We start from the raw sequence: 55,651 nt of genomic DNA, 5'->3' as shown, positions 1-55,651 counted from the left end.
AAGTTACGCCAGATGATATCGCACAAATCGTCGCAAGCTGGACGGGGATCCCGGTAAGTAAGCTTGCTGAGGAAGAGACAGATCGCTTGCTCAAGATGGAGGATATCCTTCATGAGCGAGTCATTGGACAAGAAGAAGCGGTTAAAGCTGTGAGTCGTGCGATCCGCCGCGCAAGAGCTGGATTGAAAGATCCGAAGCGTCCGATGGGTTCATTTATTTTCCTTGGACCAACGGGTGTTGGTAAAACCGAGCTTGCACGCGCACTAGCGGAATCTCTGTTCGGAGATGATAACGCCGTTGTTCGTATCGATATGTCCGAATATATGGAGAAGCATTCGACTTCCCGTTTAGTAGGAGCGCCTCCAGGGTATGTGGGTTATGAAGAAGGCGGTCAGCTAACCGAGAAAGTTCGCCGCAAACCTTACTCCGTCGTCCTCCTCGATGAAATCGAGAAGGCACATCCGGAAGTATTCAATATCCTTCTGCAAGTGTTAGAGGATGGTCGTTTAACGGATTCCAAAGGTCGTACCGTTGATTTCCGTAACACACTTATCATTATGACTTCCAACGTTGGCGCGGACATGATTAAGAAAAACTCCTCGCTTGGCTTTACTGCTTCACTGGATGCTGGAAGAGACTATACGAATATGAAAGATAAGGTTATGGGCGAGTTGAAGAAAAGCTTCCGTCCTGAGTTCCTTAACCGGATCGATGAAATCATCGTGTTCCATTCTTTGGATGAAGCGCACATTGCACAAATTGTCAGCTTGATGGCCGATGATCTTCGCAAGCGTCTGAAAGAGCAAGAAGTAGATTTCTTGTTAACGGATAAGGCGAAAATGTTCCTGGCTAAGGAAGGCTTTGATCCAACCTATGGTGCTCGTCCATTACGAAGAGCGATTCAGAAGCATATTGAAGATCGCCTGTCAGAAGAATTGCTGCGAGGCAATATTTCCAAAGGTGATTCACTGACCATTGATGAGAATGAAGGCGAGTTAATTGTCCTGAAGGGCGAAGGTGTTACATTAGCGAAGTAAGAGAAAGTGAAGAAGCATTTCACTTCATCCGATGAGGGTGGAGTGAGATGCTTTTTATTTCTTTCGGCACTTTCATGAGAAACATAAAAATGGTAAACTTTATTGGTAAGGATAGCCAAAAAGGATATCCCCATGTTAAGGAGCAGCTTCTTCTATGAGTAAACAAAAAACCAAATTTAGCTGTCAAGAATGCGGCTATGATTCACCGAAATGGATGGGCAAATGCCCAGGTTGTCAGTCTTGGAATACGATGGTGGAAGAAATTGAAACAGTTGTTCGTACGCAAGGTATGACATCTTCTATCCCCAAAACGAAAGAAAAAGCGATCCCCATCATACATATAGAAAGCAGCTCTGAACCCAGGGTTGTCACTAGCAACAAAGAATTAAATCGTGTCCTAGGCGGAGGTATTGTCCCTGGGTCACTCATCCTCGTTGGTGGAGATCCTGGTATCGGGAAATCAACCTTGCTTCTGCAAACGTCCTTCGAACTCACACAAGCCCAGCAAAAAGTCCTTTATATATCAGGAGAAGAATCCATCAAGCAGACGAAGCTTCGTGCTGATCGCTTAAATGCTTCATCTCCGCTGCTATACGTATTATGTGAGACGAACCTAGAACTTATTGAGGAAGCTATACAGGAAACGAATCCTGATTTTCTCGTGATCGACTCGATCCAAACGGTATTTCACCCAGCGATTACTTCGGCGCCAGGAACCGTATCGCAGGTTCGAGAATGCACAGGGCATTTTATGAGAATAGCTAAGGGTAAGGGAATTGCAACGGTCCTTGTCGGGCATGTGACGAAGGAAGGGGCAATAGCGGGGCCTAGAATGTTGGAGCATATGGTCGATTGTGTACTCTACTTTGAAGGGGAACGGCATCACTCCTATCGTGTGCTTAGAGCTGTGAAGAACCGTTTTGGCTCAACGAATGAAATCGGTATCTTTGAAATGCAAGAAGTTGGTCTAGTCGAAGTCAACAATCCATCTGAACTGTTTCTCTCGGAGAGACCGCTTGGCGTGGCTGGTTCAGCCGTTGTTGCTAGCATGGAGGGAACGCGTCCGGTACTGGTGGAGATTCAAGCGTTAGTGTCTTCGACGAACTTTCCATCTCCGAGAAGAATGGCGACTGGTGTCGATCACAATCGTCTGTCTTTAATTATCGCGGTATTAGAGAAGCGGATGGGCATGTTTTTACAAAATCAAGATGCCTACCTCAACGTGGCTGGTGGAATCAAGCTGGATGAACCAGCAGTGGATCTGGCGATTGCCATTAGTATCGCATCCAGCTTCCGGGATCAACCTACCCAGCCCTTTGATGTCGTGTTTGGTGAGATCGGCTTAACAGGTGAAGTCCGCGGCGTATCTCGGATTGATCAACGTGTGAAGGAAGCAGAGAAGCTTGGTTTCCGTAGAGTAATTATGCCGGAGAAAAGCTTGAAGGGGTGGACACACCCGAAAGGGATGGAGATTATTGGCGTAAACACGGTGGCAGAGGCATTGAAAGCAGCGCTTGGTTAACGTGGTTCTGCAAGCTACAAGCCTTCAGGAGGAAAATGATGAGTAAAGAAGAGACGAAACGAGATGTGATGAGCCAATTGCTCCAGTTGGTAGCGCCTGGCACGCCATTTCGTGATGGATTGGAGAATGTCTTACGCGCCAAAACAGGTGGCCTGATCGTAGTAGGATTCAGTTCAGAGGTAACTGAAATCGTGGATGGCGGTTTCTCAATAAATTGCGACTTTTCGCCCAATTATTTGTATGAGCTTGCCAAAATGGATGGTGCGATTATCCTTAGCGAGGATATCAAACGTATCCTTTATGCGAACACGCAGCTAATTCCAGATTCATCGATTTCCTCATCGGAAACGGGAATTAGACATCGTACTGCGGAGCGTGTTGCGAAGCAAACAAATAAATTAGTCGTTTCCATTTCACAAAGGCGGAATGTAATTACTCTCTATCAAGGTAATTTAAGGTATGCGCTGAAAGATATCGGCGTCATTCTGACCAAAGCGAATCAAGCGATCCAGACGCTGGAGAGATACAAGGTTGTTTTGGACCAGTCCCTAACGAACCTTAGTGCATCCGAATTTGAGGAGCTAGTTACCCTTCATGATATTACCAACGTCATTGCTAGGTTTGAAATGGTTTTGCGTATCAAAGCCGAGATTAATCGTTATATTAACGAACTAGGCAATGAAGGACGATTAATTAGCATGCAATTAGAAGAACTTGTTGGGAATGCGGAACTTGAAGCACGTTTGCTCGTAAAAGATTATGTAAGGGAATTATCCGAGGAAAAAGTTAAGGAGATGCAGGCTGGTTTGAAGCGTCTGTCATCTGATGAGCTGCTAGAGCCCCAGCAAATCATCCGGTTGCTTGGGTATTCTCATACCAATTCGATTGCTGAAGAGCCTGTATCCCCACGTGGCTTCCGCATTTTAGGCAAAATCCCGCGGTTACCATCGATCATTATTGGTAATCTTGTGGAGAAGTTTGGCTACTTGCCACACATGATGATGGCGACGATCGAGGAATTGGATGAAGTTGACGGAATCGGAGAAGTGAGAGCCCGCGCCATTAAGGAAGGTCTCAAAAGAATTCAGGAACAAGTGTTCATTGACAGACATATTTAAAGTGGATACAATCATAAAGTATCATTGTTGAGGTTTCATGAAGTCAAGTTTAGGGTATAGTAAATCCAGAGGTGGACAAAAACATATGTTAACAAAATCAATTCCCAGTCTCTTTACAGTAGGGAACTTATTCCTAGGCGTATTATCGATTATCCTAGCCTTTAGTGGAGAACATGGCATCGCTGCTGTACTTGTCATTGTCGCAATGCTGCTGGATGGACTCGATGGACGTGTTGCAAGAGCGTTGAACGCTCAAAGTGAGTTCGGTAAAGAATTAGACTCCTTATCCGATGTTATTTCTTTCGGTGTCGCTCCTGCTTTTATCATGTATGTAGTTGCATTCAATGACCCTACCGTCATTAGTCCAGCTTTTGCTTGGATTGTAACAGCGATCTTCCCGATCTGTGGAGCGCTGCGGTTAGCCAGATTCAATGTTGTTGCCGGTACGCCTGGCTATTTCATCGGTTTACCGATTCCAGCAGCAGGCGGTGTTCTTTGTACATTAGCTTTATTCGTGAACGATATTAACGTCTATGTACTTCTTGTAAGTACAGTTCTATTGTCATACTTAATGGTCAGCACAGTGAAATATCCGAATTTCAAAAAAGCCGGCATCCCCAAAGCGGCGATTTGGATCACGCCAATTATCGTTGCAGTAGCTATTTTGATTGCAATCAAATGGCCTGAATCCATTTCCAAAATGATTTTCGTACCACTTCTGATGTACGCTCTTTACGGCCTAAAAAAAAACGTTGATGGGTACTTCATCCGTCTTCGTAATCTTCGCAGAAAGAACAAAAGACGTGGCGTAGACGACAGCAATTCAGTGAAATCTGACGTCTAAGCACGTTGTTCGAAAATAAAAAGCATTTATTTTCTCCTGAACCCTCAGGAAGAAAATAAATGCTTTTTTTTGTTTTCATCATCATGACATGTTGAATAGGCCTAGTGTTGTACATTTCTTTGATTCGTTCTCGACGACTTGCTCCAAATTAATATCTAGAATGTTGCTTAGCGCAGACATGTAGAAAAGATTCCTGCCTAGTTCGCTACTAACGACCTCAATGCATTGTTCACATAAGTGCCCAGATACATGGGTGCGAAGAACATCCTTAGCTTCATCCAAGGTCATCTCTGGATGATACTCTTGCTTGGCTGCATGAACCTGAATACATCCACATTCAGTAATGGATTTCACCACGGAACGGTTGGCAGCAGCGCCTGACTGTTGAAATTTGGATAAGACATCAAGCAGACTACGGTGACGGAGTAACAATTCTGACACTTGATCTTGAAACTGCTTTAAAGTCAAGGAGCTCATTCCATCCACCTCGGGTAGGTTGGTAACTTCCATTTCATTATAATGGATGCCCTCTAATATTTCAATTTTCTGACTAAAGAAGTGATTAACGTTGCATAAATTGGAACATAATTGTAATAAGGCTCAAAAAAAGTGATACAGGAGGTGAATCTGTGATGAAAAAATGGATACAAATCATTTTAGCCATCATGGGTGGCAGTTTAGGTTATAGGTGGAGCGATGAGTTCCTTCGAACAACAGATGTAACAAGTCAAGCTGGACAAGTATTTTGGATTAATAGTTTATGTGCAGTAGGAATGTTTTTGGTTTCAGCGTGGGTAGCTAATGTTGGTATGGAGCTGCTGATGAGAGGAGAACGCAATGTCACGGATATTCCCGTGTCGGACTTGCTTTCCGGTACATTAGGTCTCGTGATTGGGTTGTTGGTTTCCGTGATGCTATTCCCAGTGCTAGAACAAGCCAAGTGGGCGGGTCCATTTTTACCGTTCCTCGTTTCGGCCGTATTGGGAGTTATGGGCTTCCGTATTGGCTACAGCAAACGGGAGGAACTCGTTCAAGTATTAGCGAAGAGCCGTTCTGGTGGTCCGGAGAAGCAAACGCATCGTCCGTACGAAGAGCATAAGATTCTGGATACGAGCGTCATTATTGATGGCCGGATCGCAGATATTTGTAAGACTGGTTTTATCGAGGGAACCTTAGTTATTCCAGAGTTCGTACTGGAGGAGCTGCAGCATATAGCAGATTCGTCAGATTTACTGAAACGAAACCGTGGTCGTCGTGGTCTGGACATTTTGAACAAAATTCAAAAAGAGCTTGAAGTCAAAGTCCTTATTTATGAAGGGGATTTCGAGGAAATTGCCGAAGTGGACAGCAAGTTGGTTCGCTTAGCCAAAGTGCTTCAAGGGAAAGTGATTACGAACGATTTTAACCTTAATAAAGTGTGTGAACTGCAAGGTGTGTCCGTGCTCAACATCAACGATCTTGCCAATGCGGTGAAACCAGTTGTCCTACCGGGAGAGGAAATTATTGTTCAAGTCATTAAAGATGGCAAGGAACATGGACAAGGTGTCGCTTATCTCGATGATGGTACCATGATCGTAGTCGAAGGTGGACGTGATTTCATCGGTATGACGCTGGAAGTAATGGTTACAAGTGTGCTTCAGACGTCTGCTGGCCGAATGATTTTCGCGAAACCAAAACTATTGGAAAAAGCACAGTAAAACCAGTATGATAAGGAGATGTAACATAGCTCTTTCAAGGCCTATGCTTACGAAGAAAGCTTTCGTTTGGAAAGCGCCAAGTTGGAGGACTTATGGGGAAGCTAGGGGTTATCATCGTGGCAGCGGGCAAGGGCTCGCGCATGGGTACAGCAGAAAGCAAACAATACCTGCAACTGGGACAGAAGCCAATTCTGGTACATACCTTGCAATTATTTCAAAACATACATGAAGTGGATGAAATTATTCTCGTTGTGGGTGCAGATGATGTGAATCGCTGTAACGGCTATATCACGAGCTATGCGCTTACGAAGGTAACGAGTGTGCTAGCAGGAGGCGCGGAGCGTCAAGATTCCGTTAGACGTGGTCTCCATGCCTTGCAAGAGGACACAGAATGGGTGCTTGTGCATGACGGTGTTCGCCCTTTCGTGAAAAAGGAACATATGTTCGAGTGTCTTGTTAAGGCACAAGAAGTAGGGGCAGCTGTCCTGGCCGTTCCTGTCAAGGATACAATTAAGGTTGTGGATGCAGCGGATAAGCGCATTCAATCAACACCGGATAGACGAAGCTTGTGGGCCATCCAAACGCCGCAGGCTTTTCGTCTTTCTCTCCTACGGGAGGCGCATGAGAAGGCCCAACATGACGGGTTCATGGGGACGGATGACGCGAGTTTAGTGGAGCGCTTGGGTGCTGCGGTGCATGTGGTAGAAGGGGACTATTATAATATCAAAATAACGACCCCTGAAGATTTACCTTGGGCAGAATGGATTTTACATAACGTAAGGGGAGAGACATGGGAATGATACGAGTAGGTAATGGATTCGATGTTCATCAATTGGTAGAAGGCCGTAAGTGTATAATTGGAGGAGTAACCATTCCCTATGAAAAAGGGTTGCTCGGCCATTCCGATGCGGATGTGCTGCTGCACGCCATTAGTGACGCCATCTTAGGCGCACTAGGTCTTGGCGATATCGGGAAGCACTTCCCGGATACAGCTGCTGAGTATAAAGATGCGGATAGCCTAGTCTTGTTGAAACGAGTATGGCAATTAGCGAAAGAGAAGGGCTATAAATTGGGGAATGCGGATTCCACAATCATCGCCCAGAAGCCGAAGATGCTGCCTTATATTCCGCAAATGGTTGAAATTATCGCTGATGCGTTAGAAGCAGAGCAAGATCAAGTAAACGTGAAAGCGACAACGACGGAACAGCTTGGATTTACGGGTCGTGGTGAGGGAATTGCCGCACAATCGGTTGTTTGTTTAATTCGAGATGTGCTAAAATAGCAGGTATTATTGAATGGAATGAAAAGGGGATACATCGATGAATCAGCCTTTACGCGTGCGTTATGCACCTAGTCCGACTGGACATTTACATATTGGCGGTGCCCGTACGGCACTGTTTGATTATTTGTTAGCTCGCAAGAACGGCGGCGCATTTGTTGTGCGCTTTGAAGATACGGATCAAACCCGTCATAAAGAGTCAGGTGTCGAAGACCAATTGAACGGTTTGAGATGGCTTGGTTTAGAGTGGGATGAGAGTGTAGATATTGGAGGCCCTTACGGTCCTTACCGTCAGATGGAGAGGCTCGATATTTACAAATCCTACTTAGATAAGCTTTTGCAAAGCGGTCACGCCTATGGATGCTATTGCTCAGAGGCGGATCTGGAGCAAGAGCGCGCTGAGCAAGAGGCTAGCGGGGAAATGGGCGGCTACTCCGGCAAATGCCGTAACTTGACGCCTGAGCAAGTTGCCAAGTATCAAGCGGAAGGCCGTGTGCCTTCTACTCGTTTCCGTGTTCCTGCAGACCGGATCATCGGCTTCGAGGATAAGGTTCGCGAGCACGTGGAGTTCGACTCCAACGGGATTGGCGATTTCATTATTGCGCGTGCCGATGGCATTCCGACGTATAATTTCGCGGTGATTGTTGACGATCATTTGATGAAAATCAACTTGGTTATCCGTGGGGAAGAGCATCTGTCTAATACACCTAGACAAATTCTGATGTACGAAGCGCTGGATATGCCAATTCCAGACTTTGCGCATCTAGCCTTGATTTTGAATCCAGACCGCAAGAAGATGAGCAAACGTGATGAGTCCATTATCCAGTTTATCGAGCAGTACAAAGAGCTTGGCTATCTACCAGAAGCAGTACTGAACTTTATTGCGCTGCTAGGTTGGTCGCCTGGCGGGGAAGAAGAGATGTTCACGAAGGATGAACTGATCGCACAGTTTGATCTGGATCGTGTATCCAAGAGCCCGGCTGTGTTTGATATGGATAAATTGAATTGGATGAACAACGCTTATTTGAAAAAGGCTCCGCTCTCCCGCGTCGTAGACCTTTGTCTTCCGCATTTGCGCAAAGCTGGATATATCCAGGGGGACTTGGATACAGCAACGCAAGAATGGGTAGAGGCGCTTGTCGGCCTCAATCAAGAAAGAATGCGCTTCGCGGCTGAGATCGTGGAGTTGTCGAGCCTCTTCTTCAAAGAGGAGCTGGTCATTGACGAGGAAGCATCTGCCGTATTGAAAGAAGAGCATGTGCCTGTCGTGTTGTCGAGCTTCTTGGCTCAAGTCCAGCAAGCGGAGGCTTTCACTGTCGAAGCCATGCCTGCACTGCTTAAAGCTGTTCAGAAGGAAACAGGCTTCAAAGGGAAGCAGCTGTTCATGTCTGTGCGCTCTGCATTGACAGGTCAAGTCCATGGACCAGATCTGAATGTGTCCCTTTTCCTGCTTGGAAAAGAAAAAGTCGTTTCACGTCTACAGAGCTTATTGTAAAGCAGGATTCTTTTCGATATACTTAACTCAATGAAATACGAAATGCCATGATCAGGAGAGTATGGTTAAGTGAGGATTTGTCAGAGAGGATAATCAAGGCCGTGAGGCTTTGGCTGTGAGTTATCCAATCCTTGTAATCAGAAATGCACCTGGGAGCAGCCGCGCCGAATACTCACCGAGTAGGGTAGGCGCAGCCGGAACGCCCACGTTACGGGTTTGAGTTGGGAGACTTCCGAGTCACCAAGCAGAGTGGAACCGCGATAACCACGCCTCTGCAGCCTTAGGGCTGCAGGGGCTTTTTTTATTTCATACCAATATCATTCTAGGCAAGTAGGTGAGCATATGTGGTCAACGATCAAATCAGATATATCCGCCGTATTCGATAACGACCCAGCAGCACGCAGTTGGTTTGAGGTTGTTTTTACGTATTCGGGACTTCATGCGATTTGGTCGCATCGAATTGGACATTGGTTTTATACAAGAAGGTTGTATACCTTGGCGCGCATCGTTTCTCAAATTAGCCGGTTCATGACAGGGATCGAAATTCATCCAGGTGCAACGATTGGCAAAAGGCTGTTTATTGATCACGGCATGGGCGTTGTCATTGGGGAAACCTGTGAGATCGGAGATGATGTCATTCTGTATCAAGGGGTAACTTTGGGTGGAACAGGAAAAGAGAAAGGTAAGAGACACCCAACAATTGGCAATAATGTAGTTATTGGTTCTGGTGCCAAAATTCTCGGATCCTTCCTAGTAGGCGAAAACTCACGAATTGGGTCCAATGCCGTTGTTATTCAGGAGGTTCCATCTAATAGCACAGTCGTTACAATTCCTGCAAAGCTTGTGAAACGAGACGGCGTCCGTGTGAATCGGTTGGATCATGGCAATTTGCCGGATCCGATCGTCGATATTTTCCAAGAATTACAGAATCAAATTAATGAATTGAAATACCAACTTGAAGAAGAGCGGAAGAAGAATGGAGAACTGAGGAGAACATGACACTCAAGGTATATAATACAATGACTCGCAAGAAGGAAGAATTTGTTCCGATTGAGCCTGGTAAAGTGAAAATGTATGTTTGTGGCCCAACGGTATATAACTACATTCATATTGGCAATGGCCGGCCTGTTATATTTTTCGACGTCGTTCGTCGTTATTTGGAATCGCAGCAATATGAAGTAGCTTATATCACAAACTTTACCGATGTGGATGATAAAATGATTCGAAAAGCCGAGGAGATGGCGGTTTCTGTTCCAGAGCTAGCTGAAACGTTTATCGCGGCTTTCTTAGAAGATATCCAATCCTTAGGTGTTCATGAAGCCACTTTGAACCCGCGGGTAACGGAGAATATGCAAGAAATTATCGATTTCATTGCTGCGCTCGTTGAGAAGGATTTTGCTTACGAAGCTCGCGGTGATGTATACTACCGAACTTCTAAATTTACTGAGTATGGGAAGCTTTCCAATCAAAACTTAGAAGAGCTTCAATATGGAATTCGTGTCGAAGTAGACGACCGCAAAGAGAATCCGCAAGACTTTGTCCTATGGAAAGCTGCGAAGTCAGGTGAGATTTATTGGGATAGCCCTTGGGGCCAAGGTCGACCAGGCTGGCATATTGAGTGCTCCGCCATGGTGCGCAAATATTTGGGCGAAACGATTGATATTCACGGGGGCGGGCAAGATTTAACGTTCCCACACCATGAGTGTGAGATTGCCCAAACAGAGGCGGTAACGGGTCAACCAATGGCCAATTATTGGCTGCACAATGCGTTCCTGAATATCGACAACGAGAAAATGTCGAAATCGCTCGGAAATGGTATTCTGATCCGTGATCTAGTTAAACAAATTAAACCGCAAGTATTCCGTTTCTTCATGTTATCTGCTCATTATCGGAATCCGCTTAATTTCAGTGATGAGAGCTTGAAGCAAGCAGCGAACGCGCTGGATCGGATTCAGAATGCTTACGACAATATGAAGCACCGTCTGGCTACAGCATCTGCAACAGGTGAGATTGAAGCGGGAATAACCGATAAGCTTCAGGTGATTTCGAAACAATTCGTGGACAAAATGAATGATGATTTCAATACGCCGGATGCGATTACCGCGGTATTCGATCTTGTTGCGGAAGCTAACTTGTACTTGCAACAGGAGCGGGTACATGCAGATGTACTAAAGCTGTACATGGAGCAACTGGAAGCGTTCGATGCCACACTCGGAATTCTATCACAACAAGCAGATGAATTGCTGGATGAAGAGATTGAGCAGTTGATCATTGAACGTACGGAGTCGCGGAAATCGAAGAATTGGGCGCGCGCGGATGAAATTCGTGATTTGCTTACGGAGAAAGGGATATTCCTTGAAGATACACCACAAGGTATACGCTGGCGCCGCAAATGACCGAAATGAACTATGATGCTGCTAACTTATTTATGTTCCCGCCATCGAAAAGTCCACATCTATTAAATCCACTCGTGTTGGCATATATAGGGGATGCTGTTTATGAAGTCTACATCCGGCAATATGTTATCTCGGGGGCGAACCATCGCCCTAACCATTTGCATAAGGCTTCAACGGGCTATGTCTCTGCCAAAGCGCAGTCCAAATTGTTGACAGCCTTGATGCCGAGGTTAACGGAAGAAGAAGTAGACATCGTGAAGCGTGGACGAAATGCCAAGTCAGGGACGACGGCCAAAAACGCGGATGTGCTGGAATACCGGCACAGCACCGCGTTTGAGTGCTTAATCGGATATTTATATTACAAGCAATCCTTTGAGCGATTGAAAGAGATTCTAGACTTCGCGATCACGCATGATCAGAAGCAGAAGTTAGACTGAAATAAGACAGGCATTCGCAAGAACCTTTAGGAGGAATTAGGATGGATGAAGACATTATCGGCGGGAAGCACTCCGTTTTGGAGGCGCTTCGTGCAGGACGGACGATTAATAAAATTTGGATTGCGGAGGGTGCGCAGAAGCAATTCGCGGGCCCGATTGTGGCAGAAGCCAAGAATCTAGGTATTATTGTCCAATTTACGGACAAGCGTAAGCTAGATCAAATGGCAGAAGGTCTTCAGCACCAAGGCGTTGTAGCACAAGTGGCTGCCTATGCCTATGTAGAAGTTGAAGATATTTTGGCCAAAGCGAAAGCGATGGGGCAAGAGCCATTTATTTTGATTCTCGATGAAATCGAAGATCCGCATAACCTAGGCTCCATTCTGCGTACAGCAGATTGCACGGGTGTTCATGGCGTGATCATTCCGAAACGACGATCCGTTGGGCTCACAGCAACGGTTTCGAAAACCTCGGCTGGCGCGGTAGAATATGTGCCCGTAGCGCGTGTAACTAACATTGCCCAAACGATTGAGCAATTGAAGGAACAAGGCGTATGGGTCGCAGGTACGGATGTATCTGCTGCTCAGGATGTATATAAAGCCAACTTTACAATTCCGATTGCCCTAGTCATTGGGAACGAGGGTAAAGGTGTTGGCCGACTCATTAAAGAAAGATGCGACTTCTTAGTTAAGCTGCCGATGGCTGGACACGTTAACTCGTTGAATGCCTCCGTTGCCGCGGGTGTATTGATGTATGAAGTGGTCAGACAGCGCAATAAGAGTTAAATGGGATGGAACAGATCCTAATTGTAGATGGCTACAATATTATCGGCGCTTGGCCTGAACTAAGTAAATTAAAGGATACTGACCTTGAGGGCGCTCGTGACGGGCTCATCCACATGCTTGCGGAGTTTCAATCCTTTTCGGGTATGAAAGTCTATCTTGTTTTCGATGCTTACATGGTACCAGGGCTTGGAAAGAAGTATGTTCAGAATAAGTTGGCCGTGCTATATACCAAAGAGAAGGAAACCGCAGATGAGCGAATCGAACGATTGGTCACGAATCTGATGGGAAGGCGCAAGGAAATTTTCGTAGCGACGTCGGATATGATAGAGCAGCATGTCATATTTGGCAAGGGAGCGCTTCGCTTGCCTGCGAAAGAATTGTTAGTGAAAATTAAACAGAATCGTAAAGAGGTTCGCGAACGCATTGTTCCAGAGACGACAACTAAACGCAATCCATTCGAAAGCAAGCTGAGTGAAGAGATGAAAGCGAAGTTTGAACGATGGCGAAGAGGAGAGTAAATCCTCCAAATGCTAGAAATGGTGGGGTTCCCCGTTGACGGTGTGAGATTTCATCATGTATACTTAACCTAACTTTTATAGTGAAATCTGGGTAGTCTTGCAGGCCGGAGGGATTGTTGGTGAGTGTCGACCTCAAAGAACTGAGAATGTATGATTATGACCTCAAGCCAGATGAAGACATTGTCGAAGCAGTCCGTGAAGGCAGTAGCGAAGCTTTGGAATATCTTATCAACAAGTATAAGAATTTTGTTCGTGCCAAAGCACGTTCTTATTTTTTGATAGGTGCAGACCGAGAAGATATTGTGCAGGAGGGTATGATAGGTTTATATAAATCTATCCGCGACTTCCGAGGAGACAAGCTTGCTTCATTCAAAGCCTTTGCTGAACTGTGTATCACGCGGCAGATCATCACGGCGATTAAGACAGCAACTCGTCAAAAGCATATACCTCTTAATTCCTACGTGTCACTGGATAAGCCCATCTATGATGAAGATTCTGATCGTACGCTGCTTGATGTCATTAGCGGTTCCAGGGTCACGGACCCTGAAGAGCTTGTAATTAATCAAGAAGAGTTTACGGGACTTGAAGATAAAATGGGAGAGATTTTGAGTGACTTAGAGCGTAGAGTGCTTATGCTCTATCTTGATGGCAGATCCTATCAAGAAATTGCAGTGGATCTCGATCGCCATGTAAAGTCAATTGACAATGCTCTCCAACGTGTCAAGCGGAAGCTTGAGCGGTATTTAGAAGTCAGAGATTTGTAGAAATGCCCGTGCCGCTGGAGCTGTACGGGTGTTTTTCTTTGTTAGTATGTTTAGTAACCCTCGACTCAGCCTATACTGGTGATACTCTTGCATTTGTGAGACTTCTACCTTGACACTCGAGGGGCAGTTGTGATAAAGTGTTTCAGGTAGCCCTAAAAGTCGCTTTCTTTTTGATGCGCTTAGAAGGGCTTTAATTAGAAAGTGTCTGTAGGAGGTGTACATCATGCGGGTCATCATCACATTAGCGTGCACAAATTGCAAACAAAGAAACTATGCATCCACTAAAAATAAGCGCAACAATCCCGACCGTATTGAGTTGAAGAAATATTGCAAATTTTGCAATGAACATACTGCTCATCGCGAGACTAGGTAGTTCTTTGGAGGTGTAGTTTGTGGCGTTCTTGGCTAGAATGAGACAAAGCTTCGGATCCACTTTTTCCTTCTTCACCGATAGTTGGTCAGAACTCAAAAAGGTCAAGTGGCCAAGTCGCAAAGAGATGACTACTTATACGCTCGTCGTTATAGGTACAGTAACTTTTGTTGCTATTTATTTTTTTGTGCTGGATCTAGGAATTTCTGAGTTGCTGCGCCTTGTTTTTAAATAAACAGGACTATAGGTGAATTTATTCATGGAAAAAAGATGGTACGTCGTACATACCTATTCAGGGTATGAGAACAAAGTGAAAGCCAACTTAGAGAAGCGCGTTGAGTCTATGGAAATGACGGACAAGATCTTCCGTGTGCTTGTGCCTATGGAAGAAGAACTGGTGAACAAAGACGGCAAGAAAAAAGTCGTCATGCGTAAAGTTTACCCAGGGTATGTCCTCGTGGAAATGATTCAAACCGATGACTCGTGGTACGTAGTACGTAATACGCCAGGAGTAACTGGATTCGTAGGTTCTACAGGATCTGGCTCTAAACCAACTGCATTATTACCTGAGGAAGTTGAATCGATTCTGAAGCATATGGGAATGGAAGAGCCGAAGGAAGTAATCGACTTCGAACTCAAAGAAACCGTACGCGTCAAGGTGGGTCCATTTGCAAACTTTGTTGGCTCTGTTGAAGAGATTATTGCCGATAAGGGTAAACTGAAGGTACATGTCAACATGTTTGGAAGAGAAACACCGCTCGAACTTGATTTCGATCAAGTAGAGAAGCTCTAAACATGACAACCAAAAGGTTCTACCAGGTCTATTCCTTGGGATAGACCTACGTTAGTGGGATCGCTTAGATTTCTGAATAGTGAGACTTTGATTCGTCAAAGCTCCTATATTACTGCAAGGAGGTGTCTATCATGGCAAAAAAGGTTATTAAAATCGTGAAGCTTCAAGTTCAAGCTGCGAAAGCAAATCCAGCACCACCGATCGGTCCAGCATTGGGTCAAGCAGGTGTGAACATCATGGCTTTCTGTAAAGAGTTTAACGCTCGTACTGCTGATCAAGTTGGTCTAATCATTCCAGTTGAAATCACAGTTTTCGAAGACCGTTCCTTTACATTCATCACTAAAACGCCTCCGGCTGCAGTTCTTCTTCGCGTCGTTGCTGGTATCGCAAAAGGATCCGGTGAACCAAACAAAAAGAAAGTTGCAACTGTGAAACGCGCTAAAGTTCGCGAAATCGCTGAACAAAAAATGCCCGACCTAAATGCTGCATCCGTTGAGGCTGCAATGCGTATGGTTGAAGGTACTGCTCGCAGCATGGGAATCGTCATCGAAGATTAATTCCGCAAGGAATGCGACTGTGTAAGCTCGCAGCTTACAGAAGTGTTTTCTACGAAATCATGGAAGTCGCTCGGTGGGAGGATTATCCGCTAATACCACTAAGGAGGATAAATATTATGCCTAAACACGGTAAAAAATACCGCGAAGTAGCTCAGCTTGTAGATGCTGAAACTTTGTACGATCCATCAGAAGCAATCGAGCTTGTTAAGAAAACGGCTCCTGCTAAATTCGATGAAACTGTAGATGTTGCAGTTCGTCTGGGTGTAGACCCAAGAAAACAAGATCAGGCTGTTCGTGGTGTAGTTGTACTTCCACACGGTACTGGTAAAACAAAACGCGTTCTCGTATTTGCAAAAGGCGAGAAAGCAAAAGAGGCTGAAGCAGCTGGTGCAGATTTTGTTGGTGATGCAGACATGATCAACAAAATTCAACAAGGTTGGTTCGAATTCGATGTTTGCGTAGCTACTCCAGACATGATGAGCGAAGTTGGTAAACTGGGTCGTATCCTCGGGGGTAAAGGTCTAATGCCGAACCCTAAAGCAGGAACAGTTACTTTCGACGTTACCAAAGCTGTTCAAGAGATCAAAGCTGGTAAAATCGAATACCGTCTTGACAAAGCAGGCCAAATCCATGCTCCACTTGGTAAAGTATCTTTCGATGCAGACAAGTTGAACGAAAACTTCAAAGCATTGGTTGATGCACTTGTTCGTGCGAAACCAGCAGCGGCTAAAGGTGTTTACCTGAAGAACATTGCTGTATCGTCCACAATGGGTCCAAGCGTACGTGTGAACCTGTCATCCTTCAGATAAAGTAAAAGCTTCCAGTTGACTTCGGTTACTGGGCATGATACTCTATCAAAGGTCCTAAAAATGAATATGCAAACCGTAGACAGTAGGTGCCGATGAGCTTAATTTCCTACCGAGGTGTTATGATATATATAACGATTTCTTTGTACGCAAGGAAAAAGTGAACACATCATGCCTTCGTAGCGTCTACGAAGGCATTTCTTATTCATAGATAAGAAATGCTAATGCTCCTACTGTTTGCGATCTTGAAAGATAAATGCATAAGAAGTGAGGTGTACTATGGCAAACGCGAAAATTCTTGCAGAGAAAGAACAAGCTGTAGCTGTTGTAACTGAAAAGTTTAAAGCTAGCACTTGTACAATCGTAGCAGATTACCGTGGTTTGAACGTAGCTCAAGTAACTCAGCTGCGCAAAAGCTTACGTGAAGCTGGTATCGAATTTACAGTTCTCAAGAACTCCCTAGCGAGACGCGCAACGGCTAACGCTGAACTGACTGAGTTGGATGAGTTCCTAACAGGACCAACAGCTATTGCTTTCAGCAAAGACGATGTAATCTCTCCAGCTAAAATCTTGACTGAATTTGCGAAAAAGAATGATAAATTGAGCGTGAAAGCTGGTGTGGTCGAAGGCCGCGTAGTTGGATCCGCTGAAATCAAAGCACTTGCAGAACTTCCATCCAGAGATGGTCTTCTCTCCATGTTGCTTAGCGTTCTTCAAGCTCCAGTTCGTAACTTTGCACTTGCTGTTAAAGCAGTTGCAGAGAAAAAAGAAGCTGAAGGTCAAGCTTAATTTCAACGTTCCGAATGTTTTACAACAACAAAAAATAATTTATTAATGATAATGGAGGTTTAACCATGAGCACAAATGCAACGATCCTAGAAGCAATCAAAGGCATGACAATCTTGGAATTGAACGACCTGGTTAAAGCAATTGAAGAAGAGTTTGGCGTAACAGCAGCAGCTCCAGTAGCAGCAGGCGGCGGCGCAGCAGTAGCAGTTGAAGAAGCTCAAACTGAGTTTGACGTTATCTTGACAAGCGCTGGCGCATCCAAAATCAACGTAATCAAAGTAGTTCGCGAAATCACAGGTCTTGGCCTGAAAGAAGCGAAAGACCTTGTTGACGGAGCTCCAAAAGCAGTTAAAGAAAAAGTTAGCCAAGAAGAAGCAGACGCTGTTAAAGCTAAGCTTACTGAAGCTGGCGCTTCCGTAGAAGTTAAGTAATTTCTTTTTCTTAGGAAACCTCTTGAAGCTTGACTTCAAGAGGTTTTTTTCAACTAATGTCTAGATAAACGCTTCCGTCCATTATGGACCGCGTAGCCGTTTATTGTGCCTAAGTTTTTACCCTTAGGAAAGCCTTAGGAACGCACGTGGTTATTTGATTTTCCTATAGGTAGAAAAGGAGGGAATTCAAACGTGTCAGAGCATTACTACACACAACGACCGACCGTGAAGAGTGATGTCCATACAACGCAAGAGATATTACGTGGTAAGACATTTACTTTTCTAACGGATGCGGGTGTGTTTTCGAAAAAAGGTGTCGATTATGGAAGTAAGCATTTAATAGAAACGATGGAATTGCCGGAAGATGCTAGCGTGCTCGATGTGGGCTGTGGCTACGGACCGATGGGGCTGAGCGCTGCGGTGATGTGCCCGCAAGGGCATGTAACAATGGTGGACATCAATGAGAGAGCAGTAGAACTTTCAGTAGAAAATGCGCGGCGAAATGGGATTACGAATGTCACCATTCTACAGAGCGATTTGCTGGAGCAAGTGAAGGATAAGAAGTTTGACGCTGTTTTGACCAATCCGCCAATTCGTGCGGGAAAAGAAACGGTTCATCGGATTTTCGTAGAGGCTTATGATTGTTTGAATGCTGGGGGCTCGCTATGGGTCGTCATTCAGAAGAAGCAAGGGGCGCCGTCTGCAGTAAAGAAACTGGAAACCATGTATAGTGAAGTGGTGGAAGTATCGAAGGACAAAGGCTATCGCATTCTTAAGGCGACGAAGTAAGTCTCTTGCGAATATACGTGGGAATTTGTTTGACTTGACATTTCAATTGTGATATTATTAAAAAATGTCAGTATTAAGATGGGACACATGTCTTTAGTTAGTAAAAATGTCAAGTCTTTTTTCTCCGATATGAATAAAATTCGAACCAGCAACGTATAATGTTTGAATTTTGGGAAATTCTAACAGGATGGGAAGAAATTCTTGATAAAGTCTATTGAATACAGAAAAAAACCTTCATCCATACAGTCGCTTAATTCGGACGGGCTCCACTAACGGAGGCGTCCTGAGTGTACGTCGGTCGAAGTTTTTCTTCTTTCTTTTTATTTATTGAGTAGAGTTGAGGGGTGAATGAAAGTTGGCGGGACATCTTGTTCAATTTGGACGACGTAAACGCAGGACTTATGCACGAATTAATGAGGTTCTGGGCATTCCAAACCTGATTGAAATCCAGCAAAAATCGTATGAGTGGTTTTTGGAAGAGGGACTTCGTGAGATGTTTCAGGATATCTCCCCGATTCAGGATTTTACAGGGAACCTAGTACTGGAGTTCATCGACTATAGCTTAGGCGATCCTAAGTATTCCGTTGATGAGTCCAAAGAACGCGACGTAACTTATGCGGCGCCGTTAAGAGTCAAAGTCCGTTTGATTAATAAGGAAACCGGTGAGGTCAAGGAACAAGAAGTGTTCATGGGGGATTTCCCTATTATGACTGATACGGGAACGTTCATTATTAACGGTGCGGAGCGTGTAATCGTCTCCCAGCTCGTTCGTTCTCCCAGTGTTTATTATAGCACGAAAGTGGATAAAAACGGCAAAAAAACTTACACAGCAACAGTGATTCCGAACCGTGGAGCATGGCTGGAGCTTGAGACAGATGCGAAGGATATCATCTATGTTCGTATCGATCGCACACGTAAAATTCCGGTTACTGTATTGCTTCGTTCATTAGGATTTGGTACGGATGCTGAAATTCTAGATTTGCTTGGCGATAACGAATATATTCGTAATACGCTAGATAAAGATAACACGGATTCTACGGAAAAAGCGTTAATCGAAATCTATGAGCGTCTTCGTCCAGGCGAGCCACCTACACTTGATAATGCAAGAAGCTTGATCGTTGCTCGTTTCTTTGATCCGAAGCGTTACGATTTGGCGAACGTAGGTCGCTACAAAATCAACAAAAAATTACACATCAAGAACAGATTGTTCAATCAACGTTTGGCTGAAACTTTGGTAGATTCCGAAACGGGAGAAATCATTGCTGAAGCTGGACAATTGTTGGATCGTCGTGTGCTTGATGAAATCCTTCCTTTTATCGAAAAAGGCGCAGGGTATAAAGAGTTTACGATTCCTAAAGGTGTAACTGGCGCGGATACAATCCCTGTCCAGTGCATTAATGTTTACTCACCAACAGAAGAAGGCAAGGTAGTTAAGGTTATTTCTAACGGTGTTATTGATAAAGCTGTCAAGAACATCACGCCTGCCGATATCATTTCATCCATTAACTACTTTATTAACTTACTGCATGGTATTGGAAATACGGATGATATTGACCATCTTGGTAACCGTAGACTTCGTTCTGTAGGTGAATTGCTTCAAAATCAATTCCGTATCGGTCTATCCCGTATGGAGCGTGTTGTTCGTGAGCGTATGTCGATTCAAGATGCTAACGTGATCACGCCGCAAGCGTTGATCAATATTCGTCCTGTTATCGCGTCGATCAAAGAGTTCTTCGGTAGCTCCCAGCTTTCTCAGTTTATGGACCAAACGAATCCGCTTGCTGAATTGACGCACAAGAGACGTCTGTCTGCACTCGGACCCGGCGGTTTGACGAGAGAGCGCGCAGGGATGGAAGTTCGTGACGTGCATCACTCTCACTATGGTCGTATGTGTCCAATTGAGACGCCTGAGGGACCGAATATTGGTCTGATCAACTCCCTGTCTACGTTTGCCCGTATTAATGAGTATGGCTTCATTGAAGCTCCGTACCGTTGGGTAGATCCGAAGACTGGCTTGGTAACAGATCAAATCGCTTACCTGACAGCGGATGAAGAAGATAACTACGTTATCGCGCAAGCGAATGCGAAATTGACGGAAGATAATAAATTCGTCGAAGACGCCATTATCGTTCGTTACAAAGATGATAACTTAACACTTCCGGTTGAACGTGTCGACTACATGGACGTTTCTCCAAAGCAAGTTGTCTCTGTGGCAACAGCGTTAATCCCGTTCCTTGAAAACGATGACTCCAACCGTGCGTTAATGGGTTCCAACATGCAGCGTCAAGCTGTTCCACTTCTTATTCCTAAAGCACCACTTGTAGGAACGGGTATGGAGCACAAAGTTGCTAAAGACTCAGGAGTATGTATTGTCTCCAAATTTGATGGAATTATTGAGAAGGCTGCTGCGAATGAAATTTGGCTGCGTCGCCAGGAAATGGTTGATGGCAAGCTAGTCAGTGGCAACATCGTCAAATATAAACTTCACAAATTTATGCGTTCCAACCAAGGTACTTGCATTAATCAACGTCCAATTATTAAAAAGGGTCAATTGATTAAAGCAGGAGATATCCTTGCTGATGGACCATCAACTGAGCAAGGTGAATTGGCGCTTGGGCGTAACGTAGTCGTAGCTTTCATGACTTGGGAAGGTTACAACTATGAGGATGCGATCTTGCTAAGCCAAAAGCTTGTAAAAGAAGATGTGTATACCTCCATTCATATCGAGGAATACGAGTCTGAAGCTCGTGATACGAAGCTTGGACCAGAAGAAATTACTCGCGACATCCCGAACGTAGGGGAAGACGCACTTAAGAATCTTGATGAGCGCGGAATCATCCGTGTCGGTGCTGAAATTGGCGCTGGCGACATCCTCGTTGGTAAAGTAACACCGAAGGGTGTAACGGAGCTGACAGCGGAAGAAAGATTGCTGCATGCGATCTTCGGTGAGAAGGCTCGTGAGGTTCGTGACACGTCCCTGCGCGTACCGCATGGTACAGACGGTATCGTTGTCGATGTGAAAGTATTTACGCGTGAGAACGGCGATGAGCTGCCTCCTGGTGTGAACCAACTTGTCCGTGTCTATATCGCTCAAAAACGGAAAATTTCCGAAGGCGACAAAATGGCGGGACGTCATGGTAACAAAGGGGTAGTAGCACGTATTCTCCCTGAAGAAGATATGCCTTTCCTTCCTGATGGTACACCGGTTGAAGTTGTTTTGAATCCACTAGGGGTTCCTTCACGGATGAACATCGGTCAAGTACTAGAAGTTCACTTAGGTATGGCTTCCAAGTATTTGGGTATTCACGCTGCAACACCAGTATTCGATGGAGCGCGTGAGTATGACGTATTTGATGCCATGGAAGAAGCAGGTATGCAACGTAGCGGTAAAACGATTCTGTACGATGGTCGTACAGGGGAGTCCTTTGAACGTGAAGTAACCGTTGGCGTTATGTACATGATCAAACTGGCACACATGGTTGACGATAAAATCCATGCCCGTTCCACAGGACCTTACTCCCTTGTTACTCAGCAACCGCTGGGTGGTAAAGCGCAGTTCGGTGGACAACGTTTCGGGGAGATGGAAGTATGGGCACTCGAGGCTTATGGAGCTGCGTATACATTGCAAGAGATTCTTACCGTTAAGTCAGATGACGTTGTGGGCCGTGTGAAAACATACGAATCCATTGTCAAAGGCGAGAATGTTCCAGAACCAGGTGTTCCGGAATCCTTCAAAGTTTTGATCAAAGAGCTTCAAAGCTTAGGTATGGATGTTAAAATCCTGTCTGGTGACGAAGAAGAGATCGAAATGCGCGAAGCCGATGATGACGACGAAGTGACGAGCGATAAATTAAACCTAAACATTGAAGGCTCCGAACTTGGAGTCAACGAATAGTAACACCACATTAGAACGAGAACGATTCACTGTATAGTGGGTTTAAATTCTTAAAGGAGGGTTGCTCCTTGATGGACGTTAACAACTTCGAGTTTATGAAAATCGGCTTGGCATCACCCGATAAAATTCGCTCTTGGTCCCGTGGGGAAGTAAAGAAGCCGGAAACGATTAACTACAGAACCTTAAAACCTGAGAAAGAAGGTCTTTTCTGTGAAAAGATCTTCGGACCTACGAAAGATTGGGAATGTCATTGCGGTAAATACAAACGCGTTCGCTATAAAGGCGTCGTTTGTGACCGTTGTGGCGTTGAAGTAACCCGCCAAAAAGTACGTCGTGAACGCATGGGGCACATTGAACTTGCTGCTCCTGTGTCACACATTTGGTACTTCAAAGGGATTCCTAGTCGGATGGGGCTTGCACTAGATATGTCTCCAAGATCTTTGGAGGAAATCATCTATTTCGCATCCTACGTAGTAACGGATCCAGGTGATACACCGCTTGAGAAGAAGCAACTATTGTCTGAAAAAGAATACCGTAGCTATCGCGAGAAATACGGCTATGCTTTCCAAGCAGGCATGGGTGCAGAAGCTGTCAAAAAGCTTCTTATCGATATTGATATCGAACGCGAAGTAGACACACTCAAAGAAGAACTCAAAACAGCACAAGGTCAACGTCGTAATCGTGCGATTAAGCGTCTGGAAGTTATGGAAGCTTTCCGTAACTCGAAGAACTTGCCTGGTTGGATGGTACTGGATGTACTGCCAGTTATCCCGCCTGAGCTTCGTCCGATGGTACAGCTTGACGGTGGTCGTTTTGCGACATCCGATTTGAATGACCTCTATCGCCGTGTTATCAACCGTAACAACCGTCTTAAGAGATTGCTCGACCTAGGCGCACCGGATATCATTGTACAAAATGAGAAACGGATGCTTCAAGAAGCGGTTGATGCATTGATCGACAACGGTCGTCGCGGCCGTCCAGTAACAGGTCCAGGTAACCGTCCTTTGAAATCCCTCAGCCATATGCTGAAAGGTAAACAAGGTCGTTTCCGTCAGAATTTGCTCGGTAAACGTGTTGACTACTCTGGTCGTTCCGTTATCGTAGTAGGACCTAACCTGAAGATGTACCAATGTGGTCTTCCGAAGGAAATGGCACTTGAACTTTTCAAGCCTTTCGTTATGAAAGAACTTGTGAATAAAGGTTTGGCTCATAACATTAAGAGTGCGAAACGTAAAGTTGAGCGCGTAAGTCCAGATGTTTGGGATGTTCTTGAAGAAGTAATTAAGGAGCACCCGGTTCTTCTGAACCGTGCACCGACGCTGCATAGATTAGGTATTCAAGCTTTTGAACCGATTCTGGTTGAAGGCCGCGCTATTAAACTACATCCGCTCGTATGTACAGCTTACAACGCTGACTTCGACGGTGACCAAATGGCCGTGCACGTACCATTGTCCTCAGAAGCACAAGCTGAAGCTCGCTTGCTCATGCTAGCATCGGGTAACATTTTGAATCCGAAAGACGGTAAGCCGGTTGTTACACCTTCACAGGATATGGTTCTGGGGAGTTTCTACTTAACAACGGATAACAAATTTGCTAAAGGTGCAGGTTCCATTATTAGAACCGTACACGAAGCTGTTTCTTCCTACCAATCGGGCAAAATGGCACTACACGCACGTGTAGCGATCCCTGCTAAAGCGTTGAACAAAACAAGCTTCACAGAGAAACAACAAAACGCAATGTTGATCACTACAATCGGTAAAATCATTATGAACGAAATTTATCCAGCTGATTTCCCGTTCATTAATGAACCGACCAAAACGAACCTCTTGAACGGCATTCCGGATGCACACTTTGTATTTGAAAAAGGTGCGGATCTGAGAGCAATCATGTTGGAACGTGATGAAAACAAAGCGGTAGGTAAAGAATATCTAGGATCGATTATTGCTGAGTGTTTCCGTAAATACCACACGACGCAAACGTCCATGATCCTTGACAAAATTAAAGAGCTTGGATTCACGTATTCCACCAAAGCTGGTATTACCGTAGCTGTCTCTGACGTTGTTGTTCCAACTGAAAAAGTAGCAATCCTTAAGGAATGTGAAGAGAAAGTACGCGTAGTTACGAACCAATACCGTCGTGGTTTGATTACAGATGAAGAGCGTTATGACCGCGTTATTGCGATCTGGAGTAAAGCTAAGGATGAAATCACAGAAATTTTGATGAAATCCCTAGATAAATACAACTCCATCTCCATGATGGTTGAGTCAAAAGCACGGGGTAACAAATCTCAGATTACACAGCTTGGCGGTATGCGTGGTTTGATGGCGAATCCATCCGGTAAAATTATGGAGTTGCCAATTAAATCGAACTTCCGTGAAGGTCTGACAATCTTGGAATACTTTATTTCTACGCACGGAGCGCGTAAAGGTCTTGCCGATACAGCACTTCGTACTGCGGATTCCGGTTACTTGACTCGTCGTCTCGTTGACGTAGCACAGGATGTTATCGTTCGTGAAGACGATTGTGGAACAGATAAAGGCTTCATGGTTAGCAAAATTCAAGACGGTAAAGAGGTTATTGAAGATCTCTACGATCGTATTGAAGGCCGTTATGCTTATGAAACTCTACGTCATCCACAAACAGGCGAAGTTATTGTTCAACGTAACGAGCTTATCGAATCAGGTATTGCAGATCGAATTATTGAAGCAGGTATCGAGAAACTTCAAATTCGTTCTGTACTTAGCTGCCGCACCAATCATGGTGTTTGTAAGAAATGTTATGGCCGTAACTTGGCTACTGGTCAATTCGTTGAGGTTGGTGAGGCAGTTGGTATTATTGCCGCGCAATCCATTGGTGAGCCAGGAACACAGTTGACGATGCGTACGTTCCATACCGGTGGTGTTGCCGGAGACGATATTACACAAGGTTTGCCGCGTATTCAAGAGCTCTTTGAAGCACGTAATCCGAAAGGTCAAGCGATCATTTCCGAAATCGACGGTGTCGTTAAGGAAATTCGTGAAGCTAAGGATCGTCGTGAAATCGAAGTTCAAGGTGAAGCGGAATCCAAAGTATATGCAGTTCCGTACGGATCTCGTGTACGTGTATCGCTGAACCAACAAGTCGAAGCTGGTGATGAGTTGACGGACGGATCTATCGATCCGAAAGAAATGCTCCGCATCAAGGGTATTCGCGGCGTTCAGAACTATATTCTTCAAGAAGTACAACGCGTTTATCGTAACCAAGGGGTAGAAATCAACGATAAGCACATTGAAGTTATGGTTCGTCAAATGCTACGTAAAATCCGCATCGTAGATGCTGGTGATACTACGCTTCTACCAGGTTCATTTGTTGATATTCATGAGTATGAAGCAGCTAATAAGGTTGCTTTGTTCGCTGGCAATGAGCCTGCGGTTGCTCGTCCAATCTTGTTGGGTATCACGAAAGCTTCACTCGAAACGGATTCCTTCCTATCTGCAGCTTCTTTCCAAGAGACAACACGTGTCTTGACGGATGCAGCGATTAAGGGGAAAGTCGACCAATTGTTGGGTCTGAAAGAGAATGTTATCATCGGTAAACTGATCCCCGCGGGAACAGGCATGCCAAGATATCGCAACATTCGAATCACAAACCCTAACGAGGTTGTCGTTCTAGATGAAGATTTGGAAAAAGAAACAGTTGCTGTTGAGTAACGACATATAGAGAAAGAGGTAGCCACTTGATAAGGGGTGTGCTATCTCTTTTTTATTTGATAATAAGGTCCACTGGTTTAATAGAATAACGTAAACTAACCCTTGACACTCGCTAATCAAAATGCTAATATATCGTAGTGTGCCTAAGTCGATATTCTTACCTTTCTTTGAAGGGGGTGCCTAATGTCTTATGAAATAGTCAAACAGGCGAAGAATAGATGTGTAGGCACGAAGAAAGTTACAAAAACAGTCGAGCAAGGTAAGGCGATAGAAGTTTTTGTTTCTAAAGATGCAGATCCGCGATTGACGATAAATCTGGTAGCCCTCTGTACGCAGAAGGGTGTGCCTGTAACCTACGTAGATTCTATGAAGATGCTAGGTAAAGCATGTGGAATTGAAGTTGGAGCTGCGGTAGCAGCTGTTGTAAATGAATAATTGCTAAAGACGTTTTTGTTGGTGGAACATGCTAGCGTAAGTACTAGTGACTTTGACAGCTATCCATAACAAAGACTTTCTCTTTGCTCATTTATGACTCGCCTGGATCTGTGGGCTTGCAAGAAGCACATCATGTTATGAATGTAGGGAGGAGGTGGCGATATGCCAACAATTAACCAACTAGTACGTAAAGGTCGTCAAGCGAAGGTGGATAAGTCCAAATCACCAGCTTTACAAAAAGGTTTTAACGCTTTGAAAAGAGAAGCAACGGATTTGAGCGCTCCTCAAAAACGTGGTGTCTGCACGCGTGTAGGTACTATGACTCCTAAGAAGCCTAACTCCGCACTTCGTAAATATGCACGTGTTCGTTTAACGAACCGCGTAGAGGTGACAGCTTACATCCCAGGTATCGGTCACAACCTGCAAGAACACAGCGTTGTATTGATCCGTGGTGGTAGAATTAAAGATCTTCCAGGGGTACGTTATCACATCGTTCGTGGCGCGCTGGATACTTCCGGTGTTAACAACCGTAAGCAATCCCGTTCCAAATACGGTACGAAACGTCCGAAAGTTAAAAAATAAGAGATAATAATCAGGGATGATTCTTATAAGAAAGGGGGATAACTATGCCTCGTAAAGGTCCAGTTACTCGCAGAGACGTATTGCCAGATCCTATTTATAATAGCAAACTAGTTACTCGTCTTATCAATCGTATTATGGTTGATGGAAAAAGAGGGGTAGCACAAACGATTCTATACAACGCTTTTAACCTCGTGAAAGATCGTACAGGTAAAGAGCCGATGGAAGTGTTTGAAGCTGCTATCAAAAACATTATGCCAGTACTAGAAGTTAAAGCTCGCCGTGTTGGTGGAGCGAACTATCAAGTGCCTATCGAAGTTAGACCTGACCGTCGTTCGACATTAGGTTTGCGTTGGTTGGTTAACTATTCCCGTCTTCGCGGTGAGAAGACGATGGAAGAAAGATTGGCTTATGAAATTATCGATGCTAGCAATAGCACTGGTTCTTCCGTTAAGAAACGTGAAGATACACACAAAATGGCTGAAGCTAACAAAGCTTTTGCTCACTACCGTTGGTAGAATTCTAAATCAATTAACAGAAAGGAGACATAACGACCTATGGCTAGAGAGTTCTCCTTAAAAAACACACGTAATATCGGGATCATGGCTCATATCGATGCTGGTAAAACGACTACAACAGAGCGTATCTTGTACTACACTGGTAAAGTTCACAAAATCGGAGAAGTGCACGAAGGTGCAGCTACGATGGACTGGATGGAGCAGGAGCAAGAGCGCGGAATCACGATTACTTCCGCCGCTACAACTGCGCAATGGGAAGGTCACCGCATCAATATTATTGATACCCCAGGGCACGTTGACTTTACCGTTGAGGTAGAGCGTTCCCTTCGTGTGTTAGATGGAGCAGTTGGTGTATTTAGCGCGAAAGAGGGCGTTGAACCTCAATCCGAAACAGTTTGGAGACAAGCTGATAAATACAACGTTCCACGTATTGCTTACGTAAACAAAATGGACATCATCGGTGCAGACTTCCTGCAAGTTGTTGAGTCCATGCGTCAAAAACTTGGTGCAAATGCTGTAGCTATTCAACTTCCAATCGGTGCTGAGAGTGATTTCAAAGGTATCATCGATTTGGTTGATGAAGTTGCGTATATGTACAAAGACGATCTTGGTAAGGATATCGAGAAAATCGAAATCCCTGCTGAGTTCAAAGATCAAGTTGCAGAACTTCGTTTGGAACTAATCGAGAAAGTTGCTGAGCTTGATGAAGAGCTTACAATGAAATATCTCGAGGGCGAAGAAATCACTGTTGACGAGATCAAAGCAGCTCTACGTAAAGGTGTCTGCGAAGTGAAAATCTTCCCAGTTATCGTAGGGTCTTCTTACAGAAACAAAGGTGTTCAATTGATGTTGGATGCGGTAATTAATTACCTGCCATCACCACTTGATGTACCTGACATCAAAGGTGTACTAGACGATGGTACTGAAGTGGTTCGTAAGTCTGCTGATGATCAACCTTTCTCAGCGCTTGCATTTAAAATCATGACAGATCCTTTCGTTGGTCGTCTTACATTCTTCCGTGTTTACTCTGGTACCTTGAACTCCGGTTCCTATGTCTCTAACGCGACAAAAGGCAAACGTGAGCGCGTTGGTCGTATCCTGCAAATGCATGCGAACAGCCGTCAAGAGATCAGCATTGTATACGCTGGTGACATCGCCGCTGCCGTTGGATTGAAAGATACAACGACTGGTGATACACTTTGTGATGAGAAAAACCCAGTTATTCTTGAGAAAATGGTCTTCCCTGAACCGGTTATCCAGCTTGCTGTTGAACCGAAGACGAAAGCCGATCAAGACAAAATGGGTATCGCATTGCAAAAGCTTGCTGAAGAGGATCCTACTTTCCGTGCTTCCACAGACGAAGAAACTGGACAAACGATCATCGCAGGTATGGGTGAGCTTCACCTTGAGATCCTAGTTGACCGTATGCTTCGCGAGTTCAAAGTTGAAACCAATGTAGGTAAACCACAAGTTGCTTATCGTGAAACATTCCGCGCGGCAGCTAAAGTTGAAGGTAAATTCGTTCGTCAATCCGGTGGTCGTGGTCAATACGGACATTGTTGGGTTGAGTTCGAACCTCAAGAAGCTGGCACAGGTTTCATTTTCGAAAGCAAAGTAGTGGGCGGATCTATTCCAAGAGAATATATCGCACCTATTCAAGCTGGTATCGAAGAATCCATGAAGAACGGTGTAATCGCAGGATTCCCGCTTGTGGATATCAAAGCTACTGTTGTCGATGGATCTTACCATGATGTTGACTCCAATGAAATGGCGTTCAAAATCGCGGGTTCCATGGCACTTAAAGCTGCGAAAGAAAAATGTAAACCGGTTCTTCTAGAGCCAATCATGAAGGTTGAAGTTACTGTACCAGAAGAGTACATGGGCGATGTTATGGGTGACCTTAACTCCCGTCGTGGACGTATCGAAGGTATGGATAACCGTCATGGCGCGCAAATCATCCGTGCTAAGGTGCCTTTGTCCGAAATGTTTGGATATTCCACAACACTTCGTTCAAGAACACAAGGCCGTGGTGTTTACTCCATGGAGCTTTCACATTATGAAGAAGTACCTAAGTCAATTGCAGAAGAAATTATTGCAAAAGGCAAAGGCGCTTAATATAAAAATATTAGTCACTCTAAGGAGGAATCGTTTAAAATGGCAAAGGCTAAATTTGAACGTAACAAACCGCATGTTAACATCGGAACTATTGGTCACGTCGATCATGGTAAAACAACTTTGACAGCTGCTATCACTACAGTACTGTCCAAAAGATACGGTGGAGCTGCAGTAGCATTCGACCAAATCGATAAAGCACCGGAAGAGCGCGAGCGCGGTATCACAATCTCCACAGCTCACGTTGAGTACGAAACTCCTAACCGTCACTACGCACACGTAGATTGCCCAGGACATGCTGACTATGTTAAAAACATGATCACAGGTGCTGCTCAAATGGACGGCGCAATCCTAGTAGTATCCGCAGCTGATGGCCCTATGCCACAAACGCGTGAGCACATTCTTCTTTCCCGTCAAGTAGGCGTACCATACATCGTGGTATTCCTTAACAAATGTGACATGGTTGAAGACGAAGAGTTGCTTGAATTGGTTGAGATGGAAGTTCGCGACCTTCTTAACGAATATGAGTTCCCAGGCGATGATACTCCAATCATCCGTGGTGCAGCTCGTGAAGCTCTTCAAAACCCAGATGGTCCTTGGGCTGACAAAATCATCGAGTTGTTCGAGCAAGTTGATACTTACATCCCAACTCCTGAGCGTCAAACAGACAAGCCTTTCCTTATGCCAGTTGAGGATGTATTCTCAATCACTGGTCGTGGAACAGTTGCAACTGGTCGTGTTGAGCGTGGTACTGTTAAAGTACAAGAAGAAGTTGAAATCGTTGGTATCGCTGAAGAAACTCGTAAATGCATCGTAACTGGTGTAGAGATGTTCCGTAAATTGCTTGATTCCGCTCAAGCTGGCGACAACATCGGAGCTTTGCTTCGTGGTGTTGATCGTAAAGATATCGAGCGTGGACAAGTTCTTGCGAAACCAGGTTCAGTTAAACCACACACGAACTTTACAGCACAAATCTACGTTCTAACTAAAGAAGAGGGTGGCCGTCATAAGCCTTTCTTCACTGGTTACCGTCCACAGTTCTACTTCCGTACAACTGACGTTACGGGTATCATCTCCCTTCCAGAAGGTACTGAGATGGTTATGCCAGGTGATAACATCACAGTTACAGTTGAACTAATCAACCCAATCGCAATCGAAGAAGGAACACGCTTCGCGATTCGTGAAGGCGGACGTACAGTTGGTGCGGGCGCGGTTGCTACAATTCAAAAATAATCTCTCTTTGAGAGATAGAAACATCCATCGATTTATCGGTGGATGTTTTTTTGTTTTATTAGTGGTCCGCGGCGAATCCGAATGGTACCAACGGTGTGGTGGATTGGAAACAGAATGCAGTGGTTTTAATGAAATTCTTTTATTATAATGTAGAAACGGATTGAGGAAACGACAGACGAAAATTAGTTATATAGAAGGAAAACTCACAAGTAAATAATTTTGTGCATATGCCTAAAATTTCACTTGCTTTTCGTTTTATAATTTTATATAATATTAAACGTTGGTCTGTGACGTTGCGATGATGCGAAAGGTTGCCGACACACCAGGCCCCTTTGCCATGGGGATGGCTGTTGGAGAATTTTCGCGGAGTATGTCCGATACTAAATTGGGCGATAGAAGGAGGGACTTTTAAATGGCAAAGCAAAAAATTCGTATCCGTTTGAAGGCGTATGATCACAGAATTATTGATCAATCAGCTGAGAAAATCGTGGAAACTGCCAAGCGTTCCGGTGCAGGTGTATCCGGTCCGATTCCGCTTCCGACAGAGAAGCAAATCATCACGATTCTTCGTGCGGTGCACAAGTACAAGGATTCGCGTGAGCAATTCGAGATGCGTACGCATAAGCGTCTAATCGATATTGTGAATCCAACACCACAAACAGTTGATGCTTTGATGCGTCTGGACTTACCGTCTGGCGTTGACATCGAGATCAAACTGTAAAACAACTATAGAGTTAATACTGGAAGGAAAAGAGGTGTCAACGATGAAAGGTATCTTAGGAAAAAAACTTGGGATGACACAATTGTTTACTCCGGAGGGTAATGTAGTTCCGGTAACTGTCATTCAAGCGGGACCATGTGTGGTACTGCAAAAGAAAGATGTGGATAACGATGGTTATGAGTCGATCCAAATCGGTTTTGATGATGTAAAAGCTAGCCGTATCATTAAACCAGAGCTTGGCCATGCGAAAAAAGCAGGGGCAACGCCTAAGCGCTACGTTAAAGAAATTCGTGGCATTCAGTTGGGTGACTATGAAGTTGGTCAAGAGCTGAAAGCAGATCTGTTTACAGAGGGCGAATTCGTTGATGTAACGGGTACTTCCAAAGGTAAAGGTTTCCAAGGTAACATCAAAAGACATAACCAATCCACTGGGCCAATGGCACACGGATCACGTTATCACCGCGGACCAGGTTCGATGGGTTCCATTCAAGCAAACCGCGTTCCTAAAGGTAAGAAATTGCCAGGACATATGGGTAACGAAACAGTAACACTTCAAAATCTTCAAATCATTAAAGTAGATGCTGAGCGTAATGTATTGCTAGTTAAAGGTTCCATTCCGGGTCCTAAAAACAGCTACGTTAGCGTGAAGTCTGCTGTGAAAAAGTAAGAAAGGAGGAAGACAGATGCCAAAAGTAGCTTTATATAATGTAACAGGTGCTCAGGTAGGAGAAGTTGAACTGTCTGACGTTGTTTTCGGAATTGAACCTCACGTTCATGCGATTCACGAAGCTGTTCTTTTGCAACAAGCAGCTGTGCGTCAAGGAACTCACAAAACTAAAGGTCGTTCTGAAGTTCGCGGCGGTGGTCGTAAACCTTGGAAACAAAAAGGTACAGGTCGTGCTCGTCAAGGTAGTATTCGTGCTCCACAGTGGAAAGGCGGCGGTACCGTATTCGGACCAACTCCTCGTAGCTATGGTTTCAAATTACCAAGAAAAGTTCGTCGCTTAGCGATCAAATCCGCTTTGTCCTCGAAACTTATCGATAACAACTTGATCGTTCTAGATCAACTACAAATGAATGCTCCGAAAACGAAAGATTTCGTTGCTATTCTGAACAACCTGAAAGTAGATACAAAAGTACTAGTTGTAGGCGTTCCTAACGACTCCAATGTTGCTTTGTCTGCTCGTAATATCCCAGGTGTGAAATTTGTTGCTGCTGATGGAGTTAACGTTCTTGATGTCATGCTTTATGACAAATTGATCTTAACACAAGAGGCTGTACAGAAAGTTGAGGAGGTGCTTGCACAATGAAAAATCCACGCGACATTATCAAGCGCCCGATCATCACTGAGCGTACAAGCGACCTAATGGCTAACAAAAAGTATGTTTTCGAAGTGGATCTTCGCGCTAACAAAACAGAAATTAAACAAGCTATCGAAGCAATCTTCAAAGTGAAAGTTACAAATGTAAACACACTCAGAATGCCAGCTAAGCCTAAGCGTTATGGCAAACACTCTGGTTACACTTCCATCTGGAAGAAAGCTATCGTGTCCCTAAGCGCAGAAAGCAAAGAATTGGAATTCTTCGAAACGGTATAACCCATTTCTTGAAGTAAGGAGGAAACAGAGTGCCAATTAAAAAATACAAACCAACCTCACCAGCTCGTCGTGCGATGTCGGTTTCTACTTTTGAAGAAATCACAACGTCAACACCCGAGAAGTCATTGCTTGCTCCTTTGTTCAAGCATGCTGGTCGTAACAACCAAGGTAAAATTACGGTTCGTCACCATGGTGGTGGACACAAGCGTAAATACCGTATTATCGATTTCAAACGTACTAAAGATGGAATACCAGGACGCGTTGCTACAGTTGAGTACGATCCTAACCGTTCCGCGAACATCGCATTGATTCATTATGCTGATGGTGAGAAAAAATACATCATCGCTCCTAAAGGTCTTAAAGTGGATGATCGTATCGTTTCTGGACCACAAGCTGATATCAAAGTAGGTAACGCTCTTCCATTGGAAAACATTCCAGTTGGTACAGTTATCCACAACATTGAGTTGAAACCTGGTAAAGGTGCACAATTAGTGCGCGCAGCTGGTACTGAAGCTCAATTGCTTGGTAAAGAAGAATCATACGTAACAATTCGCCTTTCATCTGGTGAAGTTCGTAAAGTTCTAAAAGTTTGCCGCGCAACAATCGGTTCTGTTGGTAACGAAGATCACGAATTAGTGAAAATCGGTAAAGCAGGACGTAATCGTTGGAAAGGCAATCGTCCTCAAGTTCGTGGGGTTGTTATGAACCCGAATGATCACCCACACGGTGGTGGTGAAGGACGCGCACCAATCGGACGTAAATCACCTATGTCTCCATGGGGTAAACCTACGCTTGGTTTCAAAACTCGTAAAAAAGGTAAAGCATCCGATAAATACATTGTACGTCGTCGTACGAAGTAATCTAGGATATATGAATTCTCTTGAGGTTCAAGGAAGGGAGGAACACCCATGGGTCGCAGCTTAAAGAAGGGTCCATTTATTGATGGACACTTACTGAAAAAAGTAGAAGACTTGAATACTTCTGGCAAGAAATTAGTTGTCAAAACGTGGTCCCGTCGTTCTACAATTTACCCGCAATTCGTTGGTCACACTTTCGGAGTTTATGACGGAAGAAAACACGTGCCAGTATATGTAACGGAAGATATGGTTGGGCATAAGCTTGGTGAATTTGCTCCAACACGTACGTATAAAGGTCACGATGACGATAAGAAAACCGGAAAACGTTAATTCATTTTTAACCGAGAGGAGGTACTACCATGCAAGCTAAAGCAATATTGAACCACGCTCGGATTGCTCCTCGTAAAGCAAAGCTAGTTGTTGACTTGATTCGGGGAAAAGCGGTAGGTGAAGCGATCGCAATTTTGCGTCATACACCGAAGGCGGCTTCTCCAATTCTGGAGAAACTATTGAATTCCGCAATTGCCAATGCAGAGCATAACTATTCACTTGATCCAAACAAACTTGTTGTTTCCGAGACTTTCGTAAATCAAGGGCCAACAATGAAAAGATTCCAACAACGTGCAATGGGCCGCGCTAGCGCGATCAAAAAACGTACCAGCCACATTACAATCGTGGTATCTGAAAAATAAGGAGGGGTAACGTGTGGGTCAGAAAGTACACCCGATAGGTTTTAGAATTGGTGTCATTCGTGATTGGGAGTCCAAATGGTTCGCAGAAAAAGATTTCGGAACTCTGCTGCTTGAAGACGTCAAAATCCGCGAATACTTAAAGAATAAACTTAAAGATTCTGCAGTTTCCCATATCGATATCGAGCGCGCGGCTAACCGTGTTAACGTAACGATTCATACTGCTAAACCAGGAATGGTTATTGGTAAAGGCGGAGCTGAAGTTGAAGTTATTCGTAACTACATCGCAGCAATGTCGAACAAAAAAGTTCATATCAACATTTCTGAAATCAAACACCCAGATCTTGATGCTATCCTAGTAGCTGAAGCTGTTGCACTTCAATTGGAGCGTCGTGTTTCATTCCGTCGTGCTATGAAGCAAGCTATGCAAAGAACTATGAGATCCGGAGCAAAAGGTATCAAAGTTGCAACTAGCGGACGTCTTGGCGGTGCTGAGATTGCTCGTACGGAAGGATATAGCGAGGGAACTGTTCCACTTCATACACTTCGTGCGGATATTGACTATGGTACGGCTGAAGCAGCCACTACTTATGGACGTATTGGTGTAAAAGTATGGATTTATCGTGGAGAAGTGCTTCCGACAGCTAAGAAAAAGGCTCAGCCGGAAGGAGGAAATTAAATCATGTTAGTACCTAAACGTGTAAAACACCGTAAAGAACACCGCGGTAACATGAAAGGTCGCGCTAAAGGCGGAACGGAAGTTGCTTTTGGCGAATATGGTCTGCAAGCGGTTGAACCGGCTTGGGTTTCCAACCGTCAAATCGAAGCAGCACGTATTGCCATGACACGTTACATCAAACGTGGCGGTAAAGTATGGATTAAAATTTTCCCAGCTAAACCAGTTACACAAAAGCCGCTTGAAGTTCGTATGGGTAGTGGTAAAGGTAGCGTGGAAAAATGGGTTGCCGTAGTAAAACCGGGCAAAATTTTGTTTGAACTAGCTGGTGTAAGCGAAGAGGTTGCTCGTGAAGCAATGCGTCTTGCAGCTCACAAGCTTCCAATCAAAACGAAGTTCGTGAAAAGAGAAGAAGTAGGCGGTGAAGCAAATGAAGGGTAGTGAATTCCGGAACTTAACCACTGCTGAAATCGAGCAAAAAGTTAATGGTTTTAAAGAAGAACTCTTTAACCTCCGTTTTCAACTAGCTACTGGTCAATTGGACAACCCGACTCAGATTCGTGATTTGCGTAAAGAGATCGCTCGTGCCAAGACTATTTTGCGTGAAAGAGAACTGGGTATTGGGTAACCAAATCTAGAAGGGAGTGTTCCTTAGATGACTGAACGTAACGATCGTAAAGTTCTGATCGGTAAAGTTGTCAGCGATAAAATGGATAAAACCATTGTTGTTGCTGTTGAAACTTACAAAAAACATGAACTCTACCACAAAAGAATTAAATCTACAAAGAAGTTCAAAGCGCATGATGAAAACAACCAAGCTAAGATTGGTGACACTGTGAAAATCAGTGAAACTAGACCGTTGTCCAAAGATAAAAGTTGGAGACTGGTTGAGATTATTGAAGTGGCAGTTGTTATCTAATATTCTAGATATGAACCCCGAAAGGAGGGAATACGATGATTCAACCATTTACTCGTTTGGCTGTCGCTGACAACTCAGGTGCGAAACAATTGATGTGTATCCGCGTTTTGGGTGGTACTGGTCGTCGCGTTGGTCACATTGGTGATTTGATCGTATGTTCAGTAAAAGAAGCAACACCAGGTGGCGTTGTCAAAAAAGGTGACGTTGTTAAAGCAGTTATCGTTCGTACGAAGAGCGGTGCTCGCCGTAAAGACGGTTCATATATCTCATTTGATGAGAATGCAGCTGTTATCGTGAAAGAAGATAAGAGCCCACGTGGTACTCGTATCTTCGGACCAGTTGCTCGCGAACTTCGCGATAGAGACTTCATGAAGATCGTATCCTTGGCTCCAGAAGTTATCTAAGACGTGTTACGATGTTGTTTTCCAAAGCGGAGAACCCCAGGAGGTGTAGAAGCTAATGCCAAGACTTAAAAAGAGATTAGAATCTCATAACAATAAATTGCACGTGAAAAAAGACGATACTGTTTTTGTAATCACGGGCAAAGATAAAGGTAAGAAAGGCCGCGTTATCGCTGCTTACCCTCGTCAAAATCGTGTTCTTGTTGAAGGTGTAAACATGGTTAAGAAACATGCGAAACCATCCCAACTTAACCCACAAGGCGGTATCTTGAATCAAGAAGCTGCGATTCACGTTTCTAACGTGATGCTGATTGATCCTAAGAGCGGCAAACCTACTCGCGTAGGATACAAAGTATTGGATAACGGAACGAAAGTTCGTATCGCGAAAAAATCCGGCGAAGTTATCGACTAATACACACATGTATGGAAAGGAGGATACTAAGTCATGGCAGTAAGATTGAAAGATCGTTACTTGAACGAAATTACGCCTGCATTAATTCAAAAGTTCAACTACACAACAGTTATGCAAGTGCCGAAAATCGAGAAAGTCGTAATCAACATGGGTGTTGGTGAGGCTGTATCGAACTCCAAAGTACTTGATACTGCAGTTGAAGATCTTCAAAAGATCTCTGGTCAAAAACCAGTTGTAACAAAATCCAAAAAAGCAATCGCGGGTTTCAAACTTCGTGAAAACATGCCGATCGGCGCGAAAGTAACTCTTCGTGGTGAGCGCATGTACCACTTCTTGGATAAATTATTTAACGTATCACTTCCACGTGTACGTGACTTCCGCGGTATTTCCAACAAAGCATTTGATGGTCGCGGTAACTACACACTTGGTTTGAAAGAACAACTCATTTTCCCTGAAATTGAGTATGATAAAATCGATAAAGTTCGTGGTATGGATATTGTTATCGTAACGACGGCTAAGTCCGACGAGGAAGCTCGCGAGCTTTTAACACAACTCGGAGCGCCTTTCGTAAAATAGGTTACCAGTCGTACCTATCAGGAGGTGTTATATTAAGTGGCAAAAACTTCGATGAAAGTCAAACAGCAACGTACCCCGAAGTTTAAAGTGCAAGCATACACACGTTGTGAGCGCTGCGGACGTCCGCATTCAGTGCTTCGCAAGTTCAAAATTTGTCGGATTTGTTTCCGCGAATTAGCACACAAAGGTCAGATTCCAGGCGTGAAAAAAGCAAGCTGGTAATCACCCTATTTTCGGGAAGGAGGTTTACACAAAATGGTCATGTCAGATCCAATTGCAGATATGCTAACACGCATTCGTAATGCGAACATCGTACGTCATGAGACAGTTGAAATCCCAGCTTCAAAAGTGAAGAGGGAAATCGCTGAAATCCTTAAAAAAGAAGGATTTATCCGTGATGCTGAGTACGTTCAAGATAGCAAACAAGGTATCATTCGTTTGTTCCTGAAATACGGTTCAAACAATGAGCGTGTTATCTCTGGTTTGAAAAGAATTTCGAAACCAGGTCTACGCGTTTACACTAAATCACAAGAAGTCCCTCGTGTTCTGGGCGGATTAGGGATTGCCATCATCTCCACGTCTCAAGGAGTTATGACGGATAAAGATGCTCGTCAATCCAAAGCTGGCGGAGAGGTTATCTGCTACGTTTGGTAATACAATTGTAATTGAATGGAGGTGCAAACATGTCTCGTATTGGTCGTAAGCCAATCACCATTCCAAGTGGTGTAAATGTAACACTAGACAATACTCAAATCACGGTTAACGGTCCTAAAGGATCCTTGTCCCGTGAACTTCATAAAGATATGAAAATCAGTGTTCTAGAAAACGAGATTTCTGTTGAGCGTCCTTCCGATAACAAGCTCCACCGTTCCCTGCATGGTACAACACGTAGTGTTGTTGCCAACATGGTAAGTGGTGTTACGGAAGGGTTCACGAAATCTTTGGATCTAGTAGGCGTAGGTTACCGTGCAAACAAAAGCGGTGACAAATTGGTTCTCAACGTTGGGTACTCCCATCCAGTTGAAATCAACCCTGAGAACGGTATTGAGTTCGATGTTCCAACGAACACGAAAATCATCGTTAGAGGTATTGATAAAGAGCTAGTTGGCGCAATGGCAGCGAAAGTTCGTTCCGTACGTGAACCAGAACCGTATAAAGGTAAAGGTATCAAGTATGAAGGCGAACGCATTCTTCGTAAAGAAGGTAAAGCTGGTAAGAAGAAATAAGATCGAAAGATCGCGGGTAATAGCTAAGAGTTTTCTATTGAAAACTTGCTACGTAAGCATAAGCCTCGCATCATAAGATGATGAAAGGAGTGTAAGTATAGATGATTACTAAAAGCGATAAAAATAAAGCTCGTCTGAAAAGACACCTTCGTGTTCGTAAGAAAATTGAAGGTACAACTCTTCGCCCACGTTTGAACATTTTCCGTTCATCCAAACATATGTATGCTCAACTAATCGATGATACAACTGGTGTAACAATCGTTGCAGCTTCGACTCAAGATAAAGAGCTGAAAAGTGATATTGGTAACGGTGGTAACGTTGAAGCTGCTCGTAAAGTTGGCGCATTAATCGCAGCACGTGCGAAAGAAAAAGGTTTAGACAAAGTGGTTTTTGACCGCGGTGGATACCTTTATCATGGACGTGTTCAAGCATTGGCTGACGCAGCTCGTGAAGCTGGTCTTGAATTCTAGAAATACATTAATAAGGAGGTAAAAGACTTGCGTGTAGATCCTAATACTTTAGAGCTAACAGAAAAAGTCGTAAATATTAATCGCGTAGCTAAAGTAGTAAAAGGCGGACGTCGTTTCAGCTTCAGCGCACTTGTTGTCGTTGGCGATGGCAATGGCTGGGTTGGTGCAGGAATCGGTAAAGCTTCCGAAGTTCCAGATGCAATCCGTAAAGGCATTGAAGATGCGAAAAAGAACTTGATTCATGTTCCTATCGTAGGCACTTCGATTCCTCACCTTGTTACTGGTAAATTTGGCGCAGGACGCGTTCTATTGAAGCCAGCATCCCAAGGTACAGGAGTTATCGCAGGCGGTCCAGTTCGTGCAGTACTTGAACTTGCTGGTGTAGGCGATATCTTGACAAAATCCCTAGGTTCATCGAACTCCATGAACATGGTTAACGCAACGCTTGAAGGCTTGAGCCGCTTGAAAAAAGCGGAAGAAGTTGCAAAGCTTCGCGGTAAAACTGTTCAAGAGCTATTAGGTTAGGAGGGGTAAACATGGCTAAACAATTACAGGTTACCCTAAAACGCAGCTTGATCGGCCGTCCTGAAACACAACGCATTACTGTGAAAACACTTGGTCTGCGCAAGTTGAACCAAACTGTTCTTCATCAAGATAATGCTGCAATCAGAGGCATGGTTAATCAAGTAAGCCATTTGGTAGAAGTTAAAGAAATCGAAGCATAGAAATACGAATTTAAGATCTAGAGGAGGTGTGCAACGATGAAGTTACATGAGCTAAGTTCTGCTACTGGTTCTCGTCACACTCGTAAACGTGTTGGCCGTGGTACAAGTAGCGGCATGGGTAAAACATCAACTCGCGGACATAAAGGTCAAAACGCACGTTCCGGTGGAGGCGTTCGTCCTGGATTTGAGGGTGGACAAAACCCATTGTACCGTCGTTTACCTAAACGTGGATTCACGAACCGTTTCCGTACGGAGTACGCGATCGTTAATCTTGAAGATTTGAACAATTTCGCAGCTGGTACAGAAGTTACTCCAGAAGTATTGATGGAGACTGGTATTGTTAAAGCTCCTAAAGACGGCATTAAGATTTTAGGAAACGGTGAAATCACAGTAAAATTAACCGTTAAAGCGAATAAGTTCTCTCAATCAGCGATTGAGAAAATCCAAGCTGCCGGCGGTCAAACCGAGGTGATTTAATGTTCAATACCATAGCCAACATCTTCAAAGTAGAAGATTTACGCAGAAGGATTCTCTTCACGCTTATCTTGCTAATCGTCTACCGTTTGGGTGCCTTCATTCCGGTACCAAACATTAATACAGATGTTCTGAAACTTCAAGATCAAGCGAATCAGAGCGATGTCTTTGGTTTGCTTAACACGTTCTCCGGCGGTGCGCTCTTCCAATTCTCCATCTTCGCGATGGGAATTATGCCTTATATCACGGCTTCGATCATTGTTCAGCTTTTGTCCATGGATGTAATCCCGCGCTTTGCGCAATGGGCGAAAGAAGGAGATGTCGGAAGAAAGAAAATGACGCAGGTGACTCGTTACGGTACGATTGTTCTAGGGTTGATTCAAGCTTTCGGCTTATCAATCGGCTTTAACCGCCTATACAGTGGTTTGGTTATTGATGCTGGGTTTACAACCTTTGCTTTAATCGCTATCGTGTTGACAGCTGGTACAGCTTTCTTGATGTGGCTAGGTGAGCAAATCACGGAGTACGGAATTGGTAACGGTATTTCCATTATCATCTTTGCTGGTATCGTTTCAGCGATTCCAACAAGCATTCAACAAATCTACAAATCACTATTTACAACCGATGGAGCTTTGTTCCTGAACATTGTGAAACTTATCATTATTGCGTTAGTTGTTATTCTGATTATTGCTGGAGTTATATTCGTACAACAAGGTGTTCGTAAGATACCTGTACAATATGCTAAGCGAGTAGTTGGACGTAAAATGTATGGTGGGCAAACAACGCACATTCCACTTAAAGTGAATGCTGCTGGTGTTATCCCTGTAATCTTTGCACTATCACTTTTGATGTTTCCTCCAACCATTGCAAGTTACTGGAGAGGAAATGTAGTTGCAGAATGGATCATCAATAACTTGAGTATTAACCAAACTGCACCATTAGCGATTGTACTTTATGTACTGCTGATTATTGGTTTCACTTACTTTTACACCTTCGTACAAATTAATCCAGTTCAAATGGCTGATCAGATGAAGAAAAATGGCGGATACATACCAGGTATCAGACCAGGTAAAACCACATCGACTTATCTGACACGCGTAATGACAAGAATTACTCTGTCTGGAGCTCTGTTTCTCTCAGCAATTTCTATTCTTCCAATGCTATTTGGAGGACTTGCTGGATTGCCTAGTTCGGTTAAAATAGGTGGTACTTCTTTACTTATCGTAGTAGGCGTTGGTCTTGAGACTATGAAGCAAATCGAGAGCCAATTGATTAAGCGTCATTACAAAGGGTTCATCAATAAATAGCTAATAGGTTCTGATGGGGCAAGTTCTGCGACATCGGCACCTATTGTGCTGTTCGTAATGCCGAGTGCGATGGGGAGGTTTTAATTGTGAACGTAATATTTATGGGGCCTCCTGGTGCAGGCAAAGGTACGCAAGCAGAGAAAATCGTTTCCGCATTTCAAATTCCTCATATCTCAACTGGCGATGCATTTCGCGCAGCAATGAGCCAAGGTACTCCAATGGGTATCGAAGCCAAAGGATATGTAGATAAAGGGCTTCTTGTTCCTGATGAAATAACGAACGGCATTGTGAGAGAGCGTCTTGCCCAGCCGGATTGCGATAAAGGATTTTTGCTCGATGGGTTTCCTAGAACGGTAGCTCAAGCAGATGCATTGTCTGACATCGTTGAATCTCTTGGTAAGAAGATTGAGGTCGTAATCAATCTAGCTGTTGATCGCAGTTATCTGTTAGCACGACTAACTGGCCGAAGAATTTGTAAATCCTGTGGTTCTACGTATCATGTCATCTTCAACCCACCTCAGCAAGAAGGCGTATGCGATAAATGTTCCGGTGAGTTGTACCAACGATCTGATGATACGGAAGAGAAAGTCGGAACACGTTTGGATGAATACATCAACAAAACGGCTCCGCTTCTGGATTACTACCAAAAGAGGGAATTATTGCGTGAGGTTAACGGGGAACAAGACATTCATGCGGTAACCGAACAAATTAGCTCACTGCTACGAGGTCTAGCGTAATGATCATTTGTAAGTCCGAGGTTGAACTAGACCTAATGCGAGAAGCTGGTCGTATCGTAGCCGAAACGCACCGCTTATTGGCAAGGGCGATTCGTCCGAACATTACAACGAAAGAACTTGATCAGATCGCAGAGGAATTCATTCGCAGTCAGGGAGCAATTCCATCTTTCAAAGGTTACAATGGTTTTCCTGGGAGCATTTGTGCTTCAGTCAACGAAGAATTAGTTCATGGTATTCCTGGTCCAAGAAAGCTCGTTGAGGGCGACATTATCAGTATTGATATTGGTGCTCAATATAAAGGTTATCATGGAGATTCTGCTTGGACATATCCTGTCGGTGAAATTTCTGAAACTGCTCAGCGTTTGTTGACTGTAACAGAAGCATCACTCTATCGAGGCATTGCAGAAGCTAAACCGGATGCTAGACTCTACACGTTGTCGCATGCAATCCAAACTTGTATTGAAGACGCAGGCTTCTCCGTGGTTATAGAGTATGTCGGTCATGGTATTGGAACGGATCTTCACGAAGAACCCCAAATTCCGAACTATGGTATTCCTGACAAAGGTCCTCGACTCAAACCAGGCATGGTCCTAGCCATTGAACCCATGGTGGTTGTTGGCGAAAGATTTGTCCAAACACTCGAAGACGATTGGACTGTAGTCACTTCGGATCGAACCCTATGTGCTCATTTCGAACATACGGTTGCTATAACGGCAGCTGGTTATGAAATATTAACTTTGCCTAGATCGTAGGTGAACTGAGTGGATAGTAAGATTCCGCAAGTGGGTCAAATCGTAAAGGTGCTTCGCGGTAGAGATCCCGGAGAATATGCGGTCGTGATTGGGATTGAAGATCATCGTTTTGTCTGGCTTGCCGACGGCGATCATCGCAAATTCGATCAGCCGAAGAAGAAGAACCTGAATCATCTTCATTTACAAGAAACGATTAGCAGTGAAGTAGCGTCAAGCATTAGGGAAACAGGTCGTGTGACTAATGGGAAATTGCGCTTTGCAATCGCCAAATTCGTTGAACTTATGCAAGTTGAAGCACAAGAGAAAGGAGAATGACTGTGGCCAAAGAAGATGTAATTGAAGTAGAAGGTACAGTGATTGAACCTCTTCCGAATGCAATGTTTAAAGTTGAATTGGAAAATGGTCATAAAATCCTAGCCCATGTTTCAGGGAAAATCAGAATGCATTTTATCCGCATTTTGCCTGGAGATAAGGTTACCGTAGAATTATCGCCTTATGATTTGACGAGAGGCCGTATAACCTACCGTTTCAAATAAATGCTCGGCTTAGAAGTAATACTCTCTCAAGACGTATGCTTACGAAGCAAGTTTTCTAACGAAAACGCAACATGGTTGCTTACGATGAAAAGGAGGGCTTAAAATGAAAGTAAGACCGTCAGTAAAACCGATTTGTGAGAAATGTAAAGTCATTCGCCGTAAAGGCAAAGTAATGGTAATTTGCGAAACACCTAAGCACAAACAAAAACAAGGTTAAAAGGAGGTGCATTCTGTAGATGGCACGTTTAGCTGGAGTTGACTTACCTCGTGACAAACGAGTTGTAATCGCGTTGACTTACATTTTCGGTATCGGCACTACAACTGCTCAGAAAATCATTGCTTCCACAGGTATCGATGCGAGTACTCGCGTTCGTGACTTGACTGAAGATGAAGTGAGCAAGATCCGTGATGTAATTGACAAAACCCTTAAAGTAGAAGGCGATCTTCGCCGTGAAATTTCCCTAAACATCAAACGTCTAATCGAAATCGGATCCTACCGTGGTCTTCGTCACCGCCGTGGTCTTCCTGTTCGTGGTCAACGTACTAAAACAAATGCTCGTACACGTAAAGGTCCTCGTCGTACAGTAGCTAATAAGAAGAAATAATAAAGGGGGTTAGAGCTAATGGCAAAACCTAAAAAAGTCGTCCGTACGAAACGTCGTGACCGGAAAAATATTGAGAGCGGTGTAGCACACATCCGTTCAACATTTAACAACACGATCGTAACGATCACGGATCCGCATGGTAACGCAATTTCTTGGGCAAGTTCAGGAAACCTTGGATTCAAAGGTTCCCGTAAAAGTACTCCTTTCGCAGCACAAATGGCAGCTGAAAAAGCAGCTAAAGCAGCAATGGAGCATGGCTTAAAAACAGTTGAAGTTATGGTTAAAGGTCCGGGCGCTGGCCGCGAAGCAGCAATCCGCTCTTTGCAAGCAGCAGGTCTTGAAGTAAACCTGATTAAAGACGTGACTCCGGTTCCTCATAATGGCTGCCGTCCTCCAAAACGTCGTCGCGTATAATTCAGGATCACTTTGTAGTATAATTATTCCAAAATCGTGAATAATGGTTTGAAGGATAGGCATACTATGAAATTTTCAACGAAGTATCCAGAGGGAACCGACGTATTGAATGGAGGGTACATTTCATGATCGAAATCGAAAAGCCAAAAATAGAAACTGTAGCATTAAGTGAAGATGGCGCTTATGGTAGATTTATCATCGAGCCGTTGGAGCGTGGCTACGGTACAACCTTAGGAAACTCACTACGTCGTATCTTACTGTCCTCCTTGCCGGGGGCAGCAGTAACCTCTGTCCAAATCGATGGCGTTTTGCACGAATTTTCAACGATTCCTGGCGTACTTGAGGATGTTACGGAAATTATCCTCAATTTGAAAGGCTTATCGTTGAAGATTCACTCCGATGAGGAGAAAGTGCTAGAAATTGATGCTGAAGGAGAAGGTAATATTACTGCGGCTGATATCCGTGGTGATAGTGATGTTGAGATCCTTAACCCGGATCTACACATCGCTACCCTATCTCCAGATGCACGTCTTCATATGAGGATTCATGCGGGCAGAGGGCGCGGTTACGTCCAATCAGACAAAAATAAGCATGAAGAGCAACCAATTGGTGTAATTCCAATTGATTCAATCTACACGCCTATTACTCGGGTAAACTACGCTATTGAGAATACTCGCGTCGGCCAAGTGACTAACTATGATAAGTTGACCCTCGAAGTGTGGACCGATGGAAGTATTCGACCAGAAGAAGCAGTAAGCTTGGGCGCTAAAATCTTAACTGAACATTTGCTCTTGTTCGTAGGTTTGACGGATGAAGCAAAAGACGCTGAGATTATGGTTGAAAAAGAAGAAGATAAGAAAGAGAAAGTTCTTGAGATGACTATCGAAGAACTAGACCTTTCCGTTCGTTCTTACAACTGTCTCAAACGTGCAGGGATTAATACCGTACAAGAGCTGATTACCAAAACAGAAGAAGACATGATGAAAGTTCGGAACTTAGGTCGCAAATCCCTTGAAGAAGTTCAAGAGAAGCTCGAAGAGCTGGGGCTGGGTCTACGTACCGAGGAATAATCTTGTCAGAAGGAGGTTAACTCAATGAACTACAGAAAATTGAACCGCGATTCCAGTAATCGTAAAGCATTATTTCGTGATCTGGTAACGGATCTGTTCATACATGAGCGCATTCAAACAACAGAAGCAAAAGCAAAAGAAATTCGTTCAATCGCTGAGAAGTTAATTACTCTTGCGAAACGCGGAGATCTTCATGCACGCCGTCAGGTTGCTGCTTTTGTTCGTAGAGAAGCTGCTAACGAAAATCAAGATGCGATTCAAAAACTATTCTCTGAATTGGCTCCACGTTATTCCGAGCGTCCAGGTGGATACACTCGTATCCTTAAACTGGGACCACGCCGCGGTGACGCAGCACCAATGGTTTACCTAGAGCTAGTAGATCGCGCATAGAAGACGGATGGGAAAGGGTGGACGGAATCACTAGATTCTGGTGAAGCCCTTTTTTTGCAGTCTTGGATCGCATTCTAGTGATGAGAGTTGCGTAAGCAACTCAGACTAGGTAGAAAGGATGACTCATGGAGGAACAAGCCTTGAGAAATCTACGTTTTACCATAAGCTACGATGGTACATCTTATTCTGGATTCCAGATACAGCCTAGATCTGACACTGTGCAATATCGCTTAGAACAAGCTGTGTTCTTGTTGACAGGTGAGACAGTGAAAGTCATTTCATCAGGGCGTACAGATGCCGGTGTTCATGCGAAAGCACAAGTTATTAATTTTACAACGAGTTCTAAGATTCCAGTGGAACGATGGTGTTTAGCTCTAAATGCTAGACTACCCAGGGATATCGTCGCACATACTGCAGAAGAAGTCCTTCCTACTTTTCACTCTCGCAAAGCCGCGAAACGTAAGACGTACTGTTATACGATTCGTTCGGCGCGCTTCCCTGATGTCTTTCACCGCAACTACGAGTATCATCACCCCACGCCTTTAAATGTGGAAGCCATGAGAGAGGCGCTCCCTTGTTTGCTAGGTGAGCATGATTTTACTTCGTTTTGTACAGTGAGAACGGATAAGGAAATCAAAGTGAGAACCTTGTATGAGGTACGTATGGAGACGGAAACCGATGAGTTGTTGGCGACAGGTAAAGTAGAGCGTATCCGGTTGATTATATCGGGGAATGGCTTTCTTTATAACATGGTGAGGATCATCGTAGGGACATTGATTCAGATCGGTGAGGGTAAGAGACCACCCAGCGACTTGCAGCGTGTTCTCGAGGCCAGAGATCGGTCTCAAGCGGGTCCTACAGCTGAAGCCATGGGGTTAACCTTGTGGAAAGTTGACTATTAAAAAGTTATCATCACCACTTGCTTCTTAAGACATTATCGTGTAAAATATAACTTGGCGTTTCGTGATCGGCTACCCCACAGCCCCTGATCACAAATGACCATAACTATCCATCGCTTATGTTAAATTTACAACTATAACTTATGTATTTCAGATATATTTTTAGGAGGATTAAGCATGCGCACCACATATATGGCTAAGCCAAATGAAGTAGAGCGTAAATGGTACATTGTTGACGCTGCAGGCCAAACACTTGGCCGTCTTGCAAGTGAAGTTGCTAGCATTATCCGCGGTAAGCACAAACCGGAGTTCACTCCACACGTAGATACTGGTGATTTCGTTGTTGTTATCAATGCTTCCCAAATTAAGCTTACTGGTAAGAAAATGCAAAACAAAATGTACTACCGTCACTCTTTGTACCAAGGTGGTTTGAAAGTGACTTCCGCTCAGGACTTACTTAACACTAAGCCTGATCGTATGATCGAATTCGCAGTTCATGGTATGCTTCCTAAGAACCGTCTTGGCGACAGCTTGAAAACTAAGCTTAAAGTCTACGGTGGAGCAGAGCATCCGCACCAAGCACAACTACCAGAAGTCTGGAATCTTCGCGGTTAATATAAGGAGGAACGTTTCGTGGCACAAGTTCAATATTATGGAACGGGTCGTCGTAAACATTCGGTAGCGCGTGTTCGCTTAATACCGGGTGAAGGACGCATCATTATCAATAAACGTGATCTAGATGAGTATTTCGGTCTAGAAACGTTGAAACTAATCGTTAAACAACCACTTGCTTTAACTGAAACTATCGGTCAATACGATGTTCTAGTACTTGCAAATGGTGGCGGAATCAGCGGACAAGCTGGCGCAATTCGTCACGGTATCTCCCGTGCATTGTTAAAAGCTGATCCGGAATACCGTGGATCCTTGAAAAAAGCTGGATTCCTAACACGTGATTCCCGTATGAAAGAGCGTAAAAAATACGGATTGAAAGCAGCACGTCGTGCTCCTCAATTCTCCAAACGTTAAGATTTTGTGCCTCTGGCACTCAAGAAAAACCTTTTCGGCTCATGGCTGGAAGGGTTTTTCTTTTTTTATGTTAAAAATACTTGCTGATTTCATCCGAAGAGGTCCTGTTAAAAGAAGTTAATACCAAAATGATGAAAAGTCATTGACACCTTGTAGAAGTCATATATAATAAAATTATAAATCATACAATAGCAGTCGGGATTGTCGACTATTGGAGGAATCGTACGGTGAATCTATTTGAAAAAGAAGCATTTGTGACGAAAGCAGCGGAAGAATTCGAAAATCAATCGCCTGAAGCCGTATTGAAACTTGCTGTAGATACGTTCGGAAGTTTAACACTAGCTTGTAGTTTTGGGGCTGAAGATGTTGTGCTTGTTGACATGCTTCAAAAAATTAACCCTAACGTAGATATTTTTTACTTGGATACGAATGTACATTTTGATGAAACGTATGAAACGAAAGAGCGTCTTGAGAAGCACTATGGTACGAAGTTCGTTCAAGTATTGCCTAAACTAACGCTCGAAGAGCAAGCAGAGAAATTTGGCGATGAGCTTTGGAAGAGTGATGCGAACCAATGCTGCAACATTCGTAAAGTTGATCCATTAACGGACATTCTTAAAAACTACGATGCTTGGATTACAGGTATCCGCCGCGATCAAGCTCCTACTCGTGCTAATGCCAAAAAGGTTGAATATGATGTGAAATTTGGTCTAATCAAATTTAATCCATTAGCTAGTTGGACGTCGGAAGATGTATGGCAATATATCCGCGATAACGATGTTATCTATAACCCACTTCATGATCGTAACTATCCTAGTATCGGTTGCACACACTGCACACGCCAAGTTGCTGAAGGTGAAGATCCTCGCGCAGGACGTTGGGCAAGTATTGAGAAAACAGAATGTGGTCTTCATAAGTAAGGCCTTTACATTTAGTTTTAGATTATAGAGGAAACGTTAATGACAACAATTAAACCGCATGGCGGAGAGCTTATTTACCGCTTAGTGCCGGCAGAACAAAGAAATCTACTTCTAAAGCAAGCGGCAGAATTGAAACAAATTCGTGTAAATGCATGGACGATTGGAAAACGGTTGTAGGCTTCCAAACGCGTAATCCGGTGCACCGTGCACATGAACCCGCTTGTTGGTGAAACGAAATCCGATGATATTTCAGCTGACTTACGTATGAAAAGTTACTTAGTCTTACTAGGAAATTATTTTCCGAAGGATCGCACTTTCTTAGGTGTTTATCCAGCTGCTATGCGTTATGCTGGGCCGCGTGAGGCGATTCTACATGCGATTGTGCGTAGAAACTATGGTTGTACGCATTTCATCGTTGGACGCGATCATGCAGGCGTTGGTGACTATTACGGCACGTATGAAGCGCAAGAGATATTCAGTAATTTTACTGCTGAAGAAATGGGAATAACGCCAAGTGTAAGTCTGGCATATTTGTCCACCCTGTCCCATATAGATGTTACAGAGTCTATAGGGGAACAGAGGTGGATTTTTTATGCGTAAAAGGAAGAAAAGGTTAGTGGTCTGGCTGACCTTTCACAGTAGTCTGAAACTAATGCTTTCCGCTTTTCTGCTTGCATTGGTTGTCTTTATTTATGCGTACGAGCTCCCTACAACGAAGACGTGGTCAGATTGGGCGCTTCCTCTATCGGGCAAGACAATTGCGCTAGACGCCGGTCATGGTGGTCCAGATGGCGGAGCAGAGAGCAAGGATGGAGTTATTGAGAAAGATATCAATCTGGCGATCACCTTGCGGTTGCGTGATTATTTACAACAAGCTGGTGCAGTCGTAGTACTAACAAGAGAAACGGATACTGACCTAGCGGAGTCCGGCACGAAAGGCTATAGCAAACGTAAGACGCAGGATCTTCACAACCGCGCAGACTTGATTCAAAACAATAATGCCGATTTGTTTTTGAGTATCCATTTGAACAGTATACCTTCTGAAAAATGGAGAGGCGCACAAACGTTCTACTACTTGAACAATCCCGATAATCCTAACTTAGCTGCATTAATTCAAGCTGAACTTAGGCGTAATCTGGAAAATACCGACCGTGTTGCTAAGCTAGCTGATAAGACTGTGTATCTGTTAAAGACGTTGAAAATCCCAAGTGCACTCGTTGAGGTAGGCTTTCTTTCAAACCCCGAAGAAGCCAAATTACTTGCAGACGAGAATTATCAGAAGATGCTAGCTGCTTCCGTATATCAAGGGATTTTGAGATATTTTGCGGGGGAAAAAGTGGGTTCTGCTTCATAATGTGTTATAATTAAAGCCGCAAAGACAATGTCCCAATAAAGGTGTGATGTGGCTATGGTACATAAAGATCAAATCCTAGAAGCGTTGAACTCGCTAATGGAACCTCAATTTAATAAAAGTGTAGTAGAACTGAACTTGATTCGTGATGTAATGGTGAAGGAAGATGCCGTATCCTTAAGTTTAATTGTAGTAACAGAGAATGAGGGATACAAGGAGCAAGCCAAAGCATTCATTCAACAATCTTTAGCAAATATAGGAGTACCACAGGTTCATATCCGTTTTAGATTGATGACAGACCATGAACGCAGTAGATTGGAAGGTCCTGCACATCAGTCAGATCAAGCGGCACCGCCGAAGCCGGTTCAACCTCCTATCCAGCAACCGATTCTTGGACAATCCTCTACGGTCGAGTTTATCGCTGTTGCCAGTGGTAAAGGTGGCGTTGGTAAATCAACTGTCACAGTTAATCTAGCAGTTGCGCTAGCGCGTAAGGGGAAAAAAGTAGGGATCATCGATGCGGATATTTATGGTTTCAGTATTCCTGATATGATGGGGATTGAAGAACAGCCGCAGCTCGTTGAAAATGTGATTATTCCTGTTGAGAAATTCGGAGTAAAAGTGATATCAATGGGTTTCTTTGTCCAAGACAATGCACCTGTTGTATGGCGTGGGCCGATGCTTGGGAAGATGCTGCGTAACTTTTTCAATGAAGTGAACTGGGGAGATGTTGAGTACATCTTGCTAGACCTTCCGCCAGGAACAGGTGATGTTGCGTTAGATGTTCATCAACTTATCCCGCAAAGTAAAGAAGTTATTGTCACGACGCCACATGCAACAGCTGCTTTCGTAGCTGCAAGAGCTGGTGCTATGGCCATTCAGACGAACCATGAAATTCTGGGAATCGTTGAGAATATGTCTTACTATGAAAGTAAAGATGGCAGCATTGATTACATTTTCGGGAAAGGTGGCGGAGCTAAGCTTGCAGAAGATCTACATAGTGAGCTATTAGCACAAATCCCATTAGGGGCTCCGGATAACCACATTTCTGAAAAGGATTATTCGCCGTCCGTGTACAAGGCTGAATCCAAAACAGGGCAAATCTATTTAGAAATAGCGGATAGAATGATAGCAAAGCTTGAGAAATGAGAAAAGGAAGAGGGAGCAGCATTAGGCTGCAACCTCTTCCTTTTTATTTTAAGAACCAGAGTCTGAACCACTATCTTTTTTCTCTTCACCTTGTTTTTCGGAGCCGCCAGAGGAGTCATCCTTCTTCTTTTCATCGCCGCCTTGTTCTTTTTTATCGCCTTCTTTACCTGAATCCGCACCTTTCTCCTGGCTTTTCGCAGAAGGCATTTGATCAGGCTTACTTTGCTGTTCAATTGCAGATTTAAGTAATTCAACCAACTGTGCCCGAAACAAAGGACTTTGAATGGATTCTTCCATGACTGTCATCATTTGTTGACGATATGGCGCTGTTTTCATAACATCCAATACCATTTTCTCATAATCCGGATTTTTCATTACATCAATGAGTGATTTTTGATACGTAGGATCTTTCAATAATTCTTTAAACATTTGCTTGGTTTCTTTTTGAATCGCAGCAGCGAAGTCTCCTGCGAATTTAGGGTCCTTCATCATATCAGCTAAAAACTTATTATTTTCCTTAGCAGTTAGAACATCCTTTACAGCCATCTGAAGCTGGAGTGATTCATTAGCTGACAATAGTTTAATCTGCGATTGACCGGCAAAGCTGTTCGTGCCAACTTCCCCGTTCATAATGCTACGATTTGCAGCGCTAATCGCTTTCTTGCCATCGTCTGATTTCAGAATATCGAGGATCATCGTTTTCTGCTCTTTATACGTAGCCGCTTGTGATTGGCCTTGTGATGAGTTATCAGTTCCACAAGAAGCGAGAAGTAAAGCCATTGAAACGACCGGTAGGACTTGAAGCTTTCTAAGTCTTGTTTTTAACATAACTACATGCTCCCTTCCCTTAACTTTAATAGTCTTAGTATGCGTGGTTAAGGTCAGATTATTAGGGGTCATTATTGGCTTTTTATCGCAAAGGTTGGTACAATTAACAATTAGAGTTGATGTGTGGAGGTAATTAAACGTGACGTTGCGTAAATGGTTTCATTTATTTTGGACAACACTAGTATTAGGTATTGTGGTATCCACTGGGGTTGGACTTATCCTTCAATTTTCAGACAAAGAATTTTCTGTAATGGGTTTATCAGCAGTTGGATTTAATCTGGTAAATATGATTCTCGGTGGGGCTACCATAAGTGTATTGAGTCAAATGGGCTTTTTCGCTTATTTAATCGTTAGATTCATTGCGGTTGGTATTATACGTTCCAAAACAGTGTGGGATCTTTTACAGCTTGCCGTTGTCATTGTTGTTTTATTCGACCTCGTCTACTTGAGGAAAACAAATTTCGAAGGCTCAGAATCATTACTTGGATACTTCGTTTTGCCGGCATTCGTTCTCTTGATTTCCTTGGCCGTAAGCTATTGGAAGGTAAAGATGACGAATCGGAATGCGTTCATACCTACCTTGTTCTTTATGTGTGCTGTTACTGTCCTTGAGGCTGTACCTGCATTGAAATTGGATAATACAGCATCGAGTCTCTTTATGTTGGCACCGTTATTCGTTTGTAATGCATGGCAAATTCTGACCTTACATAAAATACTGGATAACAAAAAGAGCTAATTCAATTAGCTCTTTTTTTCAAATCTATTTATTTTTGTACATCAATGAATTTGTTTCATTGCTTGATCCTCAACAGGGGTAGTATCGACCTGCGTTTGTTTAATTAGCTCACTCACGCTCACGAATTGGTACCCTTTAGCTCGTAATTGTTGAATGATTGCAGGTAAAGCCTCATGTGTTTGTTGCGAGGAGTCACTTGCATGGAGCAAGACGATATCCCCAGGATGTGCCTTACTTACTACGCGGTTAACCAGAGTGTCGACGCCTTTATTAAGCCAATCTTGAGAATCTGTGTCCCACTGGATAACGGAATAGCCGAGTTCATCAGCAATGCGTAATACGCGTTTATCGAAATCACCATTAGGTAGACGGATGAGATTTGGTTCTTTTCCAATTAATTCTGTTAAAATCCCATGAGCTATAGAGATCTCATTACGAATTTCCTCATCGCTAAGCTTACTATAGTTGTCAAATTTATTGCCGTGACTACCAATCTCAAAACCATAGCTTTTAATATTTGCAACGACGTTAGGATGACTTTTGCTCCAAGGTGAAGATAAGAAGAACGTCGCATCTTTAACGCCATTGTCCTTCAATATTTTCAAAATGGGTTCAGCGCGTGTGTCCCCCCAGGAGATATCAAAGGTTAGGGCAATAACCTTCTTTTCGGTTTGCACACTGTAAATAGCCGAGGGTTCAGAGTTCATAAAGACAGATACATTACTCTGTTCGGAATATACAATGGCCGCGGAGAAGATAATGGCAAGAGCAATGAATAAGTATTGTTTGAATTTGCGTGCGTTGATTACAAAAAAGTAGTTCATAAATAGCTTGTACCTCCTTTATGTCAGGCAGTTAATAAGCTTGTATACCCTTTAGTAAATAATGTATGCTCGTACACATAGCACTTATGCTTCCGAAATTGGAGGAACTACAAATGAATTTACAAGCAATGCTAAGACATTTTAAAGAAATGAAACATTACTTTATCGTAGTAGTACTTGTTTTTGGTTTTAGTTTTTATATGGGATGGGCGAACTCTGAGCAGTTTTCACACTTTTTGGAAAAGCAGTTAGAGGGACTCCAGCCACTGATTAAATCGATAAGCACCAAAGAAAACCCTCAGGTGTGGTTGTTCATTTTCATTTTTCTAAATAATGCGATTAAGTCTGTGCTTGTTGTGTTCAGTGGACTTCTTCTAGGTGTTATTCCTCTGTTTATGTTAATCGCAAACGGGATGATCCTAGGTTATGTGCTCTCCTTGCAGACAAATGAAAGCACAATAACCATCATCCTAAAGGGAATACTGCCGCATGGTATCATAGAGATCCCTGTCATATTACTTGCGTGTGCTTATGGATTGAAGTTAGGGTTGTTAGTTTGGAAAATGGGTGTGCAGCTGCTCGTGCCTGCTGAGAAAAGAAGTGCTCGAATTGAATTTATGAGAATACTCCAATTAACCAAGCCGCTCAGCATTGTAATCGTGGTTCTTCTTTTGATTGCAGCGGTAATAGAAAGCACACTCACCTACTGGTTGGTGCATTTGTAAAATATTTTCAATCTCTCTGTCATAAAACTGGCAAAATCTGAGCATAACAATAAGGCAGAAATGAAGAAGGTGTAAGATTCTCCCTTCCATGTCTGCCTAACGAACTGTTAGTGCCATGAATCTCTACAGTCGAGAGGGGTTTGGATGGATGTATGCTCGGATTTTTGTTCAATGAGAGAGAATGTAGAGAATTAGATTATGTGCTGCGCAAAGAATTAGACGAAATGCTATTCGATCTCAACGATAAGAGAATTGATCAAGAGATAAAGGGAGCAATAGAATCCAGATACAAAGTCATCTTTAGGATGTATGCTCGCTTAGCAACACCAAAGGAAATATCGAAGTATGCCAGAAACCGTAATTACCAAGCTCAAAAAAAATAGGGGGTAAGTGCTTGACTTACCCTCTCTACCTGTGTTACTTTATAACTCGTCCCTTCGAAACAAAGCGAGTGAGTCTAATTGAAATTGAGGTTTGAAAAAAAAGATTTCAAAAAAAGACTTGCAATCTTCGTAGGCACTGTGGTATATTTAAAAAGTCGCCGCTAAACGGATGGCGAAGAAAACCGAAAGAAATTGATCTTTGAAAACTGAACAACGAGTGAGTAAGCACGAACGAGAAATCGTTCAAAAAAGAGATTGCGAAATCTCGCTAGCAACGCAAATGAGCAATTAAGCTTTCAGATATACGGACAAGCAATTGTCCAAACTATTATGGAGAGTTTGATCCTGGCTCAGGACGAACGCTGGCGGCG

The 55,651-nt window shown here is 43.8% G+C and carries 73 protein-coding genes, 1 pseudogene and 1 other annotated feature (1 of these 75 cut by a window edge); of the genes and pseudogenes, 71 read left to right on the top strand and 3 right to left on the bottom strand.

What is annotated here, in order from left to right:
• From clpC to pssA, 4 genes are all read left to right on the top strand, one after another.
• Positions 1–1,037, top strand: partial view of an ATP-dependent protease ATP-binding subunit ClpC gene (clpC, locus tag AC58QC_RS29620; protein ID WP_497418561.1) — the 3' end only. The gene continues 1,408 nt to the left of window position 1, outside the view; only the last 1,037 of its 2,445 coding nucleotides appear in the window; its start codon lies off the left edge, out of view; its stop codon occupies positions 1,035–1,037.
• Positions 1,038–1,191: 154 nt separating this feature from the next.
• Complete coding sequence (radA, locus tag AC58QC_RS29615; RefSeq protein ID WP_056618365.1) at positions 1,192–2,559, top strand: DNA repair protein RadA; 1,368 nt, start codon at positions 1,192–1,194, stop codon at positions 2,557–2,559.
• 38 nt (positions 2,560–2,597) lie between these two features.
• A complete protein-coding gene (gene disA / locus AC58QC_RS29610) occupies positions 2,598–3,677 on the top strand; it encodes a DNA integrity scanning diadenylate cyclase DisA (RefSeq protein WP_497418560.1) in 1,080 nt (359 codons plus the stop codon).
• An 85-nt stretch (positions 3,678–3,762) separates the two neighbouring features.
• Complete coding sequence (pssA, locus tag AC58QC_RS29605) at positions 3,763–4,521, top strand: CDP-diacylglycerol--serine O-phosphatidyltransferase (RefSeq protein ID WP_497418559.1); 759 nt, start codon at positions 3,763–3,765, stop codon at positions 4,519–4,521.
• An 81-nt stretch (positions 4,522–4,602) separates the two neighbouring features.
• Here the strand turns inward: pssA and AC58QC_RS29600 are convergent, their stop codons facing one another.
• Positions 4,603–4,998, bottom strand: a complete 396-nt coding sequence (locus tag AC58QC_RS29600) for a nucleoside triphosphate pyrophosphohydrolase family protein (protein WP_065858819.1) — start codon at positions 4,996–4,998, stop codon at positions 4,603–4,605.
• A 152-nt stretch (positions 4,999–5,150) separates the two neighbouring features.
• Between AC58QC_RS29600 and AC58QC_RS29595 the strand changes: the two genes are divergently transcribed.
• From AC58QC_RS29595 to salA, 64 genes and pseudogenes are all read left to right on the top strand, one after another.
• The gene (locus tag AC58QC_RS29595; RefSeq protein ID WP_497418558.1) at positions 5,151–6,218 is read left to right on the top strand and encodes a PIN/TRAM domain-containing protein; all 1,068 of its coding nucleotides are present in this window, start codon (positions 5,151–5,153) and stop codon (positions 6,216–6,218) included.
• Positions 6,219–6,310: 92 nt separating this feature from the next.
• Positions 6,311–7,018, top strand: coding sequence for a 2-C-methyl-D-erythritol 4-phosphate cytidylyltransferase (gene ispD, locus AC58QC_RS29590; RefSeq protein ID WP_497418557.1), 708 nt, complete (start codon positions 6,311–6,313; stop codon positions 7,016–7,018).
• On the top strand, positions 7,015–7,500 hold the full coding sequence (gene ispF / locus AC58QC_RS29585) for a 2-C-methyl-D-erythritol 2,4-cyclodiphosphate synthase (protein WP_497418563.1): 486 nt from the start codon (positions 7,015–7,017) through the stop codon (positions 7,498–7,500). The genes ispD and ispF overlap by 4 nt, the downstream gene beginning before the upstream one ends.
• 37 nt (positions 7,501–7,537) lie before the next feature.
• Complete coding sequence (gene gltX / locus AC58QC_RS29580; RefSeq protein WP_497418556.1) at positions 7,538–8,992, top strand: glutamate--tRNA ligase; 1,455 nt, start codon at positions 7,538–7,540, stop codon at positions 8,990–8,992.
• Positions 8,993–9,334: 342 nt separating this feature from the next.
• The gene (gene cysE / locus AC58QC_RS29575) at positions 9,335–9,991 is read left to right on the top strand and encodes a serine O-acetyltransferase (RefSeq protein ID WP_497418555.1); all 657 of its coding nucleotides are present in this window, start codon (positions 9,335–9,337) and stop codon (positions 9,989–9,991) included.
• Positions 9,988–11,388: a cysteine--tRNA ligase gene (cysS, locus tag AC58QC_RS29570; RefSeq protein WP_497418554.1), complete on the top strand. Its 1,401-nt coding sequence runs from the start codon at positions 9,988–9,990 to the stop codon at positions 11,386–11,388. Before cysE ends, cysS begins: the two co-directional genes overlap by 4 nt.
• A complete protein-coding gene (locus AC58QC_RS29565; protein WP_497418553.1) occupies positions 11,385–11,825 on the top strand; it encodes a Mini-ribonuclease 3 in 441 nt (146 codons plus the stop codon). Before cysS ends, AC58QC_RS29565 begins: the two co-directional genes overlap by 4 nt.
• 41 nt (positions 11,826–11,866) lie before the next feature.
• The gene (gene rlmB / locus AC58QC_RS29560) at positions 11,867–12,607 is read left to right on the top strand and encodes a 23S rRNA (guanosine(2251)-2'-O)-methyltransferase RlmB (RefSeq protein ID WP_497418552.1); all 741 of its coding nucleotides are present in this window, start codon (positions 11,867–11,869) and stop codon (positions 12,605–12,607) included.
• Between the two features lie 5 nt (positions 12,608–12,612).
• Positions 12,613–13,125 (top strand): NYN domain-containing protein, encoded by a 513-nt coding sequence (locus tag AC58QC_RS29555; protein WP_497418551.1) that lies wholly within the window; start codon positions 12,613–12,615, stop codon positions 13,123–13,125.
• Between the two features lie 119 nt (positions 13,126–13,244).
• Complete coding sequence (gene sigH, locus AC58QC_RS29550; RefSeq protein WP_028557511.1) at positions 13,245–13,889, top strand: RNA polymerase sporulation sigma factor SigH; 645 nt, start codon at positions 13,245–13,247, stop codon at positions 13,887–13,889.
• Between the two features lie 223 nt (positions 13,890–14,112).
• Positions 14,113–14,262, top strand: coding sequence for a 50S ribosomal protein L33 (rpmG, locus tag AC58QC_RS29545; RefSeq protein ID WP_079418041.1), 150 nt, complete (start codon positions 14,113–14,115; stop codon positions 14,260–14,262).
• A gap of 19 nt (positions 14,263–14,281) precedes the next feature.
• Positions 14,282–14,494 carry a preprotein translocase subunit SecE gene (gene secE, locus AC58QC_RS29540; protein WP_047683213.1) on the top strand — a complete coding sequence of 71 codons (213 nt, stop codon included), beginning with the start codon at positions 14,282–14,284 and terminating at the stop codon, positions 14,492–14,494.
• A gap of 24 nt (positions 14,495–14,518) precedes the next feature.
• Positions 14,519–15,052, top strand: a complete 534-nt coding sequence (nusG, locus tag AC58QC_RS29535; RefSeq protein ID WP_028557509.1) for a transcription termination/antitermination protein NusG — start codon at positions 14,519–14,521, stop codon at positions 15,050–15,052.
• Between the two features lie 131 nt (positions 15,053–15,183).
• Positions 15,184–15,609: a 50S ribosomal protein L11 gene (gene rplK, locus AC58QC_RS29530; RefSeq protein ID WP_497418550.1), complete on the top strand. Its 426-nt coding sequence runs from the start codon at positions 15,184–15,186 to the stop codon at positions 15,607–15,609.
• Positions 15,610–15,725: 116 nt separating this feature from the next.
• Positions 15,726–16,418: a 50S ribosomal protein L1 gene (gene rplA / locus AC58QC_RS29525; RefSeq protein ID WP_057313460.1), complete on the top strand. Its 693-nt coding sequence runs from the start codon at positions 15,726–15,728 to the stop codon at positions 16,416–16,418.
• A gap of 55 nt (positions 16,419–16,473) precedes the next feature.
• Positions 16,474–16,626 (top strand) — a sequence feature (ribosomal protein L10 leader region).
• A 68-nt stretch (positions 16,627–16,694) separates the two neighbouring features.
• Complete coding sequence (rplJ, locus tag AC58QC_RS29520) at positions 16,695–17,204, top strand: 50S ribosomal protein L10 (protein ID WP_497418549.1); 510 nt, start codon at positions 16,695–16,697, stop codon at positions 17,202–17,204.
• 65 nt (positions 17,205–17,269) lie between these two features.
• Positions 17,270–17,635 carry a 50S ribosomal protein L7/L12 gene (rplL, locus tag AC58QC_RS29515; protein WP_057313458.1) on the top strand — a complete coding sequence of 122 codons (366 nt, stop codon included), beginning with the start codon at positions 17,270–17,272 and terminating at the stop codon, positions 17,633–17,635.
• A 192-nt stretch (positions 17,636–17,827) separates the two neighbouring features.
• Positions 17,828–18,424: a class I SAM-dependent methyltransferase gene (locus tag AC58QC_RS29510; RefSeq protein ID WP_497418548.1), complete on the top strand. Its 597-nt coding sequence runs from the start codon at positions 17,828–17,830 to the stop codon at positions 18,422–18,424.
• 355 nt (positions 18,425–18,779) lie between these two features.
• A complete protein-coding gene (rpoB, locus tag AC58QC_RS29505) occupies positions 18,780–22,319 on the top strand; it encodes a DNA-directed RNA polymerase subunit beta (protein ID WP_497418547.1) in 3,540 nt (1,179 codons plus the stop codon).
• A 68-nt stretch (positions 22,320–22,387) separates the two neighbouring features.
• A complete protein-coding gene (gene rpoC, locus AC58QC_RS29500; RefSeq protein WP_497418546.1) occupies positions 22,388–26,008 on the top strand; it encodes a DNA-directed RNA polymerase subunit beta' in 3,621 nt (1,206 codons plus the stop codon).
• A 183-nt stretch (positions 26,009–26,191) separates the two neighbouring features.
• Positions 26,192–26,443 carry a ribosomal L7Ae/L30e/S12e/Gadd45 family protein gene (locus AC58QC_RS29495; protein ID WP_310502671.1) on the top strand — a complete coding sequence of 84 codons (252 nt, stop codon included), beginning with the start codon at positions 26,192–26,194 and terminating at the stop codon, positions 26,441–26,443.
• Between the two features lie 162 nt (positions 26,444–26,605).
• Entirely contained in the window at positions 26,606–27,025 is a 420-nt protein-coding gene (rpsL, locus tag AC58QC_RS29490; protein WP_028557500.1) for a 30S ribosomal protein S12, read from the top strand.
• A gap of 44 nt (positions 27,026–27,069) precedes the next feature.
• Entirely contained in the window at positions 27,070–27,540 is a 471-nt protein-coding gene (gene rpsG / locus AC58QC_RS29485) for a 30S ribosomal protein S7 (RefSeq protein WP_028557499.1), read from the top strand.
• Between the two features lie 39 nt (positions 27,541–27,579).
• Positions 27,580–29,655: an elongation factor G gene (gene fusA / locus AC58QC_RS29480; protein WP_056618302.1), complete on the top strand. Its 2,076-nt coding sequence runs from the start codon at positions 27,580–27,582 to the stop codon at positions 29,653–29,655.
• Between the two features lie 39 nt (positions 29,656–29,694).
• On the top strand, positions 29,695–30,885 hold the full coding sequence (gene tuf, locus AC58QC_RS29475) for an elongation factor Tu (protein WP_028557497.1): 1,191 nt from the start codon (positions 29,695–29,697) through the stop codon (positions 30,883–30,885).
• 412 nt (positions 30,886–31,297) lie between these two features.
• Positions 31,298–31,606, top strand: coding sequence for a 30S ribosomal protein S10 (gene rpsJ / locus AC58QC_RS29470; RefSeq protein WP_028557496.1), 309 nt, complete (start codon positions 31,298–31,300; stop codon positions 31,604–31,606).
• 43 nt (positions 31,607–31,649) lie between these two features.
• The gene (rplC, locus tag AC58QC_RS29465; protein ID WP_029196463.1) at positions 31,650–32,273 is read left to right on the top strand and encodes a 50S ribosomal protein L3; all 624 of its coding nucleotides are present in this window, start codon (positions 31,650–31,652) and stop codon (positions 32,271–32,273) included.
• A 16-nt stretch (positions 32,274–32,289) separates the two neighbouring features.
• Positions 32,290–32,916 carry a 50S ribosomal protein L4 gene (rplD, locus tag AC58QC_RS29460; protein ID WP_477593135.1) on the top strand — a complete coding sequence of 209 codons (627 nt, stop codon included), beginning with the start codon at positions 32,290–32,292 and terminating at the stop codon, positions 32,914–32,916.
• Entirely contained in the window at positions 32,913–33,203 is a 291-nt protein-coding gene (gene rplW / locus AC58QC_RS29455) for a 50S ribosomal protein L23 (RefSeq protein ID WP_056618288.1), read from the top strand. The genes rplD and rplW overlap by 4 nt, the downstream gene beginning before the upstream one ends.
• 29 nt (positions 33,204–33,232) lie before the next feature.
• Entirely contained in the window at positions 33,233–34,063 is an 831-nt protein-coding gene (gene rplB, locus AC58QC_RS29450; protein WP_056618285.1) for a 50S ribosomal protein L2, read from the top strand.
• 48 nt (positions 34,064–34,111) lie between these two features.
• Positions 34,112–34,390 carry a 30S ribosomal protein S19 gene (gene rpsS, locus AC58QC_RS29445; protein WP_028557491.1) on the top strand — a complete coding sequence of 93 codons (279 nt, stop codon included), beginning with the start codon at positions 34,112–34,114 and terminating at the stop codon, positions 34,388–34,390.
• A 29-nt stretch (positions 34,391–34,419) separates the two neighbouring features.
• Positions 34,420–34,752: a 50S ribosomal protein L22 gene (rplV, locus tag AC58QC_RS29440; RefSeq protein WP_028557490.1), complete on the top strand. Its 333-nt coding sequence runs from the start codon at positions 34,420–34,422 to the stop codon at positions 34,750–34,752.
• A gap of 13 nt (positions 34,753–34,765) precedes the next feature.
• Positions 34,766–35,428, top strand: coding sequence for a 30S ribosomal protein S3 (gene rpsC, locus AC58QC_RS29435; protein WP_028557489.1), 663 nt, complete (start codon positions 34,766–34,768; stop codon positions 35,426–35,428).
• Between the two features lie 3 nt (positions 35,429–35,431).
• Positions 35,432–35,866, top strand: a complete 435-nt coding sequence (gene rplP, locus AC58QC_RS29430; RefSeq protein ID WP_028557488.1) for a 50S ribosomal protein L16 — start codon at positions 35,432–35,434, stop codon at positions 35,864–35,866.
• The gene (gene rpmC / locus AC58QC_RS29425) at positions 35,856–36,053 is read left to right on the top strand and encodes a 50S ribosomal protein L29 (protein ID WP_028557487.1); all 198 of its coding nucleotides are present in this window, start codon (positions 35,856–35,858) and stop codon (positions 36,051–36,053) included. The genes rplP and rpmC overlap by 11 nt, the downstream gene beginning before the upstream one ends.
• 27 nt (positions 36,054–36,080) lie before the next feature.
• Complete coding sequence (gene rpsQ, locus AC58QC_RS29420; RefSeq protein ID WP_497418545.1) at positions 36,081–36,344, top strand: 30S ribosomal protein S17; 264 nt, start codon at positions 36,081–36,083, stop codon at positions 36,342–36,344.
• A 35-nt stretch (positions 36,345–36,379) separates the two neighbouring features.
• A complete protein-coding gene (gene rplN, locus AC58QC_RS29415) occupies positions 36,380–36,748 on the top strand; it encodes a 50S ribosomal protein L14 (protein ID WP_028557485.1) in 369 nt (122 codons plus the stop codon).
• A gap of 55 nt (positions 36,749–36,803) precedes the next feature.
• Positions 36,804–37,157, top strand: coding sequence for a 50S ribosomal protein L24 (gene rplX, locus AC58QC_RS29410; protein ID WP_081787661.1), 354 nt, complete (start codon positions 36,804–36,806; stop codon positions 37,155–37,157).
• A 33-nt stretch (positions 37,158–37,190) separates the two neighbouring features.
• On the top strand, positions 37,191–37,733 hold the full coding sequence (gene rplE, locus AC58QC_RS29405) for a 50S ribosomal protein L5 (protein WP_056618284.1): 543 nt from the start codon (positions 37,191–37,193) through the stop codon (positions 37,731–37,733).
• A gap of 36 nt (positions 37,734–37,769) precedes the next feature.
• Positions 37,770–37,955, top strand: coding sequence for a type Z 30S ribosomal protein S14 (locus AC58QC_RS29400; RefSeq protein ID WP_029196455.1), 186 nt, complete (start codon positions 37,770–37,772; stop codon positions 37,953–37,955).
• 33 nt (positions 37,956–37,988) lie between these two features.
• Positions 37,989–38,387: a 30S ribosomal protein S8 gene (gene rpsH / locus AC58QC_RS29395; RefSeq protein ID WP_028557481.1), complete on the top strand. Its 399-nt coding sequence runs from the start codon at positions 37,989–37,991 to the stop codon at positions 38,385–38,387.
• A 29-nt stretch (positions 38,388–38,416) separates the two neighbouring features.
• The gene (gene rplF / locus AC58QC_RS29390) at positions 38,417–38,959 is read left to right on the top strand and encodes a 50S ribosomal protein L6 (protein ID WP_497418544.1); all 543 of its coding nucleotides are present in this window, start codon (positions 38,417–38,419) and stop codon (positions 38,957–38,959) included.
• 101 nt (positions 38,960–39,060) lie between these two features.
• Complete coding sequence (rplR, locus tag AC58QC_RS29385; protein WP_497366665.1) at positions 39,061–39,429, top strand: 50S ribosomal protein L18; 369 nt, start codon at positions 39,061–39,063, stop codon at positions 39,427–39,429.
• 27 nt (positions 39,430–39,456) lie between these two features.
• Positions 39,457–39,954: a 30S ribosomal protein S5 gene (rpsE, locus tag AC58QC_RS29380; RefSeq protein WP_056618277.1), complete on the top strand. Its 498-nt coding sequence runs from the start codon at positions 39,457–39,459 to the stop codon at positions 39,952–39,954.
• An 11-nt stretch (positions 39,955–39,965) separates the two neighbouring features.
• Entirely contained in the window at positions 39,966–40,154 is a 189-nt protein-coding gene (gene rpmD, locus AC58QC_RS29375; protein WP_310502667.1) for a 50S ribosomal protein L30, read from the top strand.
• A 36-nt stretch (positions 40,155–40,190) separates the two neighbouring features.
• On the top strand, positions 40,191–40,631 hold the full coding sequence (gene rplO, locus AC58QC_RS29370; protein WP_047683177.1) for a 50S ribosomal protein L15: 441 nt from the start codon (positions 40,191–40,193) through the stop codon (positions 40,629–40,631).
• The gene (gene secY / locus AC58QC_RS29365) at positions 40,631–41,935 is read left to right on the top strand and encodes a preprotein translocase subunit SecY (protein ID WP_497418543.1); all 1,305 of its coding nucleotides are present in this window, start codon (positions 40,631–40,633) and stop codon (positions 41,933–41,935) included. The genes rplO and secY overlap by 1 nt, the downstream gene beginning before the upstream one ends.
• Before the next feature lie 86 nt (positions 41,936–42,021).
• Positions 42,022–42,672: an adenylate kinase gene (locus tag AC58QC_RS29360; RefSeq protein ID WP_497418542.1), complete on the top strand. Its 651-nt coding sequence runs from the start codon at positions 42,022–42,024 to the stop codon at positions 42,670–42,672.
• The gene (gene map / locus AC58QC_RS29355; RefSeq protein WP_497272900.1) at positions 42,672–43,424 is read left to right on the top strand and encodes a type I methionyl aminopeptidase; all 753 of its coding nucleotides are present in this window, start codon (positions 42,672–42,674) and stop codon (positions 43,422–43,424) included. Before AC58QC_RS29360 ends, map begins: the two co-directional genes overlap by 1 nt.
• 9 nt (positions 43,425–43,433) lie before the next feature.
• Positions 43,434–43,739 (top strand): KOW domain-containing RNA-binding protein, encoded by a 306-nt coding sequence (locus AC58QC_RS29350; RefSeq protein ID WP_274318823.1) that lies wholly within the window; start codon positions 43,434–43,436, stop codon positions 43,737–43,739.
• A gap of 2 nt (positions 43,740–43,741) precedes the next feature.
• Positions 43,742–43,960, top strand: coding sequence for a translation initiation factor IF-1 (infA, locus tag AC58QC_RS29345; protein WP_009676800.1), 219 nt, complete (start codon positions 43,742–43,744; stop codon positions 43,958–43,960).
• Positions 43,961–44,063: 103 nt separating this feature from the next.
• Positions 44,064–44,177, top strand: a complete 114-nt coding sequence (gene rpmJ, locus AC58QC_RS29340; RefSeq protein ID WP_171632730.1) for a 50S ribosomal protein L36 — start codon at positions 44,064–44,066, stop codon at positions 44,175–44,177.
• Between the two features lie 19 nt (positions 44,178–44,196).
• Positions 44,197–44,565: a 30S ribosomal protein S13 gene (gene rpsM / locus AC58QC_RS29335; RefSeq protein ID WP_028557471.1), complete on the top strand. Its 369-nt coding sequence runs from the start codon at positions 44,197–44,199 to the stop codon at positions 44,563–44,565.
• 18 nt (positions 44,566–44,583) lie between these two features.
• On the top strand, positions 44,584–44,979 hold the full coding sequence (gene rpsK / locus AC58QC_RS29330) for a 30S ribosomal protein S11 (protein ID WP_028557470.1): 396 nt from the start codon (positions 44,584–44,586) through the stop codon (positions 44,977–44,979).
• A gap of 125 nt (positions 44,980–45,104) precedes the next feature.
• Positions 45,105–46,049 carry a DNA-directed RNA polymerase subunit alpha gene (locus AC58QC_RS29325; RefSeq protein WP_056618255.1) on the top strand — a complete coding sequence of 315 codons (945 nt, stop codon included), beginning with the start codon at positions 45,105–45,107 and terminating at the stop codon, positions 46,047–46,049.
• A gap of 24 nt (positions 46,050–46,073) precedes the next feature.
• Complete coding sequence (gene rplQ, locus AC58QC_RS29320; protein ID WP_056618253.1) at positions 46,074–46,439, top strand: 50S ribosomal protein L17; 366 nt, start codon at positions 46,074–46,076, stop codon at positions 46,437–46,439.
• 140 nt (positions 46,440–46,579) lie between these two features.
• Positions 46,580–47,341 carry a tRNA pseudouridine(38-40) synthase TruA gene (truA, locus tag AC58QC_RS29315; RefSeq protein WP_497418541.1) on the top strand — a complete coding sequence of 254 codons (762 nt, stop codon included), beginning with the start codon at positions 46,580–46,582 and terminating at the stop codon, positions 47,339–47,341.
• Positions 47,342–47,515: 174 nt separating this feature from the next.
• Positions 47,516–47,953, top strand: a complete 438-nt coding sequence (gene rplM / locus AC58QC_RS29310; protein ID WP_497272906.1) for a 50S ribosomal protein L13 — start codon at positions 47,516–47,518, stop codon at positions 47,951–47,953.
• 18 nt (positions 47,954–47,971) lie between these two features.
• A complete protein-coding gene (rpsI, locus tag AC58QC_RS29305) occupies positions 47,972–48,364 on the top strand; it encodes a 30S ribosomal protein S9 (protein WP_028557465.1) in 393 nt (130 codons plus the stop codon).
• 227 nt (positions 48,365–48,591) lie between these two features.
• The gene (locus AC58QC_RS29300) at positions 48,592–49,284 is read left to right on the top strand and encodes a phosphoadenylyl-sulfate reductase (RefSeq protein WP_497418540.1); all 693 of its coding nucleotides are present in this window, start codon (positions 48,592–48,594) and stop codon (positions 49,282–49,284) included.
• Positions 49,285–49,323: 39 nt separating this feature from the next.
• Positions 49,324–49,461: a hypothetical protein gene (locus AC58QC_RS29295; protein WP_497418539.1), complete on the top strand. Its 138-nt coding sequence runs from the start codon at positions 49,324–49,326 to the stop codon at positions 49,459–49,461.
• Positions 49,443–49,797: pseudogene (gene sat / locus AC58QC_RS29290) on the top strand (sulfate adenylyltransferase); the annotation flags it as partial. The gene AC58QC_RS29295 and the pseudogene sat, both read left to right, overlap by 19 nt.
• Before the next feature lie 79 nt (positions 49,798–49,876).
• Positions 49,877–50,638, top strand: a complete 762-nt coding sequence (gene cwlD / locus AC58QC_RS29285) for an N-acetylmuramoyl-L-alanine amidase CwlD (protein WP_497418538.1) — start codon at positions 49,877–49,879, stop codon at positions 50,636–50,638.
• A gap of 54 nt (positions 50,639–50,692) precedes the next feature.
• A complete protein-coding gene (gene salA / locus AC58QC_RS29280) occupies positions 50,693–51,784 on the top strand; it encodes an iron-sulfur carrier protein/transcriptional regulator SalA (RefSeq protein ID WP_497418537.1) in 1,092 nt (363 codons plus the stop codon).
• 48 nt (positions 51,785–51,832) lie between these two features.
• Here the strand turns inward: salA and gerD are convergent, their stop codons facing one another.
• A complete protein-coding gene (gene gerD, locus AC58QC_RS29275) occupies positions 51,833–52,612 on the bottom strand; it encodes a spore germination lipoprotein GerD (protein ID WP_497418536.1) in 780 nt (259 codons plus the stop codon).
• A 139-nt stretch (positions 52,613–52,751) separates the two neighbouring features.
• On the opposite strand from gerD, the gene AC58QC_RS29270 reads away from it, so the two are divergent.
• The gene (locus AC58QC_RS29270) at positions 52,752–53,348 is read left to right on the top strand and encodes a KinB-signaling pathway activation protein (protein WP_497418535.1); all 597 of its coding nucleotides are present in this window, start codon (positions 52,752–52,754) and stop codon (positions 53,346–53,348) included.
• A gap of 41 nt (positions 53,349–53,389) precedes the next feature.
• On the opposite strand, the gene pdaB is transcribed toward AC58QC_RS29270, so the two are convergent.
• A complete protein-coding gene (gene pdaB / locus AC58QC_RS29265) occupies positions 53,390–54,172 on the bottom strand; it encodes a polysaccharide deacetylase family sporulation protein PdaB (protein ID WP_497418534.1) in 783 nt (260 codons plus the stop codon).
• 113 nt (positions 54,173–54,285) lie between these two features.
• Between pdaB and AC58QC_RS29260 the strand changes: the two genes are divergently transcribed.
• Together AC58QC_RS29260 and AC58QC_RS29255 are read left to right on the top strand one after the other, a co-directional pair.
• Complete coding sequence (locus AC58QC_RS29260; RefSeq protein WP_497418533.1) at positions 54,286–54,897, top strand: stage II sporulation protein M; 612 nt, start codon at positions 54,286–54,288, stop codon at positions 54,895–54,897.
• Positions 54,898–55,049: 152 nt separating this feature from the next.
• Positions 55,050–55,280 (top strand): hypothetical protein, encoded by a 231-nt coding sequence (locus AC58QC_RS29255; protein ID WP_056618222.1) that lies wholly within the window; start codon positions 55,050–55,052, stop codon positions 55,278–55,280.
• Positions 55,281–55,651: the final 371 nt, after the last annotated feature.

This window comes from Paenibacillus sp. J22P51 (genome assembly GCF_059692215.1).
This window is presented reverse-complemented; position numbering and strand designations above follow the sequence as displayed.

Coding starts and splice junctions, on each gene's coding strand:
- rpsJ (WP_028557496.1), top strand. CDS start 31,298: ATGGCAAAGCAAAAAATTCGTATCCGTTTGAAGGCGTATGATCACAGA.
- pssA (WP_497418559.1), top strand. CDS start 3,763: ATGTTAACAAAATCAATTCCCAGTCTCTTTACAGTAGGGAACTTATTC.
- AC58QC_RS29555 (WP_497418551.1), top strand. CDS start 12,613: ATGGAACAGATCCTAATTGTAGATGGCTACAATATTATCGGCGCTTGG.
- rplX (WP_081787661.1), top strand. CDS start 36,804: ATGCCAAGACTTAAAAAGAGATTAGAATCTCATAACAATAAATTGCAC.
- rpsG (WP_028557499.1), top strand. CDS start 27,070: ATGCCTCGTAAAGGTCCAGTTACTCGCAGAGACGTATTGCCAGATCCT.
- rpmG (WP_079418041.1), top strand. CDS start 14,113: ATGCGGGTCATCATCACATTAGCGTGCACAAATTGCAAACAAAGAAAC.
- rpmD (WP_310502667.1), top strand. CDS start 39,966: ATGGCTAAACAATTACAGGTTACCCTAAAACGCAGCTTGATCGGCCGT.
- gerD (WP_497418536.1), bottom strand. CDS start 52,612: ATGTTAAAAACAAGACTTAGAAAGCTTCAAGTCCTACCGGTCGTTTCA.
- rpsS (WP_028557491.1), top strand. CDS start 34,112: ATGGGTCGCAGCTTAAAGAAGGGTCCATTTATTGATGGACACTTACTG.
- AC58QC_RS29325 (WP_056618255.1), top strand. CDS start 45,105: ATGATCGAAATCGAAAAGCCAAAAATAGAAACTGTAGCATTAAGTGAA.
- ispF (WP_497418563.1), top strand. CDS start 7,015: ATGATACGAGTAGGTAATGGATTCGATGTTCATCAATTGGTAGAAGGC.
- rplQ (WP_056618253.1), top strand. CDS start 46,074: ATGAACTACAGAAAATTGAACCGCGATTCCAGTAATCGTAAAGCATTA.
- rplK (WP_497418550.1), top strand. CDS start 15,184: ATGGCAAAAAAGGTTATTAAAATCGTGAAGCTTCAAGTTCAAGCTGCG.
- AC58QC_RS29295 (WP_497418539.1), top strand. CDS start 49,324: ATGACAACAATTAAACCGCATGGCGGAGAGCTTATTTACCGCTTAGTG.
- rplF (WP_497418544.1), top strand. CDS start 38,417: ATGTCTCGTATTGGTCGTAAGCCAATCACCATTCCAAGTGGTGTAAAT.
- rplR (WP_497366665.1), top strand. CDS start 39,061: ATGATTACTAAAAGCGATAAAAATAAAGCTCGTCTGAAAAGACACCTT.
- cysE (WP_497418555.1), top strand. CDS start 9,335: ATGTGGTCAACGATCAAATCAGATATATCCGCCGTATTCGATAACGAC.
- rplA (WP_057313460.1), top strand. CDS start 15,726: ATGCCTAAACACGGTAAAAAATACCGCGAAGTAGCTCAGCTTGTAGAT.
- rpmJ (WP_171632730.1), top strand. CDS start 44,064: ATGAAAGTAAGACCGTCAGTAAAACCGATTTGTGAGAAATGTAAAGTC.
- rplW (WP_056618288.1), top strand. CDS start 32,913: ATGAAAAATCCACGCGACATTATCAAGCGCCCGATCATCACTGAGCGT.
- AC58QC_RS29565 (WP_497418553.1), top strand. CDS start 11,385: ATGACCGAAATGAACTATGATGCTGCTAACTTATTTATGTTCCCGCCA.
- rplV (WP_028557490.1), top strand. CDS start 34,420: ATGCAAGCTAAAGCAATATTGAACCACGCTCGGATTGCTCCTCGTAAA.
- gltX (WP_497418556.1), top strand. CDS start 7,538: ATGAATCAGCCTTTACGCGTGCGTTATGCACCTAGTCCGACTGGACAT.
- rplN (WP_028557485.1), top strand. CDS start 36,380: ATGATTCAACCATTTACTCGTTTGGCTGTCGCTGACAACTCAGGTGCG.
- rplD (WP_477593135.1), top strand. CDS start 32,290: ATGCCAAAAGTAGCTTTATATAATGTAACAGGTGCTCAGGTAGGAGAA.
- rpsH (WP_028557481.1), top strand. CDS start 37,989: ATGGTCATGTCAGATCCAATTGCAGATATGCTAACACGCATTCGTAAT.
- AC58QC_RS29495 (WP_310502671.1), top strand. CDS start 26,192: ATGTCTTATGAAATAGTCAAACAGGCGAAGAATAGATGTGTAGGCACG.
- cysS (WP_497418554.1), top strand. CDS start 9,988: ATGACACTCAAGGTATATAATACAATGACTCGCAAGAAGGAAGAATTT.
- rlmB (WP_497418552.1), top strand. CDS start 11,867: ATGGATGAAGACATTATCGGCGGGAAGCACTCCGTTTTGGAGGCGCTT.
- rpsM (WP_028557471.1), top strand. CDS start 44,197: ATGGCACGTTTAGCTGGAGTTGACTTACCTCGTGACAAACGAGTTGTA.
- rpsK (WP_028557470.1), top strand. CDS start 44,584: ATGGCAAAACCTAAAAAAGTCGTCCGTACGAAACGTCGTGACCGGAAA.
- rplM (WP_497272906.1), top strand. CDS start 47,516: ATGCGCACCACATATATGGCTAAGCCAAATGAAGTAGAGCGTAAATGG.
- rplP (WP_028557488.1), top strand. CDS start 35,432: ATGTTAGTACCTAAACGTGTAAAACACCGTAAAGAACACCGCGGTAAC.
- rplL (WP_057313458.1), top strand. CDS start 17,270: ATGAGCACAAATGCAACGATCCTAGAAGCAATCAAAGGCATGACAATC.
- pdaB (WP_497418534.1), bottom strand. CDS start 54,172: ATGAACTACTTTTTTGTAATCAACGCACGCAAATTCAAACAATACTTA.
- salA (WP_497418537.1), top strand. CDS start 50,693: ATGGTACATAAAGATCAAATCCTAGAAGCGTTGAACTCGCTAATGGAA.
- AC58QC_RS29255 (WP_056618222.1), top strand. CDS start 55,050: ATGCTCGGATTTTTGTTCAATGAGAGAGAATGTAGAGAATTAGATTAT.
- rpsQ (WP_497418545.1), top strand. CDS start 36,081: ATGACTGAACGTAACGATCGTAAAGTTCTGATCGGTAAAGTTGTCAGC.
- AC58QC_RS29600 (WP_065858819.1), bottom strand. CDS start 4,998: ATGAGCTCCTTGACTTTAAAGCAGTTTCAAGATCAAGTGTCAGAATTG.
- rpmC (WP_028557487.1), top strand. CDS start 35,856: ATGAAGGGTAGTGAATTCCGGAACTTAACCACTGCTGAAATCGAGCAA.
- tuf (WP_028557497.1), top strand. CDS start 29,695: ATGGCAAAGGCTAAATTTGAACGTAACAAACCGCATGTTAACATCGGA.
- AC58QC_RS29260 (WP_497418533.1), top strand. CDS start 54,286: ATGAATTTACAAGCAATGCTAAGACATTTTAAAGAAATGAAACATTAC.
- rplJ (WP_497418549.1), top strand. CDS start 16,695: ATGGCAAACGCGAAAATTCTTGCAGAGAAAGAACAAGCTGTAGCTGTT.
- rplC (WP_029196463.1), top strand. CDS start 31,650: ATGAAAGGTATCTTAGGAAAAAAACTTGGGATGACACAATTGTTTACT.
- nusG (WP_028557509.1), top strand. CDS start 14,519: ATGGAAAAAAGATGGTACGTCGTACATACCTATTCAGGGTATGAGAAC.
- ispD (WP_497418557.1), top strand. CDS start 6,311: ATGGGGAAGCTAGGGGTTATCATCGTGGCAGCGGGCAAGGGCTCGCGC.
- radA (WP_056618365.1), top strand. CDS start 1,192: ATGAGTAAACAAAAAACCAAATTTAGCTGTCAAGAATGCGGCTATGAT.
- rplO (WP_047683177.1), top strand. CDS start 40,191: ATGAAGTTACATGAGCTAAGTTCTGCTACTGGTTCTCGTCACACTCGT.
- rplE (WP_056618284.1), top strand. CDS start 37,191: ATGGCAGTAAGATTGAAAGATCGTTACTTGAACGAAATTACGCCTGCA.
- cwlD (WP_497418538.1), top strand. CDS start 49,877: ATGCGTAAAAGGAAGAAAAGGTTAGTGGTCTGGCTGACCTTTCACAGT.
- disA (WP_497418560.1), top strand. CDS start 2,598: ATGAGTAAAGAAGAGACGAAACGAGATGTGATGAGCCAATTGCTCCAG.
- secY (WP_497418543.1), top strand. CDS start 40,631: ATGTTCAATACCATAGCCAACATCTTCAAAGTAGAAGATTTACGCAGA.
- rpsL (WP_028557500.1), top strand. CDS start 26,606: ATGCCAACAATTAACCAACTAGTACGTAAAGGTCGTCAAGCGAAGGTG.
- map (WP_497272900.1), top strand. CDS start 42,672: ATGATCATTTGTAAGTCCGAGGTTGAACTAGACCTAATGCGAGAAGCT.
- fusA (WP_056618302.1), top strand. CDS start 27,580: ATGGCTAGAGAGTTCTCCTTAAAAAACACACGTAATATCGGGATCATG.